The organism is uncultured Parabacteroides sp., from assembly GCF_902493135.1.
Lineage (GTDB): Bacteria > Bacteroidota > Bacteroidia > Bacteroidales > Tannerellaceae > Parabacteroides.
Map to the genome: position 1 here is coordinate 1 of NZ_CABUOD010000032.1, position 53470 is coordinate 53470.

The 53470-nt window shown below is 48.9% G+C and carries 47 protein-coding genes; 23 read left to right on the plus strand and 24 right to left on the minus strand.

Annotation, left to right across the window (positions count from 1 at the left end; genetic code table 11):
- The first annotated feature begins 155 nt into the window (after window positions 1-155).
- The 3 genes from RDN79_RS13705 to RDN79_RS13715 are packed head-to-tail and all read left to right on the plus strand — an operon-like array spanning window position 156 to window position 2288.
- Window positions 156-1388 (plus strand): site-specific integrase, encoded by a 1233-nt coding sequence (locus RDN79_RS13705; RefSeq protein WP_298550831.1) that lies wholly within the window; start codon window positions 156-158, stop codon window positions 1386-1388.
- 13 nt (window positions 1389-1401) lie between these two features.
- Window positions 1402-1785, plus strand: a complete 384-nt coding sequence (locus RDN79_RS13710; protein WP_298550829.1) for a hypothetical protein — start codon at window positions 1402-1404, stop codon at window positions 1783-1785.
- Window positions 1786-1835: 50 nt separating this feature from the next.
- Window positions 1836-2288 carry a DUF3408 domain-containing protein gene (locus RDN79_RS13715; protein WP_044544548.1) on the plus strand — a complete coding sequence of 151 codons (453 nt, stop codon included), beginning with the start codon at window positions 1836-1838 and terminating at the stop codon, window positions 2286-2288.
- 277 nt (window positions 2289-2565) lie between these two features.
- Here the strand turns inward: RDN79_RS13715 and RDN79_RS19085 are convergent, their stop codons facing one another.
- On the minus strand, window positions 2566-2739 hold the full coding sequence (locus RDN79_RS19085) for a winged helix-turn-helix transcriptional regulator (RefSeq protein WP_081033062.1): 174 nt from the start codon (window positions 2737-2739) through the stop codon (window positions 2566-2568).
- Window positions 2740-2849: 110 nt separating this feature from the next.
- Window positions 2850-3224 carry a helix-turn-helix domain-containing protein gene (locus RDN79_RS13720; protein ID WP_044544549.1) on the minus strand — a complete coding sequence of 125 codons (375 nt, stop codon included), beginning with the start codon at window positions 3222-3224 and terminating at the stop codon, window positions 2850-2852.
- 232 nt (window positions 3225-3456) lie between these two features.
- On the opposite strand from RDN79_RS13720, the gene RDN79_RS13725 reads away from it, so the two are divergent.
- From RDN79_RS13725 to cdd, 12 genes are all read left to right on the plus strand, one after another.
- Entirely contained in the window at window positions 3457-4116 is a 660-nt protein-coding gene (locus tag RDN79_RS13725) for an NAD(P)-dependent oxidoreductase (protein WP_044547215.1), read from the plus strand.
- A 37-nt stretch (window positions 4117-4153) separates the two neighbouring features.
- Entirely contained in the window at window positions 4154-4990 is an 837-nt protein-coding gene (locus tag RDN79_RS13730; protein WP_298550819.1) for a hypothetical protein, read from the plus strand.
- Window positions 4991-5055: 65 nt separating this feature from the next.
- Window positions 5056-5463, plus strand: a complete 408-nt coding sequence (locus RDN79_RS13735; protein WP_044545341.1) for a pyridoxamine 5'-phosphate oxidase family protein — start codon at window positions 5056-5058, stop codon at window positions 5461-5463.
- Entirely contained in the window at window positions 5450-6238 is a 789-nt protein-coding gene (locus RDN79_RS13740; RefSeq protein WP_044545342.1) for a protein-ADP-ribose hydrolase, read from the plus strand. The genes RDN79_RS13735 and RDN79_RS13740 overlap by 14 nt, the downstream gene beginning before the upstream one ends.
- Entirely contained in the window at window positions 6201-7088 is an 888-nt protein-coding gene (locus tag RDN79_RS13745) for a Sir2 family NAD-dependent protein deacetylase (protein ID WP_253282676.1), read from the plus strand. Before RDN79_RS13740 ends, RDN79_RS13745 begins: the two co-directional genes overlap by 38 nt.
- 800 nt (window positions 7089-7888) lie before the next feature.
- Window positions 7889-8029 (plus strand): hypothetical protein, encoded by a 141-nt coding sequence (locus tag RDN79_RS13750; RefSeq protein ID WP_308573241.1) that lies wholly within the window; start codon window positions 7889-7891, stop codon window positions 8027-8029.
- Window positions 8030-8728: 699 nt separating this feature from the next.
- Complete coding sequence (locus RDN79_RS13755) at window positions 8729-9778, plus strand: efflux RND transporter periplasmic adaptor subunit (RefSeq protein ID WP_298550813.1); 1050 nt, start codon at window positions 8729-8731, stop codon at window positions 9776-9778.
- The gene (locus RDN79_RS13760) at window positions 9775-12813 is read left to right on the plus strand and encodes an efflux RND transporter permease subunit (protein ID WP_298550811.1); all 3039 of its coding nucleotides are present in this window, start codon (window positions 9775-9777) and stop codon (window positions 12811-12813) included. The genes RDN79_RS13755 and RDN79_RS13760 overlap by 4 nt, the downstream gene beginning before the upstream one ends.
- Window positions 12810-14099, plus strand: coding sequence for a TolC family protein (locus RDN79_RS13765; RefSeq protein ID WP_298550809.1), 1290 nt, complete (start codon window positions 12810-12812; stop codon window positions 14097-14099). The genes RDN79_RS13760 and RDN79_RS13765 overlap by 4 nt, the downstream gene beginning before the upstream one ends.
- Before the next feature lie 41 nt (window positions 14100-14140).
- Complete coding sequence (locus RDN79_RS13770; protein WP_298550807.1) at window positions 14141-15163, plus strand: sensor histidine kinase; 1023 nt, start codon at window positions 14141-14143, stop codon at window positions 15161-15163.
- A complete protein-coding gene (locus RDN79_RS13775) occupies window positions 15160-15933 on the plus strand; it encodes a LytTR family DNA-binding domain-containing protein (protein ID WP_298550806.1) in 774 nt (257 codons plus the stop codon). Before RDN79_RS13770 ends, RDN79_RS13775 begins: the two co-directional genes overlap by 4 nt.
- Window positions 15934-15966: 33 nt before the next feature.
- Complete coding sequence (cdd, locus tag RDN79_RS13780) at window positions 15967-16443, plus strand: cytidine deaminase (RefSeq protein ID WP_298550804.1); 477 nt, start codon at window positions 15967-15969, stop codon at window positions 16441-16443.
- A 66-nt stretch (window positions 16444-16509) separates the two neighbouring features.
- Here cdd and RDN79_RS13785 read toward each other — a convergent pair whose 3' ends face one another.
- The 5 genes from RDN79_RS13785 to RDN79_RS13805 all read right to left on the minus strand — a co-directional run bounded on the left by RDN79_RS13785 (window position 16510) and on the right by RDN79_RS13805 (window position 24220).
- Window positions 16510-18258, minus strand: a complete 1749-nt coding sequence (locus RDN79_RS13785; RefSeq protein ID WP_298550802.1) for a phospho-sugar mutase — start codon at window positions 18256-18258, stop codon at window positions 16510-16512.
- A 96-nt stretch (window positions 18259-18354) separates the two neighbouring features.
- Window positions 18355-20025 carry a M23 family metallopeptidase gene (locus RDN79_RS13790; protein WP_298550800.1) on the minus strand — a complete coding sequence of 557 codons (1671 nt, stop codon included), beginning with the start codon at window positions 20023-20025 and terminating at the stop codon, window positions 18355-18357.
- A 35-nt stretch (window positions 20026-20060) separates the two neighbouring features.
- Entirely contained in the window at window positions 20061-21134 is a 1074-nt protein-coding gene (locus RDN79_RS13795) for an endonuclease/exonuclease/phosphatase family protein (RefSeq protein WP_298550798.1), read from the minus strand.
- Between the two features lie 6 nt (window positions 21135-21140).
- Window positions 21141-22604, minus strand: coding sequence for a hypothetical protein (locus tag RDN79_RS13800; RefSeq protein ID WP_298550796.1), 1464 nt, complete (start codon window positions 22602-22604; stop codon window positions 21141-21143).
- 158 nt (window positions 22605-22762) lie between these two features.
- The gene (locus RDN79_RS13805; protein WP_298550794.1) at window positions 22763-24220 is read right to left on the minus strand and encodes an aminoacyl-histidine dipeptidase; all 1458 of its coding nucleotides are present in this window, start codon (window positions 24218-24220) and stop codon (window positions 22763-22765) included.
- Window positions 24221-24367: 147 nt separating this feature from the next.
- Between RDN79_RS13805 and RDN79_RS13810 the strand changes: the two genes are divergently transcribed.
- Together RDN79_RS13810 and RDN79_RS13815 are read left to right on the plus strand one after the other, a co-directional pair.
- A complete protein-coding gene (locus RDN79_RS13810; protein ID WP_298550793.1) occupies window positions 24368-24586 on the plus strand; it encodes a hypothetical protein in 219 nt (72 codons plus the stop codon).
- A 28-nt stretch (window positions 24587-24614) separates the two neighbouring features.
- Window positions 24615-25217 (plus strand): OmpH family outer membrane protein, encoded by a 603-nt coding sequence (locus tag RDN79_RS13815; protein WP_288651146.1) that lies wholly within the window; start codon window positions 24615-24617, stop codon window positions 25215-25217.
- Window positions 25218-25365: 148 nt separating this feature from the next.
- On the opposite strand, the gene RDN79_RS13820 is transcribed toward RDN79_RS13815, so the two are convergent.
- From RDN79_RS13820 to RDN79_RS13840, 5 genes are all read right to left on the minus strand, one after another.
- Window positions 25366-26538, minus strand: coding sequence for a PepSY domain-containing protein (locus tag RDN79_RS13820; RefSeq protein WP_298550787.1), 1173 nt, complete (start codon window positions 26536-26538; stop codon window positions 25366-25368).
- Window positions 26535-27938, minus strand: a complete 1404-nt coding sequence (locus RDN79_RS13825; RefSeq protein WP_298550785.1) for a DUF4374 domain-containing protein — start codon at window positions 27936-27938, stop codon at window positions 26535-26537. The genes RDN79_RS13820 and RDN79_RS13825 overlap by 4 nt, the downstream gene beginning before the upstream one ends.
- A gap of 43 nt (window positions 27939-27981) precedes the next feature.
- Complete coding sequence (locus tag RDN79_RS13830; protein ID WP_298550833.1) at window positions 27982-30279, minus strand: TonB-dependent receptor; 2298 nt, start codon at window positions 30277-30279, stop codon at window positions 27982-27984.
- A gap of 228 nt (window positions 30280-30507) precedes the next feature.
- Window positions 30508-30837 carry a hypothetical protein gene (locus tag RDN79_RS13835; protein ID WP_298550783.1) on the minus strand — a complete coding sequence of 110 codons (330 nt, stop codon included), beginning with the start codon at window positions 30835-30837 and terminating at the stop codon, window positions 30508-30510.
- Window positions 30838-31143, minus strand: coding sequence for a septum formation initiator family protein (locus RDN79_RS13840; protein ID WP_298550781.1), 306 nt, complete (start codon window positions 31141-31143; stop codon window positions 30838-30840). It abuts the gene before it with no gap.
- 71 nt (window positions 31144-31214) lie between these two features.
- Here RDN79_RS13840 and RDN79_RS13845 point away from each other — a divergent pair, with 71 nt between their 5' ends.
- Window positions 31215-33038, plus strand: a complete 1824-nt coding sequence (locus RDN79_RS13845) for a DNA polymerase III subunit gamma/tau (RefSeq protein ID WP_298550779.1) — start codon at window positions 31215-31217, stop codon at window positions 33036-33038.
- A 65-nt stretch (window positions 33039-33103) separates the two neighbouring features.
- Here the strand turns inward: RDN79_RS13845 and RDN79_RS13850 are convergent, their stop codons facing one another.
- From RDN79_RS13850 to queC, 3 genes are all read right to left on the minus strand, one after another.
- Complete coding sequence (locus RDN79_RS13850) at window positions 33104-33883, minus strand: DUF1080 domain-containing protein (protein ID WP_298550777.1); 780 nt, start codon at window positions 33881-33883, stop codon at window positions 33104-33106.
- A gap of 114 nt (window positions 33884-33997) precedes the next feature.
- Entirely contained in the window at window positions 33998-34462 is a 465-nt protein-coding gene (queF, locus tag RDN79_RS13855) for a preQ(1) synthase (protein WP_298550775.1), read from the minus strand.
- A 32-nt stretch (window positions 34463-34494) separates the two neighbouring features.
- On the minus strand, window positions 34495-35157 hold the full coding sequence (queC, locus tag RDN79_RS13860; RefSeq protein WP_298550773.1) for a 7-cyano-7-deazaguanine synthase QueC: 663 nt from the start codon (window positions 35155-35157) through the stop codon (window positions 34495-34497).
- A gap of 266 nt (window positions 35158-35423) precedes the next feature.
- Between queC and RDN79_RS13865 the strand changes: the two genes are divergently transcribed.
- Window positions 35424-36851 (plus strand): OmpP1/FadL family transporter, encoded by a 1428-nt coding sequence (locus RDN79_RS13865; protein WP_298550771.1) that lies wholly within the window; start codon window positions 35424-35426, stop codon window positions 36849-36851.
- Window positions 36852-37154: 303 nt separating this feature from the next.
- Here the strand turns inward: RDN79_RS13865 and proC are convergent, their stop codons facing one another.
- Window positions 37155-37961 carry a pyrroline-5-carboxylate reductase gene (proC, locus tag RDN79_RS13870; protein ID WP_298550769.1) on the minus strand — a complete coding sequence of 269 codons (807 nt, stop codon included), beginning with the start codon at window positions 37959-37961 and terminating at the stop codon, window positions 37155-37157.
- 133 nt (window positions 37962-38094) lie between these two features.
- Here proC and RDN79_RS13875 point away from each other — a divergent pair, with 133 nt between their 5' ends.
- A complete protein-coding gene (locus RDN79_RS13875; protein ID WP_298550767.1) occupies window positions 38095-39312 on the plus strand; it encodes an aminopeptidase C in 1218 nt (405 codons plus the stop codon).
- A 99-nt stretch (window positions 39313-39411) separates the two neighbouring features.
- Here RDN79_RS13875 and RDN79_RS13880 read toward each other — a convergent pair whose 3' ends face one another.
- The 3 genes from RDN79_RS13880 to RDN79_RS13890 all read right to left on the minus strand — a co-directional run bounded on the left by RDN79_RS13880 (window position 39412) and on the right by RDN79_RS13890 (window position 44276).
- On the minus strand, window positions 39412-39981 hold the full coding sequence (locus RDN79_RS13880; RefSeq protein ID WP_298550765.1) for a copper resistance protein NlpE: 570 nt from the start codon (window positions 39979-39981) through the stop codon (window positions 39412-39414).
- 109 nt (window positions 39982-40090) lie between these two features.
- Window positions 40091-41935 (minus strand): mechanosensitive ion channel family protein, encoded by a 1845-nt coding sequence (locus RDN79_RS13885; RefSeq protein WP_298550763.1) that lies wholly within the window; start codon window positions 41933-41935, stop codon window positions 40091-40093.
- 31 nt (window positions 41936-41966) lie between these two features.
- On the minus strand, window positions 41967-44276 hold the full coding sequence (locus RDN79_RS13890; protein WP_298550761.1) for a S9 family peptidase: 2310 nt from the start codon (window positions 44274-44276) through the stop codon (window positions 41967-41969).
- A 116-nt stretch (window positions 44277-44392) separates the two neighbouring features.
- Between RDN79_RS13890 and RDN79_RS13895 the strand changes: the two genes are divergently transcribed.
- The 3 genes from RDN79_RS13895 (at window position 44393) to RDN79_RS13905 (ending at window position 48521) form a co-directional block, all read left to right on the plus strand.
- Window positions 44393-44740: a hypothetical protein gene (locus RDN79_RS13895; protein ID WP_298550759.1), complete on the plus strand. Its 348-nt coding sequence runs from the start codon at window positions 44393-44395 to the stop codon at window positions 44738-44740.
- On the plus strand, window positions 44733-46031 hold the full coding sequence (locus RDN79_RS13900; RefSeq protein ID WP_298550758.1) for a hypothetical protein: 1299 nt from the start codon (window positions 44733-44735) through the stop codon (window positions 46029-46031). Before RDN79_RS13895 ends, RDN79_RS13900 begins: the two co-directional genes overlap by 8 nt.
- 201 nt (window positions 46032-46232) lie before the next feature.
- Entirely contained in the window at window positions 46233-48521 is a 2289-nt protein-coding gene (locus tag RDN79_RS13905) for an alpha-L-rhamnosidase C-terminal domain-containing protein (protein ID WP_298550756.1), read from the plus strand.
- 146 nt (window positions 48522-48667) lie between these two features.
- Here the strand turns inward: RDN79_RS13905 and RDN79_RS13910 are convergent, their stop codons facing one another.
- The 5 genes from RDN79_RS13910 to argR all read right to left on the minus strand — a co-directional run bounded on the left by RDN79_RS13910 (window position 48668) and on the right by argR (window position 53216).
- The gene (locus tag RDN79_RS13910) at window positions 48668-49795 is read right to left on the minus strand and encodes an aspartate aminotransferase family protein (protein WP_298550754.1); all 1128 of its coding nucleotides are present in this window, start codon (window positions 49793-49795) and stop codon (window positions 48668-48670) included.
- 118 nt (window positions 49796-49913) lie between these two features.
- Entirely contained in the window at window positions 49914-50882 is a 969-nt protein-coding gene (gene argC, locus RDN79_RS13915) for an N-acetyl-gamma-glutamyl-phosphate reductase (protein WP_298550752.1), read from the minus strand.
- A complete protein-coding gene (locus RDN79_RS13920; protein WP_298550750.1) occupies window positions 50879-52078 on the minus strand; it encodes an argininosuccinate synthase in 1200 nt (399 codons plus the stop codon). The genes argC and RDN79_RS13920 overlap by 4 nt, the downstream gene beginning before the upstream one ends.
- A gap of 42 nt (window positions 52079-52120) precedes the next feature.
- On the minus strand, window positions 52121-52702 hold the full coding sequence (locus RDN79_RS13925) for a GNAT family N-acetyltransferase (protein ID WP_298550748.1): 582 nt from the start codon (window positions 52700-52702) through the stop codon (window positions 52121-52123).
- A 70-nt stretch (window positions 52703-52772) separates the two neighbouring features.
- On the minus strand, window positions 52773-53216 hold the full coding sequence (gene argR / locus RDN79_RS13930) for an arginine repressor (protein WP_298550746.1): 444 nt from the start codon (window positions 53214-53216) through the stop codon (window positions 52773-52775).
- Window positions 53217-53470: the final 254 nt, after the last annotated feature.

Consider the following 53470-nt stretch of genomic DNA (forward strand, 5'->3'; position numbering starts at 1 on the left):
TTCTATCCGAACCGGGTAAGGGAACTATATCTCTATTTTTCAGTTAAATGAAAGAGCCGTGGTTTTCGGGTGCGATTACGCTGATTCGCTGTGATTTGCGTATCGACAAACGGCTCTACAAGAAATAATTTTGTTCACTAAAAAATTGTAGAGTTATGAGATCGACTTTCAAAGTTTTATTCTATCTGAAACGCAATGCCCCGAAGAAGAACGGGCTTGTTCCGGTGATGTGCCGGATTACGGTAAACGGCAAAATCGCACAGTTCAGTTGCAAGCTGGACGTGGAGGAAAAATCGTGGAACGTGGAGTTAGGCCGCGTGTCCGGTCGCAGCGTGGTGGCACAGGAGGCCAACCGGATGCTGGATAAAATCCGCGTGGGTATCAACCAAGCCTATCAGAAAATCGCCGATCGGGACAACTATGTAATCGCCGAGAAAGTGCGTAACGCCTATCTGGGATTGGGTATGAACCACGAAACGCTGTTGGCGGTATTCCGGCAGCATAACGAGGATTACGAAAAGCAGGTGGGCAAGCTCAAAAGCCTGCGCAGCTATTGGAAATACTGCACCGTTTATAACCACCTCGCGGAGTTTATCGAAAAGCGGTACAAGGTCAGCGACATTGCCCTACGTGAGCTTGCTCCGGCGTTCATCACCGACTTCGAGCTGTTTCTCAAAACCGAGAAGAACCATTGCAACAATACGGTCTGGTCGTATATGATGCCGTTCCGTAAGATTATCTACATGGCCGTCAATAACGGACTGTTGCAGCGCGATCCGTTCTTCGCGTACAGCATCACCAAAGAGGAAACGAAGCGGGGTTTTCTGACCAAAGAGGAAATCAAGCTGCTGATTAACGGGACATTCAAAAAGAAGAGTTACGAGGTGATCCGCGACCTGTTCATCTTCTGCACCTTTACGGGTTTGAGCTGGACGGATATGGCGAACCTGACGAAAGCGAACCTGCAAACCTCGTTTGACGGTCACCTGTGGATTATCACCAACCGCCAAAAGACAGGTACGGAATCGAATATCCGCTTGCTGGACGTGGCCAAGCATATCATCGAAAAATACGACGGCATGGCCGAGGGCGATAGGCTGCTGCCCGTTCCCTGCTATACCAACTGCAAGAACAGCATCAAAGTGATTGCGAGAAAATGCGGTATCGAGAAAAACGTCACGTGGCACATGAGTCGCCACACCTACGCGACGACGGTGTGTTTATCGAACGACGTGCCGATTGAAACGCTCTCGAAGATGCTGGGACACCGCAGCATCCGCACGACGCAAATCTACGCGAAAATCACGGCGGAAAAGGTGAGCCGCGATATGGAAAAACTCTCGCAGCGTATCGAGCAAATGGAGAATTTTATTTGTCAAACCATCTAAAAATGGATGTACGATGAAAAGAGATAGAATCACAATCGGCGAAAACGGTGTAACCCCGACAGGGAGCGATGTATGGATGACGGCAATGGAGCTTGCCGAGCTGTTCGGCACGACTGCCGGAGCAGTAAATGCGGGTATCAAGGCAATCATCAAAAGCGATACGCTGCACGATTACGAGGTCTGCAAGTACATTCGGCTGGAAAACGGCAACGGTGCAGACGTGTATAACATGGAGATTATCATTGCCCTTGCATTCCGTATCCATGCGCAGGGTGCAATGAGATTCCGGGAGTATATACTCCGTACACTTGGTACAGCGAGCAAATGGCCTGCAATAAATATACTGATGACCTGCTCACGTAAAACGGACGAGTACAGCCGACAGATTTCCAACTGACGGTTACCTATGAAAAAAGAAATAATATTAACCTGTTAAATAGATACCTTATGACCAAAAATGAAAGAACGTCGGACATCGACGCCGAAGAGATTATCGAGATGTTTCGTCCCGAAATGAGAAGATTGAAACCGGCAGATGTCGGTTTAGAGAATGTACCGGGTACACAACGTGTAACGAACGAACCGAATGTGCAAACTGCAACGACACTACCGACGGACACGACCGCAACGACAGAACAGCCAGCGCAGGCTATACCCAGTTGCGCCGGAATAAAGCAGAAAAGAGCGACGTTGGAGGAATACCGACAGACATTCCTCCGAGTGCCGAGAATCGAGAACCGTAAACCCGTCTTCGTGAGTTGCGAGGTGCGCGACCGATTGGACGAGATCGTGCGCAGGTTGGGAGGCAGACGGATGAGCGTTTCGGGATTGATGGAGAATCTCGCACGGCATCATCTGGAAACCTACGGCGAGGACATCGAACGATGGAGGAAATTATAGCTCCGCTGTCCGTTTCATAGGACAGTACAGTGTGCACACTCTGTATAGCGAGTATAGTGAAAGCAGTTCAATTATCGGAGGGCAACAGCTCTCCGATTTTGTTAGCATCGGCTAACAGCAAGGTGTGTATCGAGTAACTCGATACCTTTCGGGTTACTCCCGAAAGCCTTGCCCTGCGGGGCGGAATCGCTCCTCCGTAGTCGGGCGATTGAGAATGTATTACCTTTTATTCTTGCAGACCTTCCGTTTCGAATTTCTTCCGATGCTTGACGATGGATTATATGTCGGTCTGCGCCCATTCAGTAAGTTGTACAATGAACGGGACAAACGAATATCCGATGTCCGTCAATTTGCACTCCATCTTGGGCGGCACTATGGGATAGACTTTGCAGGAAACAAGTGCGTCAGCTTCCAATGCCTTACGTGCCTGACAAAACACATGATGAAACATCGGGTATCAATCTGCATAACTCGTTAAAACGTATGCCGGCTTATATGATAATCAGATGATCCATATAAGAAATTTTGTGGCAACAGCAAGGAAAACTTGCCGGAATCATGTCAGCGTTTTCCCCCGGCCGCTTTCTTCCTGTCGCAAATAATCGGCTCCATGTTTTCTTTCGCCCATACGATTAACGATTGAATATGAGGCAAAAGCGAATGCGCTCTGATCGTAAGCGCGTATTCCACTCGCGGCGGCACTTCCGGATAAATAGTACGTGTTACGAATCCGTCCTCTTCCAGTGTTCTTAATGTAACGGTAAGCATCTTTTGTGAAATATCCGGGATTGCTCGTCGTAAATCACCGAAACGCATTTTTTCTATCTGCGATAACGTGTAAATAACTAAAAGCGACCACTTGTCACTCATACGAGCCAGAATATTGCGAATAGGGCACTGCGGATCATAAGCATCCAATATCATTGTTCTATCCATTTTTCTCTTTTTAGTATGCAAAAGTAACTAAATCTCTTGAAATCTGCAAGCGCAAAAAAATACGAAAAAATCAGGTAGGTAAGATGTTCATATACAGTTATCGTTACCAAGATGTAACTATGTGCATATCAAGTGCCTACTTGACAAAAGAGATTTTTCGTTCTATATTTGCAGTGTAAAAGATACAAAGATACTTTTAGAAACTAATGGTTGATATCAAAATTTTGCAAGTATGAAAAATGTAGTTTTAATCGGAGCGAGCGGATTTGTAGGCTCCGCCATCCTGAATGAAGCGTTGAATCGCGGACATCGAGTAACAGCAGTTGTTTTGAATCCCGACAAGATTTCGGTACATCATCCGAATCTGACCGTCATGGGAGCGGACGCCACCGATCCGGACACACTGGCAAATCTGGCGAAAGGCAAGGATGCAGTTATCAGTGCCTATAATCCGGGCTGGGCGAATCCCCGTCAATACGAAGAAACGCTTGAAAACTACCCGAAAATCGTCGAGGGAGCGAAGCGTTCGGGCGTGAAACGTCTGCTGATCGTCGGCGGAGCCGGAACCCTTTTCGTGAAACCGGGCGTGCGGCTGGTCGATACGGGAACTCTTCCCGAAGCGTGGCTGCCGGGTGTGAAATCATTGGGCGAGTTTTATCTGAATACGTTGATGAAGGAGAAGGAGATCGACTGGGTGTTCTTTTCTCCTGCCGGAAATCTCGGCAACATGGGGCCGGGCGTGCGTACTGGAAAATACCGTCTGGGTAAAGACGATATGCTTTTCGACGAGAAAGGCGAAAGTTTCATCTCGGTCGAGGACTACGCCGTGGCGATGATTGACGAGCTGGAAAAGGAAAAACACCATCGCGAACGCTTTACCGCAGCTTATTAAACATTGAAGTATAACAACAAATAAAAACAAGAAAGAAATGAAAAAGATTATTTTGACGCTGGCCCTTGCCGGTATGGTTTTGGGTGCTTCGGCACAGGAAAAGGGACGTTTCGAGGTACATGACCTCGGCAACTTCAAACTGCATGTCTATTACACGAATGACGCGCTGGGCGATGCCAGCTACATTGTGGAAGGCAAGAAGGCTCTCGTTACGATGGAACAGCCGCTCTTCAAAGACAATGTAGCGGAATTCGACACCTATCTTGCCGGATTGGGCAAACCCGTAGAGAAACGAATCACGGACTACCATGTGGGCGGCACGGCGCACCACGATGTCGTGATGCCGGAAGGTATGCCGGAGTTCACGAAAGGAGCCGTATATGGCGGCATGATGAAGAACTTCGCACAGCTATTCGGCGACGCCCTGACTGCGATGCCTACGGGCAACGCCGAGGAGGTGGCATTCGGCACGACCAAGACCTATGCGGGTGTTCCTTTCGAGTTCCGTCGCGGAGCTTCAACGGACTTTCCCGGTGCAAGTATTCTGATCGGGGGAAAGGTGTACTACACCCACTGGACGCCGGCAAAGGCGCATGTCAGCCATCTGCAAGTATCTTCGTCTGACGCCATCGACGCCGAAATCGCCGAAGCGAAAAACGCACTGAAATCCGGTGCCAAACTCTTTATCGGCGGTCACGGCGGTGCGGCGAAAGCGGATGCCGTGCAATTCAAAATCGACTATCTTAATACGATGAAGAAGTTACTGGCAGAGAACAAGACTGCGGAAACATTCGTCGGGGCGATGAAGAAAGCCTATCCGGAGCTGCCCGGAGCGGAGGGGCTGGAAGAACTGGCAAAGGCTCTGTATAAATAATCAACACCGATATGTTCCGTTTTCCGGCAGGGAAGCGGAACGTATCATTCAAAGAAGATGATTGCATGGAAAAAGCACTTGAATTTCTGAAAACGAATAAGGAGGTGGCATTTGCTACGGTCGAAGGCGACAGACCGAAAATCCGTGTTTTCCAAATCATGAAACAGCAGGGAAACACGCTCTATTTCGTTACAGCACCGGAGAAAGAGGTTTACAGGCAGTTGCAGAAGAATCCGAATGTGGAAATACTTGCCATGAAGGAGAACATATTCGTCCGTATTGCAGGACAAGCCGTGTTCGACGTGGACGATACGACCGCACGGGAGATATATGCTGCCAATCCCGTGTTGCCGCGACTTTACAAGGCATACACGGATTTGGTCTATTTCCGCCTGGTCGCCGCAAGTCTCGATTATTACGACCTGACGCCTGACCCACCTTTGCAGGAGCATTACGACTATGGACAGAAGTAAAAATATCCGGTCAGTCCTTCGGACATTGCTCGATGAGCGTATGGAATATGCCGGTCTGCAAATACCGGATTCATTATCGGAGCAGCGGAGGATGATGCGTACATTGCTGAACGTCCGTCCGCCGCATCCCGTGAGCGAAGATTTGATAAAGGCGCAGGACAGGGAGCTGCAACGGCAACTGGCGGACAAAGGAATTGTCGCCTTGTCCGATATCATGCCGTGTCGGGTAGATGGGCGTTTGCGGTTGTGGCAGGGCGACATCACCCGTTTACAGGTGGATGCCATCGTCAATGCAGCCAATAGCGCACTGTTGGGTTGTTTCGTGCCGATGCACCGCTGCATAGACAACGCCATCCATTCGGCGGCGGGAGTGCAGTTGCGTCTGGCTTGCGACCGGCTGATGCAGGCGCAGGGGCATCCGGAACCGACCGGGCGGGCAAAAATTACGGACGGCTACAATCTGCCCGCCCGTTATGTACTGCATACGGTCGGCCCCATTGTCCGTGATACCGAACCTACGCCCAGACAAGAACGACAACTGGCGGATTGTTATCGGTCATGCCTTGCGCTGGCCGATGCGCACGATTTGCAAAGCATCGCTTTCTGCTGTATCTCTACGGGAGAGTTCGGATTCCCCCAAAAGCGGGCTGCCGAGATTGCGGTCAGCACCGTGCGCGCGTATCTCGACGCGACCGTTGCGACCGGTATAAATTCCGTCATATTCAATGTATTCAAAGATGATGACTTATCCATTTATAGAAACCTATTGTCGTAAGATGCCCATCAGAGAGAGTTATTCCTGCCGGTTGGCGGAATTGCGCCACGCGCTCGACCGGGCGGAGTATGTCGTTATCGGAGCAGGAGCGGGACTTTCCGCTGCCGCTGGACTGGAGTATAGCGGTCGCCGTTTCACGGATCATTTCGGTGATTTTATCCGTCGTTACAGATTTACAGACCTTTATACCTCGTCGTTTTATCCCTTCAAGACGGAGGAGGAACGGTGGGCGTACTGGGCACGCCATATCCGGCAGAACCGCTATGACGAAGCCGGTACGGAATTGTACCGGATGTTGTTTCGGGCGGTCGGGCGGAAAGAGTGGTTCGTGATAACCACCAATGTGGACGGGCAGTTCGAGAAAGCGGGATTCGACAGAGAACGGATATTTGCCGTGCAAGGCGATTATGCCTACCTGCAATGTGCCGAAGCGTGCCATGATAAACTGTATTATAATGAAGCCCTCGTGCATGAGATGTCCCGGAATACCGAGAATTGCCGTATCCCGGCTTCGCTCGTGCCCCGTTGCCCCGTGTGCGGCGGAGCGATGGAGGTAAATCTGAGGAAAGACGACCATTTCGTGCAGGATGCGCATTGGTACGAGAGCCACGAGCGTTATCAGGCTTTCATGCAAAAGGCTTGTCGCCGAAACACGCTGCTTTTGGAGTTGGGCGTGGGCTACAATACTCCGACCATCATCCGCTTCCCTTTCGAGCGGATGGCATCGCAGGCAGATAACATCACGTTGGTGCGCATCAATCGGGACTACGCCGAGAAGCAGGCTCCCGTGCGCTCTTTCATCCCGTTCCGTGAGGATATGAACAAGATAGTAACCGATATACTGAAATAAACGGATATGCACGATATATGGAATCCCTGGCACGGCTGTACGAAGATCAGTGAAGGTTGCCGATATTGTTGTATGTATTTATAGTTATAAATGAGCACTTATAGTCAAAAACCCTTATGCATACCTCTTACCTTTTCACAAACTAAAACTAATAACGGGCGATACTTTGCTCGTCTTGCTGTTAGGCTTGATATTCATGTTAGTATATGAGCGGAGAATATCTATCGTTATATTTAAAATCGCATAGAACTATAAATGAAAAGTCATTCACCTTTTAAGAAATAAGTTACCGCCGTCGATTGTCGTGAACAATAAGAGAATCGAGCCCAAAGATTTATAACATAAAAGATGAATAATTATGACACATCATATTGCAGCGGATCATTTTGTCGATGCCGCCTCGAAAGCCGTTACGGAAAAACTTTTCCGTGAATTTGACATAGCCCTGCAATCGTTTTGTAACGAAGAACAAGACCGGATTGCGATTTTTCGAACCTTACCCTATACGCGAATCCGATTGCATGTATTGCGGAAATACCTGCCCCAAGAAAAGGATTCGGCACGTAACACGCAAGGTCGTTTCTTGGATATAGCTATCGGTTATATCAATACAGAATTGGATTTGCTGCGTCGGTACAACAGAACGCAGGAAGAACCGATGCAGTCCGAACCCGCGCATCGTTGGACGGGAACGCTCGTCGAGTTGATCGAATTGATTTACGGCTTACAGGAATTGCGTTGTATCGACGATGGAGAACTGCAATCAATGAATTGGCAGTTTTTTCGGTCGGATATTCAGGATGGAAATCAAAGAGCGGAATTGCTACGATGCCTATCTGGATATGAAGCGCTACAAGAAAGACAGCCGTACCTATTTCCTCGACAAGATGCGCGAACGTCTGAATCTGCGTAAGCAGCGCGACGATGAAAAAGAAATGTAACGACGATGATGATGAGTAATGCGGGCGGGAAAATTCCGCCCGCATTTTCTATGAAATTCAGCTTATTTATTTTGCAGTTTTCAAGAAATTCGCTACATTTGTATAGAGTTGTTTGACGAGATGCAAAACGCAGTAGTTCAGCGCAGTTACATTGTCGCTAAATCGTTACCAACAACTTTCTTTCTCACTACTCAACGCTGTCATTCAGACAGATACGCAAAAGTTTCTTATCCCATACAAAGATAATTAATTTGTTTTATATCTGTGGTTAGCAGCATATAATAGCAGGGGGACCGCATCAAAATATCTCGGCTCGCCCGTTATCGTCATTGCCGGGATTTACTGAAAAATAATACAGTATCCCCCTGAAAAACGGGGTTTTGTATAAGTGTTTGATTGATAAATGTATAAAGAAAAGGCTGTTTGTTAAAAAATATTACCCTTGCATGTAGTTTGAATTAAATGGGGTATAAATTCGAAATAGATGCGGTAGTAGTTTCGATTTGGACCAATGCCTTTTTTCGAAAATATGACAATAAGGGGATAAGGACGCAGGCTATGGCTTCAATGTTCCATATTCGGCAACCATGTGTCTACTGGAATAGGGGTTTCAGGTGCGTTTTTTCCGGTTTCGGGATTTTATTTCCGGCTATAACCGAACAGGACTTTTACTTTTGGGCGGAATTTAAAAGAAGTGTTATGAAGATAAGATTACATCCAGTTCTGTTTGCCTGTGTTGCCTTGTTGCTGGCATCCTGTAAAGGTAAAGATGTGGAGCAAGAATCGGGTATAGAGGTGAATACAGCCCGGGTATCGCCTGTTTCCTTTGAAGGCAATACGGAGTTTGCCTTTATTGCCCAACCGTTCCGGACCTCGGAGCTTTCTTTTCGTGTGGGCGGTCCGATCGACCAGTTTGACGTGTATGCCGGTAGCCGGTATACGCGTGGAAGTATCATTGCCGGGATCGATCCGCGTGATTTCCGGATTCGCCGTAACCGTGCTGAGGCGGCCTATCTCCAGGCAAAAGCCGAATATGAACGTGTGCGGATCTTGTTTGAGAAAGAAAACGTGGCGGCCAGTGTTTATGAGAAAGCGAAAGCGGATTATGTGTCGGCAAAGTCGTCTTTCGAGACAGCCGTGAATGAATTGGAAGATACGAAGCTGGTAGCTCCGTTCAACGGATATGTAGGAGAAGTTTATCTGGAAAAGTTTCAGGATGTAAAGGCTTCGCAGCCTGTGATTTCCTTTATCGACATCGACCGCCTTAAAATAGAAGTCTATGTGACACAGGATATCGCTTGCTCCATACGACCCCGCGATACGATTCGTCTGCGTTTCGACACACAGCCCGACCGGCTTTATACGGCAAACGTTGTCGAGGTGTCCAAAGGAACGACCCGTAACAACCTGTCATATTTGTTGACAGCCATTCTTCCGAATGAAGAAAACCGGTTGCTGTCCGGTATGTCGGGTAAGGCTTTACTGCAATCTGCCCCTGTGGTTTCCGGGAGTATCTCTGTTCCGCAGGCGGCTCTTTGCCATCGTCCTTCGGTGGGCGATTTTGTCTGGGTGGTGAGTCCTGAAACGAACCGTGTTACCCGTCGGTCCGTAACGGCCGGTGAATTATTGCCGGACGGGACTGTCCGGATCGAGGAAGGGTTGCAAGCGGGTGAAATGGTGGCGACAAGCGGGCTTCGTTTCTTGTCGGACGGTAGGAAAGTATCAATTTCAGAAAAAGGGAAACGATGAAGCTGGTAAAGTATTTTCTGCAAAAGAAAGCAGTCACGATACTGTTGTTGGTCTTGATCCTGGCCGGAGGACTTTTCTCGTATGTCAAGATGGGAAAGTTGGAAGACGCTCCTTTCACGATCAAGCAGGCTTTGGTGCTGACGCCTTATCCTGGCGCATCCCCGATGGAAGTGCAGTCGCAAGTGACGGATGTGCTGGAAGAGGCGATCCAATCGCTCGGCGAACTCTATTACCTGAAGACGGAGAACCGGGCTGGCCTGTCTAAGATCACGGTCTATGTGAAAAAGGAAATCCGGGCCGACGAGATGCAACAGTTGTGGGACAAGTTGCGCCGGAAGGTGAACGATGTACAGGGAAAGTTGCCGGCAGGAGCCGGAACATCCATCGTGAACGACGATTTCGGCGATGTCTTAGGGGTGTTTTATGGCCTGACCGGAGACCGTTATACGTATCGTGAACTGGAAGACCAAGCCAAAGGTGTCAAGAATGAACTGCTGAAGGTCAAGGATGTTGCCAAAGTTGAAATATACGGAGTCCGGACGCCGACAATCGATGTGTCCGTCAGTCCTTCCGTGATGGCGCGTAGCGGCATTACGACCGCCGATATCGCCCGTGCTTTCGATGCCCAGAACCGGGTAGTGGATGCCGGGGGGATCGATGCCGGGCAGAACCGGATCCGGATCGAATCGACCGGGAATTTCTATTCGCCGGACGATATCCGGAACCTGACGATTGTCTCGCGTACCGGAGAGCATTTCCGTTTGGCCGATATTGCGACTGTCGAAGAAAGCTATCAGCAACCGGCTTCCAACCTGATGCGGATAGACGGCCGTCCGGCTGTCGGTATTGCCATCTCTACCGTCCCGACTGGAAATGTGGTGGACATGGCGGAGGCGGTGAAAGCGCGTATCGGGGAGTTGTCCGAAAGCATGCCGGAAGGATTCGAACTGCAATCCATATATGATCAGGGATATGAATCGGATGTGGCCAATCAGGGTTTTATCCTCAACCTGATCATATCGGTCGTTACCGTTGTGGCGATCCTGTTGTTCTTTATCGGATTCAAGAATGGAATCCTGGTCGGGAGCGGATTGGTTTTTTCTATTTTTGCGACTTTGATCGTCATGTTCGGATCGGGAATAGCATTGCAACGCATGTCGTTGGCTGCCATTATCATCGCGATGGGAATGCTGGTCGACAATGCGATTGTGGTGTCGGACTCGGCATTGGTCAACATGCAGCGTGGCATGCGTAAACGAGTGGCGATTATGCGGGCCTGTTCGGCAACGGCGCTTCCTCTGTTGGCGGCTACCGTGATTGCGATCCTGACGTTTTTGCCTATTTATTATTCGCCTCATATCACAGGTGAGCTTTTGTCTTCGCTGGTGGTGGTTATCGGTGTTTCCCTGATGTTCAGTTGGGTGTTTGCTTTGACACAGACTCCTTTCTTTATCCAGGAGTTCGTGCGGCGTCCTCGTCCTGAGGAATTGCAGGATTCGTTGTTTTCCGGTCGATATTATGAGAAGTTCCGCTCTTCCCTGCATTGGGTGATACGGCACCGGACGGTTGCGATCGGCAGCCTGGTCGTGATGCTGGTCTTTTCGGCCTGGAGCTTCAAGTTTATCCCGAAAGTGTTTGTCCCGGCGTTGGACAAGCAGTATTTCACCTTGGATGTCTGGTTGCCGGAAGGCGTGAAGATCGAAGAAACGGATCGATTGGCAATGGAGATGGCGGACTATATCCGGAGGCATGAACAGACGGAGATGGTTTCGACGTATGCCGGACGTACTCCTCCGCGCTATTATCTGTCCAACGTCTCGTTCGGTCCGCAGTCCAATTATGCGCAAGTCCTGGTCAAATGCAAGTCTTCCAGGGAGTCGCGCGAATTGCATGCTTTGTTGCAAGATTCGATCCGTACCCGTTTTCCCGGTCCGCTGATCAAAGTCAATAAGTTCGAATTGAGTCCGCTTACGGAGGCGGTGATCGAAGCCCGTTTTCTCGGACCTGATCCGCTTGTGCTGGATTCGCTGGTAGGGGAAGCGATCGAGATCATGCGCCGTAATCCGAAGGTGGCCGATGCCCGTAATGAGTGGGGAAATATGTCGATGATGATCCGTCCGGTCTATGATCCGGTCAAAGCAGGAGCGTTAGGCATAACCAAAGCTGCGATGATGGAGTCCGTCAAATCCATCAACGACGGAACGGTGGTCGGTGTCTATCGCGATAACGAGAAAAAGGTTCCCGTCTTGTTGAAATCGGATGGGGCGGAAGTGGCGGATGTCCGTTCGCTTGGGAGCTTTTCCGTGTGGAACGGCGAGCGGTCGGCTCCCTTGTCGCAGGTGACGGAGCGGATCGAAACAACCTGGGAGTTCCCGCAAGTGCGCACCTACAACCGGCAATTGTCCATGGCGGCGATGTGCGGCGTGAAACCGGGACATACGATGGCGGAAGTGCATGGCGAGATTCGCGATGAGGTGGAACAGATGAAGTTGCCGGAAGGATATACTTTTTTCTGGGATTCCCAATATAAAGATCAGAGCGAAGGTTTACAGGCTCTTGCCAAGTTTTTCCCGCTGGCATTCCTGATGTTGGTTGTGATCTTGGTCGCCCTGTTCGGTAATTTCCGACAACCGGTTATTATTCTCTGTGTGTTGCCATTATCGCTGATCGGAGTGGCGATCGGAATGTTATTGACCGGTTTTGATTTCGGTTTTTTCCCTATTGCCGGTTGGTTAGGGCTGTTGGGAATGATTATTAAGAATGTGATTGTCCTGCTGGATGAAATCAACGTACAACGTAAGAACGGCGTTGCCCCCTATACGGCGGTTGTCGAGGCTACCGTTTCCAGGACACGTCCGGTGCTGATGGCTGCAACGACTACTATTCTCGGAATGGTTCCGCTTCTTTTCGATGTGGCATTCGGTGGAATGGCGGCTACCATTATTTTCGGGTTGACGTTTGCTACACTGCTGACCTTGTTTGTAACTCCGGCACTGTACACGCTATTTTATAAGGTTAAAAAAGAACAGATATGAGAAAAAAGCATCTATTGATAAGTGTGTTCCTGCTCTATACCGGATTTTCTTATTCCCAGCAAAGTCCGTTGCTCGAAAAATACCGTTCTATGGCTTTGTCATACAGCCATGATCTTAAATCGGCAGAGAAGAATATCTCTGCCAGCATCGAACTGGAAAAAGCGGCGAAGGCGGACTGGAAACCGAAGTTGTCCGGAAATGCCGATTTCCAGTATATCGGGCAGCCGTTGCAATTGACATTGGCTCTTCCTTCTCTGGAACGGCCGATGACGTTCGAAGGTCGTGATCTGAAATACGGGGCTTCTCTTTCTTTGCTCCAACCCATTTATACGGGAGGGCGGATTCTGGAATCAATCCGTATGGCCGGACATCGCCATTCGTTTGCCGCCAATCAGGAAGAACTGTTCCGTTCGGCTGTTTGCTATCAGACGGATATGCAATACTGGAATACGGTAGCACGCAGAGAAATTGTCGATGTGGCCCTTGATTACCGCAATTCGATGGCTACTCTGGCTCAGACGATTCGCGAGCGGGTAGAGGCGGGCTTGGTCGACCCGCAGGAACTGTTGATGGTCGAGGTTAAGCAAAATGAGGCGGAATACCGGCTGTTGCAGGCTCAGAGTGATTTCGAGACAAGCCGCATGGCTCTCAACTCATTGATTGGAGTGAATTTACAGGATACGACCGAGATGGATCGGAGCATCCCGGAAGTCTGTTACACGAACGATATCTGGATATCGGACGGAACAGGCCGGCCGGAGATACGCATGGCATACGATCAATTGAAAATGGCGGAAAGTGCGTTGAAACTGACGGATTCCCGATACAAACCGCAGTTATACATCGGGCTTGACGGTAGTTACTCGTCTCCCGGTTATGATTTCCGTGCGGATTTGGATCCTAACTATGCGGTATATGCCAAATTGTCCGTACCTTTGTTCGAGTGGGGGAAACGCCGCAACGAGAAGCGGGCTTCGACAATGAAAATCGGTATGGCAAATGACCGGATCAACCAAGTCGAAGACCAGGTGAACCTCGAAGTACAGACGGCCCGAACCTCTTTGTCTCAAGCACTCGAACGGGTCGATCTGGCTGAAAACTCGCTTGAAAAAGCATGTGAGAACGAACGGATGGCCTTGGAACGTTACGCGGAAGGAAAAATATCGGTTGTGGAAGTGATAGAGGCGCAAGCATATCGACAGACTTCGCAATTGGATTATGTGCAGGCCAAGGTGCTTGCACAGGGGTATTATTCCGGATTGATAAAAGCGTTAGACAGATATTGATTGTGTGAAGTAATATATTCTCTTATTTGGATGAAATGGGTATGAAATGGAATGCAATTTTATATGGTTTGTTGTTTTCCGGGTTAGGGGCTTTTTCCTATCTCTTACTCGTTAATTATACGGAACTTTCCGCCCACGTGGCGGATGTTCTGTATTCGAAGGGCGCGTTTGTTTTTTTTATTGCCGCCTTTAATGTCTTGGGGTATTCGACGTTGCGGATCAGTTCGTGGATGAATAGCCAGTACGCGTTGAATATCCGGAAAAGATGGAAGATTGTCTCGATTTATGCGGTCGTAATGTTGCTGTTTCTCTTATTGAATTACAGTTTGCTGGTGGTTGCCAAGATATTGGTCGGAATGAACGATCCGCTTATCTTCCCCAATGGCGGATGGCGTGTTCTGCTGCTCGTCTGGCTGGTCGAGTTGGTCATCTTAGGCTTATTGTTGGCAAACCGTTCTATCCAGAGCACCTTGAAATTGCAGCAGGAGGCCGCCGCGTTGCAGAAAGAAAACAATACGGCTCGTTATGCGGCTCTACAAAGCCAGTTAAACCCTCATTTCCTGTTTAATAGCCTGAATACGTTAATAGCCGAAATCGAGTATAACCCTGATAATGCGGTCCGTTTCACGAAAAACCTGTCGAGTGTGTATCGCTATGTCTTGCAAAGCCAGGACAAGACGTTGGTCTCTCTCGCTGAAGAATTGGAATTTCTGGATTCTTATCTGTTTTTGCATAAGGTGAGGTTGGGGGATTGCATCAGTTGTGTATGCGATATCCCTGCCGATCTGGCTGAAGCCATGCTTCCTCCGCTTACCTTACAGTTGCTGGTGGAAAATGTGATTAAGCATAATACGATCACATCCGCCCGGCCGATGAAGATCGATATTTTCTTGGAGGAAGGCCGTCTGGTGGTTAGTAACCTGGTGCAGCCCCGGAAAAGCCAGGAGTCGTCAGGTGTCGGGTTGAAAAACCTGTCGAACCGGTGCAAGTTGATGTTAGGGGAGGAGATACTGGTCTTGCATGAAAAAGAAATGTTTATTGTAAAAGTACCGTTGTTGATATGAGTAAATTGAATGTAGTCATAATAGAAGATGAGGTACCGGCTGCCCGTCTGTTGAATTCGATGGTGACACGCTTGCGTCCTGAATGGAACGTGGTCGTCCTGCCGGGTAGTGTCGACGAAGCGGTCTCGTGGTTTCGCAAGCATCCGCATCCGGATATAATCTTTCTCGACATCCAGTTGGCGGATGGGAACTCTTTTGATTTCCTTTCGGCGGCGAACCCTTCTTCCGTGATTATTTTTACGACTGCCTACGACCAGTATGCCATCCGCGCCTTTTCAGTCAATAGCATCGACTATATCTTGAAACCGGTAGACGAAAAGCGGCTTTCGGATGCCATTCAGAAGTATGAGACGATGATCGGGAACGGTTATGTCAAGTCGCAGGATTATCTGGATATGCTTCTCGATACGCTGCAAAATAAGGAAAAACGCTATCGTTCCCGCTTTCTGATTTCAGGAGTCGATCGTTTCTGGACGTTGCGGGTAGATGATATAGCCTATTTTTATTCGGAAAACAAGGTGACGTTTGCCGTTACGAAAAACGCCCAGGAGCATATTGTCGATTTGTCCCTTAATAAATTGGCGGACCAGTTGGATCCCGCCCGTTTCTTCCGGGCTAACCGGCAGATCATCGTTTGTATAGATGCCATTGACCACGCGGAACCTTATTTTAACGGGAAGATCGTGGTAACGGTACGTCCGCCTTATAAGACTAAAGTGACGGTTAGCGAAGAAAAACTGTCGGCATTCAAATTGTGGCTTAATTTTTAGTATTTTTGCCTGTATCATTTAAAATGCTGCCTTATGAAAGAAATCAAGTTGGAGACAAGAATCCGGATCTATCCTCTTGCTGAATTGCCGGATGAGGAATTGCCGTTGATGGAAGCTGCCATAAAAGCGATCGGACAATCGTATGCCCCTTATTCGAAGTTCCATGTCGGAGCGGCGGCTCTGTTGGAGGACGGCACGATCGTGACCGGTAGCAACCAGGAAAATGCCGCTTATCCTTCCGGCCTGTGTGCCGAGCGGGTGACGTTGTTTCATGCCGGCCATCAATATCCGGATATGCCCGTTATCGCCCTGGCCATTGCCGCCGTGACGAATGGCCGGCAGGTCGAGAGCATTTCTCCGTGCGGGGCGTGTCGCCAGGTCTTGTTGGAAACTGAGCAACGTTATGGCAATCCGATGAAAGTCTTATTGTGCGGAAAGAAAGAGGTCGTAGTGGCGGAGAGTGCCGAGTCGTTGCTGCCGCTTTGTTTCGGGGCAAAAGATTTAGAATAAAAAAGAAGGAGCGCCATCTGTTGCCATGACGCTCCTTTTTAATATTCAGTTACTTCCCGTCCGGGATCAGATACCCAATGACGCTTTGATCGCTTCGATCTTTTCTGCTCCTGCTTTTTCGGCAGCCGGCAGTTCGTCGAGGCTCTTCACTTTGGAATGGACTTCGCAATAGAACTTGATCTTCGGTTCCGTACCGGAAGGACGGATAGATACTTTCGTTCCGTCTTCAGTGAAATATTGGAGGACGTTGGAAGTTGTCGGCATATCCAATGTCAATGTTTCGTTTTCTACATAATCTTTGCCTTTCAGGGATGCGTAGTCGTAGAATAGTGTGACTTTGGAACCGGCGATTTCCTGCAACGGGTTTTCACGGAAGTGCTTCATCATCGCTTCGATCTCTTCAGCACCGCTCTTTCCTTTCTTTACAACGGAGATGCCTTTTTCTTTAGAGAAACCATACTGAACGTAGATGTTCTGCAATAGCTGGTACATCGTGATGCCTTGGTCTTTCGCCCAGGCTGCGATTTCGGCCAGGATGGCACAAGCGGAAACAGCGTCTTTGTCGCGGACGAAATCTTCGCACAGGAAGCCGTAGCTTTCTTCACCGCCACCGATATAGTTCTTCTTGCCTTCGTTCTTCTTCATGACATCGGCGATCCATTTGAAGCCGGTGTAGACATCATATACTTCGACGCCGTTCTTCTCCGCGATCGTACGGATCAGCTCGGTTGTGACGATTGTCTTCACGATATATTCCTTGCCGTTGATCTTGCCCAGTTCTTTCCAGCGGGTGATCAGGTAGTAAACGAACATCAAAGCGGTCTGGTTGCCATTCAGCAATACCCATTCGCCTTCGTTGTTCTTGACGGCTGCACCTACGCGGTCTGCATCCGGGTCGGAAGCAAGCACCAGCTCTGCATCCGTTTCCTTGGCTTTTTCAACTGCCAGAGCCAATGCGGCCGGTTCTTCCGGGTTCGGAGAAACAACGGTAGGGAAGTCACCGCTTACTACGTCCTGTTCGGGTACGTGAATGATATTCGTGAAGCCGAATGCTTTCAATGTCGGCGGGATAACCGTTACGCCTGTTCCGTGGATCGGCGTATAGACGATCTTCATGTCGTGGTGGCGTGCGATAGATTCCGGTGACAAAGAAATCTTTGTCAGGTCGTTGATATATTGTTCGTCGATTTCCTTGCCGATGATTTCGATCAGTTCCTTGTTCCCTTCGAACTTGATTTCGCTGGCATTGCGGATTTTGTTAACTTCGGCAATCGTATTCTTGTCATGCGGGGCGATCATCTGGGCGCCGTCGTCCCAATACGCCTTGTACCCGTTATATTCTTTCGGATTGTGCGAAGCAGTCAGGATAATACCGCTCTGGCATCCTAACTTGCGGATGGTATATGACATTTCAGGAGTCGGACGAAGGTCTTCGAACAGATACACCTTGATGCCGTTTGCAGAGAAGATGTCGGCAGAGATTTCAGCAAATTTGCGGCTGTTGTTACGGCAGTCATGGCCGATTACAACTTTGATCTGGTCCAGATCGGCAAATTCCTTTTTCAGATAGTTGGATAAGCCTTGTGTGGCTGCTCCCACCGTGTAGATGTTCATACGGTTTGAACCTACTCCCATGATGCCTCTCAACCCACCTGTACCGAATTCCAGGTCTTTGTAGAACGATTCGATCAGTTCCGTCGGATCTTCATTGTCTAACAGAGCCTGCACCTGTGCACGTGTTTCAGCGTCATAACTTTTAGTAAGCCAGCTTTGCGCCTTGCTTCTTACCATTTCTAACAGTTCCTTGTTTTCCATGACCTATATGTCTTGCTTTTAATTTAAAGAAATCCTGATTTTGAAATGAACAAAGATACAAATAAATTGATAATTCCCAAGATTCAGGCTTTTTATTTACCAGACAAAGGGATGCTCGTATTCCGACCGGTTTCCGGCGGCATCCGTAACGGTTAGTTTGAGGGTGTGTTTCCCTCTTTCGAGCCGTTCCTTGTCGAACTTGTAGGTAATGACCGATTTGCTGTTCATCTCGAACAGGACGTATTGCCCGTCTATCTCTCCCCGGTAGGTTTGCACGCCGCTCAGGTTATCGGACAGGCGGAAAACGAATGCCTGTTTGCTGATCCACGTGTCGGCGCCCAACGGGGTGATCGTCGGTGCTTTGATATCTTGCCCGATCGTATAATGGCCCAGTTCTTTGATCGTGCCGTCGATCCAGCCGTTCCGGTAAGTGCCGCCGATCCAGGATTGACGGCCTTTCTGAGTGCGGACGATACCATATTGCTGCTTGTTTTCCAATGTGTCGATCCGTAAACGCAAGGACAGTTGCGCCGAGCTGTGAAGCGGGACGGGGCGGTTATGCAGCATGTGCGTATCAGCCAGTGCCGTGCTGTCTTCCTTTACCGAATAACGGAAATACAGATCGTCGTACAGATTGCCTTTCGGGATCGTCATCCGGATGCCTTTTGCTCCGAACCGGTTGTCGGCCATCCAATGAAACAGTTCTGTACCTTCGGTCTCGATCTCCGGAATCTCCTGCTCTTTCCCTTCTATCCAAACGGAGAGGCGGGCGGTGTTGCCGAATGCATCGGCAAGCGTGTACGTGAGATGATAGGTTTTTTCTTCTTCTATATGAATGATCCCCCGGTTGATGCTTTCGCTGAAACGCAGGCGGTTGCCCGGTTCGACGAAACTGCGCATATAGAAGGAACGGCGGTCTTTCCATTCCTCATAATCGACGTAGCTGTTCAAATAGCGGGTCTCGTCGAACGCAAAACGGTCCAGGTTGCTATGGTAGATCGTCTGGCTGTCCAGACGGAGGGTAATATCTTTCACTCCGTAGATGTTTGTCGTATTATCCATATAATCGTAGGCTTTGACCGCCAGCCCGACTTCTCCCCATGCTTCGATCTTGCCGGTGATGGTTTGCTTGCCGTTTTTGGCCGTGACCGGTTTCAACTCCAGTTTACGGCTGCTGCCGTTGACCACTCCTTTGCCCTGTTGCGGACAGATCAGGATTCCCTGTATTTTCGGTGCGCGGGTGTCGGTTATCTTCTCCTTGAAATATTCGATCGGGTCGAGGACCTCTTCGCTTTCCGTGTCGCGCACTTCAAAATGGAGATGCGGGCCGCCCGAACTTCCGGTGTTTCCACTGTAGGCGACAATGTCTCCTTTTTTGACCGGGAGTTGGTCCGGGTCGAGGGACAGGTTCACGTTGAAGCTTTCCTGTTCGTATTGCTGCGCCTTGATATATCGGGCGATGGAAGGGGCGAATCGTTGCAAATGGCCGTAGACGGTCGTCGTCCCGTCCGGATGTGTCAGGTATAAGCCGTTTCCGTATCCCCACGGACTGACGGATATGCGTGATACATATCCCTCCTGTACGGCGTGAACGGGTTTCCCTTCCACCCCTTGTGTCTTAAAATCTATTCCGGAATGAAAATGGTTGTTGCGCAACTCCCCGAAGTTACCGCTCAACAAGATCGGGAAATCGAAGGGTTGACGGAGTTGTTGGGCGCTTATTGTCTGTATGCAAAAAGCCAGTATGGCGATATATAGTTTGTACATATTGTATGTGTATTTGGAAAAACAAAAGTAATCATTTATTTCAATAGTAGAAAGTCGACGATCAAGGGGAGATGGTCGCTGTAGCCGCCTTCGTATTTGAAACCGTAGTAGGTGCGGAAAGGGCGTTCGCCTCGCCAGGTTTTATCCTTTGTAAGCAGGAATGGCGGAGAGAAGATACGGGCGCTTCCTGGGATGACCTGCATCCGGGAGGTGGTGTCGGCGAGAGAGGACGACAGGATGATTTGATCTAACTGGCTCCATTCCCCTTGATATTTATGACTGCCCGGAAGACCCGGCCTGTTCCCGGCAAATAGATTGTATAGATGGAGAGACGGACTGGCATCCGTCCGGAGTTCCATAGGCATGGAACTGGAATCGGACAGGCATGGAATTGGAACCGGATGGGCATCCAATATTTCCCGGATGCTCGTGTCGTCCGGCGTATCATTAAAATCTCCCATGATCAGGATGTGCGGGGCTGGACGGAGGCTATGGATCGAGTCGCATAATGTGCGCAGGGTCCGTGCCGCATCCGAACGGTCCGGTTCGCTTTCTTTTTCTCCTCCGTAGCGGGAAGGGAAGTGGCAGACAAAAACATCGATCCGGTCTCCGATAATCACATCTCCCCATACATGCAGGATATTGCGGGTATGCTTATGCTGTTGGCGGGTAAAACGGACCGGGTGCTCCGCGTGTCCTTGGTAGCGGAACTTGTCCCGCTGGTAAAGCAATGCCACGTTGATGCCTCGCGTGTCTTGTCCGTGCGTCATGCAATAGCGGTAATGTTGCCGGCGGAGCGGAGTGAAGTCCAGGAGCCGGACAAGTACGGAATCGTTTTCTACTTCACAAAGTCCGATCAAAGCCGGCGTGCTCCATTCTCCCGCTGCCGTGATGACTTTTGCCAGCTGCTGTAATTTATGGTAAAATCGTCCGGGTGTCCAGTGACGGTTGCCGGAGGGAAGGAAGTCATTGTCGGCGGCAAGCGGATCGTCTTCCGTGTCGAACAGGTTCTCGACATTGTAGCTTATCACGCGAAAGTCTGTCTGTCCTTGTGAAGAAAAGGAAAACAATGTCAGGATAAAAAACGTCATAGTTAAGATCCGGGTCATATCGTTTTATTTTGTTCCATCTTCTTTCGGTACGAATTCGTAGGCTCCGATATCGGGACCGTCGTTTGTCAGGCGGTTTATGCCGTAGCGGTCCACCGGATATTGTTGCGTAACGAAGATATCCGCTTTTCCCACTCCTAAGGTGGTTGTCGAATCCGGACGGAAATCAAAGCGGTATTTGTTCTTTTCGCCACCTTTTAACCTGTAGGACGGACTGGTATTGGTGAACAATACCTCTTTGAAGCGGTCATTGTTGCTGCCATTCGTTTTGATTACGCAATGGTTGAACAGGTATTCGAATGATGCCGCACCGTCGACGGATAGATTGAGTTCTCCTTTATATGCATCCTTGCCGGCATCGAAACTGCCGTCGATGATGCAATTGTCGAATGTCGCTTTGAGCGGATAAGCCTCTTCATTCGCATTGTTTGCCATCGTGAGGCAAGACGTGTAACGTTTTTCCAATGTCATGAAATTGGCAAGCGTGCAATGGATGAACCGGTATTCTCCGCCGATCAGCACGACGACGCCTCCTCCGGCATTCGTCAATTCCGTATTGGCCACTTCAATATTGCAATTGAGTGCGAAGAACAGGTTTTCTCCCATATTCGTGATCTGGGAATTGCTTAATTTCAGTTTGGATTCGTCCGGAGACGACTTTTCGAACGTCAGTCCTGTTTTCCCGTTTCGCACGATTACATTGTCCATGATATTATGGTAGCTTTCCGTCCGGAAGAAAATGCCTCCCCATTGCGACGGGGTCCGGTCGTAGGGCAGGATATCGTTCAGAATGAAATCCAGGCGGTCCCCGCGGAAGACAATCGGCTTTTCGCGTGTCCCTTTGGCCAGCAATGTTCCGTATGTGATAACCTTCGCGGTGTCGTGCATATAGAACGTAACGCCCGGATCGATGCTGAGCGTGATATCGGGAGAAATAACCAGGCTGTCATATATAAGGTAAGGCCGCTCGGCTGTAAAATGCGTGTCCTGTGTCAGGATAAGCCCGTTTTTATGCAGGTTTACGTTTTGCCCGTATGCTTCGAGGCGGACGGACTGTTTGACCCCGTTTGTGGTGAAGATGATGGAATCGTCCACCAGCAACGGTTGGTTGGAGGCGTTCGGATTGACGGTCACTTCCACAAAAACATACAAACTGTCGTTTGCCTGTATCCTTACATCCTGGAAATGGTCGCCTTTACGCCCGTCCACGTTGATGCGGAAGCCGGTCTCTTCACCGCTCGCCAACAGGATCTCGCTGATCAGCAAAGGCTGGTCGTTGCGGTTGTAGATCATGAACTCTTTGGTTGCGGAGCCTATCGTGGTGAAAACCGTATCGAAAGAAAGCGTGTCGACCGAGAAGCTCAGCCGATGGTTGGGGTTACTCGAATAGTTCTCGTCCAGCCCGTCGCACGACAACAGGTTGAGTATTATAAAGAATAATATGAGTAACGGAGCGGCTAATTTTTTCATTTCATTAATTATTAATAGTCCAGGTAAATCTTATTTACCATATAATGTCAATAAGAAAACAAATTTATCATAAATAAGTTTTCGGGCATTAACATAAAAAAAGAGGAAAAACATCCGTCAAATGTTAATCCTCTTTCTATAACGGGAAATGTACCGTTTTATTTTGCGGGGATGCTCTTTAATAGTTCGAGCAAGTGGGACCACCACAAGCCGACGGTATCAATCTGTATGCGTTCGTTGGGAGAATGGACGTCGCGAAGCGTCGGTCCGAATGAAATCATATCCAGATTCGGATATTTTTCAAGGAACAAACCGCATTCCAATCCTGCATGGATCGCCATGATCTTGGCATCTTTGTTGAACAATCGTCTATAGGTTTCCTGTGCCACTTTCAGGATCTTTGAATCCGGATTAGGCGCCCAGCCGGGATAGCCGTCGCCGTGAGTGACGATTGCGTCTGCCAGTTTGAAAACGGATGCGACCTGGTTGGCGATCATATTCTTGCATGATTCGATGGAACTGCGCTGGCTTGTGCCTACGATGACCGTATCGTCCGGCCCCATCTTGACGGATGCCAAGTTGGTGGAAGTCTCGACCAAGCCTTCGATGTCGTGGCTCATGCCGATTACGCCGTGCGGGCAAGCGTGCAATGACAAGATGATCTTTTGTGCCCATAAATCGCTTATGCATGTATCCGGCCGGTCTGTCGATTCCATTGAAATCCGTACATTCGGATCGACGTGTTTCAGTTCGTTTTCAATGTCTGCCGTGTAGTGGTTCAAGAGGATGCGTGCTGTCTCCTTGTCTGCCGGATGCAGACCTATGACGGCCTGTGCCTCACGGGCGATGGCATTGCGGAGGTTACCGCCTTGGATAGAGCAAAGATTGAAATCTACCTCGTTGTTCAACAGGTAAAGATAGCGGACCAATATTTTATTTGCATTACCCAAGCCTTTATGTATTTCGCCACCGGAATGTCCGCCGTTCAACCCTTTCACTTCGATTTTGAAATATTGCATGTCCGGATTGGTCTCGCGTGATTCGTAATGGAACACCGCTTGCGTGTCTTTACCGCCTGCGCAACCCATAAAGATTTCACCTTCGTCTTCGCTATCGAGGTTCAGCAGGATATCGCCTGTCATGAATCCTTTTTCGAGTGCTTTGGCTCCGGTCAGCCCGGTTTCTTCGTCTACGGTGAAAAGGCATTCGATCGGTCCGTGCTCGATATCGTCCGAAGCGAGGATGGCCAGTTCGGCGGCTACACCGATGCCATTGTCGGCTCCCAAAGTCGTACCGTTGGCACGAAGCCAGTTCCCGTCGACGATTGTCTCGATCGGATCATGGTCGAAGTCATGTGCGGTCCCGTTGTTCTTTTCACAAACCATATCCATATGGGATTGCAGAACGACTGTCGGCAGGTTTTCTTTGCCGGGAGTAGCCGGTTTGGACATCAGGATGTTGCCTGCGGCATCTTTTTTGATGGCTATTTTATACTGTTTGGCGAACGATTCAAGGAACTCGATCATTTTTCCTTCTTTTTTTGAAGGACGGGGCACTTGTGTTACCTGGTGGAAGAACTTCCAGACGATTTCAGGCTTTAAATCAGTAATCTTCATAATGTTACAATATATTATAGATGTTACTCTATAGTTAATAATACCAGTGCAAACAGGGGGTTGTATGAAAAAAAGTACAATTAAATATCAAAAACATACTTTCCAATCACTTAAACTCTTATATTTGCGTCCACAAATATAGAGAAAATGCTTACAACGTTATTGATTACCGTCATAATTCTTGTTATTTGTGTTGTGTTGCTCAGTGTAAAAGTTCTTTTCAAAAAGGGAGGGAAGTTCCCGAATACACACATTGAGGGTAACGCGGCACTAAGGGAGAAAGGTATATGCTGTGCTAAAACCCAGCATAAGCGCGATGGTTTGCGGAAGAATCTATATGATAAGATAAAGGAAATAGAAGAATAAAATAAAATAAAGATTTAATTTACACTTTATGAAGAACATTAACTACGTTATTAATGGTGTGCTCGCGGTAGCTGTCATAATCTTGTTTGTTATGCAGTTTTCCAGTAAAAAAGAATCAACAGTAGCTCCGGCTTTCACAACGGAGGGAGATTCTACTAATTTGCTCCCTGTAGCATATGTGAATGTAGACTCTCTTTTATCGAATTACAACTATTCGAAAGATCTGAATGAACGTATCCTCAAGATGCAGGAAGATTATCGTTTAGATATGACCCAGCGGTCAAATGCCTTACGGACTGAGTTGAATGATTTCCAACGTAAATATGAGGCCAATGCTTTCCTTACCACGGAAAGGGCGCAGCAAGAAGGAAACCGTTTGCAGAAAAAGCAAGAGGAACTTCAGAACTATGCGGCTAAGAAAGAACAGGAATTGGCCGCCAAGCAGATGGAACTGAACGGACAGCTTCGCGATACGATCGTCGCCCAGTTGACGACTTTCAACCAGGCAAAAGGTTATCAGATCATTTTCAGCAATACAATGGGTGACAACATTTTGTTATCTAATCCGGCATACGACATCACTGCCGAATTTCTCGAAGTGCTGAATAAAAACTACTCTTCCGGCAAATAAAGAAATCAGAAGTACATAGGAAAAGGCTGCCTGGCGATATGCGAAGGCAGCCTTTTTTGCGTTGTGGGATCATGGTTTAGCGTTAGGCTCCGTAACTCTATGCTTTAGGCTCCGTAACCCTATGCTTTAGACCTCGTAACCCTATGCATTATTCAGGGCTTTTCTTGTGCCCGGTCGTCCGATAGGTTTTGCGATATGGCTTGTCGGGTTTTCCGAATTTCTTCCTGAACCAGAAATAGTAGCCGGTTATGGCAAAGACAGCTCCTAAGAGTGAAACAAGGCAGCTTAATATCCGGGTAGCCATTCCTCCCCATGTTCCGGCATGGACGGAATAGATCCATCCTCTTATTTTGGCGGATTCGGGAAGGTCCTTGTATAATAGGGCTTCGGTGATCCTGCCGGTAGCCGGGTCAAAGGAATAACGGTCGCTCCCTCTTGTGTTTCCATAGTTGGCGGTAGAAACCGTTGCCGATCCGTCCTGGATGGCGATCGATTGATATTCAGGGTAACGGCTTTGTAAGCCGGCCAGGACTTCGCCCCATTGTGTGTAATCGGTTTCAGGGTGTCTCTTCGTTCCTCTGTCACCTGCCGTTTTCTGAGGGGCGGCAGATGCCGGGGCGTGAGCCTGTTGGGAAGTCGTGCTGATGCCGAACACGGTATAGAACGCGTCACGATACCAACCGAACGACCAGGTCAAGCCGGTTAATGCCAGGACAAGCAAAAGTAAAGCCGCATAAAAACCTCCGGAGACATGCAGATCGTACAGGAAGCGGAACCAGCCGGCTTTCGTTTTTATTTTGAGCCGGTTTTTCAGCACTTTCTTGTTTCTCGGATACCAGATGACAAGTCCGCTTATGATAATAATAGCCAGTGCTAAGGTCGAATATCCGACAACAGCTTTGCCCCAGCTGAAACTTCCATCCCGTTTGTATTCGTCCAGCAGCCAGCGGTGAAGGCGCATCATCTTCATAAAGAACCCTTTCCCATCGTCTATGCCGGTGATTTCTCCGGTGTAGGGGTTGATAAAGCAAGCAGCCTTTTTCCCGGGTAAAATCAGTTGGTAGGTCCGTTTGGGGTCGGAGGGAACCCGTATTCCGTTTATTTTGATGGAGCCGGGAAGTTGCCTGCGGGCGGTATCCATGAGCGCGGCCGGCGAAAGCGGTTCGCCTTTTGCCTCTTTGACGAAATAGCGGGATGGATAGCAAAGCTCCAGTAGCTCCGTTTCGAACACCAGGATTGCTCCTGTCAGGCAGACGATCGCGATGATGATACCGAAAGGTATCGATAACCATACATGTATTTTCGCAAAGAACTTTTTCATTGGGCTGTCAGTTTGCCGATACCGGTTATTTGGGTAGCTTCGACTGTTACGCCTTTTGTAGCACTGGCGTTAGCCGGATCGATCTTGTAGATGGCAGGATGGCCTTCGGTTGTCGTTATGGCGATGTAAGCCTTGCCGTCTTCAACGTGTATCGAGTTTCCGAAACCGGAGATTATATCGGTCGAAGGAAGTCCGGTCACGTAAGTCAACTTTTCGGCTCCGGCCTTGAATACGGCCAACTGATTTGCCGTATAGCCTGTTTCGCTGAATGGACGGTCGTACATCAGCAACAGGAAATAGTCTTCTGTTATATGCCAGCTGCGGAGGAAGGAGTTGCCGTTGCTCTGCGCCTCCAGGTTACAGTAGTAATCGTCAAAATCTTCGCTTCCGTTCGGGATGCGCACTACACCGGCCGGCAAGTGGGTCTGCTGACGCGGGTCGGTCATCGTTTTGGCATAAGACGGTGAGAATACATAGATGTCGCCGTTGTCGGCCGCCCAGATCATCTGGTAATATTGCGATTTGAAACGGCCGCAAGCGTAACTGATCTTATCGGTCTTGATGATTTTCTTATTTGTAAATGTTTCGTCGTCGAAGATGGCAACCCAACAGGAATTCGGATATTGTGTCCACAATAGCTCGTCTTTTTCGTAAGCGCTGCTGTTCGAGCCTCCGGATTCGGTTTTCACCAAGTCTTCGTTACCCGGCAGGATCCATTTCCCGTTTCCGTCTTTTGTCCCGTACTGGCTTAATCCCATCGGTACGGCCACGCTATAGATCTTGCTGTTATGTTCCAAAATGCCTGCTAATGTTATATATTCGCCATTGCCTAAGAAGTTTTCGGACAGATAGGCTTTGTCCTTCGTGTCGTTGTCCGTCTTTGTCTGGGCGGCGACATCTAAAAGGGAAACCAGGAATGACTGGGGGACGTAGCCGTTCTCGTCGGCCCATTCCGTCGGGCCGTCACCTGAAGAGAGGGTCATGATGTATTTGTCGTAAACACCGTAGGTGGTGAAGCGTTTGACCTTATAGCTTTGTGAACGGGCTTCGAGTCCGCCGTCCGTATTCAGGATATACGAGCGTGTGTCTCCGGCATTTCCCTGATTGTAAGTCAGGCCATACAAATACCGGTCTTTATAGAAAACCCATTGTGTGGCTCCGTCATTCACGAGGCCGTTGTTCAACGTCGTGACGGTCCCTTCGTCCACACTTTCGGCTGTAAGCAGTACGTTGGTCGTATTCCCGGATGCCGTTGTGGAAGCGGGGATTACGAACGTGTTTTGGGTTTCGTCTTTCCCTCCTTCGTCCGGTACCGGAATATCGTTGTCACTACAGGAAGCAAACAGTCCACCCGCCAGCAAGGCTGCGGCAATACCGGTCAATAAATGATTCTTTTTCATCTTGCAATAAATGTATTTATATTTAATAACTGTGATAATTGAATTAATTTCCGAAATAGACTCTCACTTTGCCATAGAAAGCGCGTCCGGCTTTCTGCAAACTGAAGTTGTCGTACAGGTCTTCGTTTGTAAAGTTGCGGCATTCGAACGACACGTTGTACCGTCCGTTCAGAAGGCTGTAGGAGAGAGATAGATTGTGGGAAAACTGGTTCGGTACGACATAGTCGTTGTTTTTCGATCCGATAGCGGCCGAATAGTAAGTAAAGCTGTGCAGGTATTGATTGTCGTAAGTCACGGTCAGCACATTGCCCTTTTTCCAGAGGTTACGCCAGTAGAACGACAGGTCGGCATCCGCAAACCGGTAGGGGAGGTTCGGCATCCGTTCCCCGTAGGCCAGGTTTTCAGCGCTGCTGGTAATGGAGGTCTTCATTTTGTCGCGTACGTCCATCTGGGTAAAATTGCCGCCTACGCTTACCCGGTCTGCGAAGTTGTAGCGGGCGGAAAGGCTAAACCCCTTTGTCCCGACCTTGCCGTAGTTGATATAGGTCGCCGCTTGTTTGCCGCCACTCAAATCAGTGATGTTACGTTGTATGTAATCTTTCGTATTACGGTAGACCACTCCTCCTTCCACATACAAGGTATGTTTTCCGAATGTCTTGTTGTAGCTCAGGTTGAGGTTTATGTTGTCGCTGTTTTCCGGTCGGATGCTCAGTTCGCCCATTTCCAGGTCTTCGTCACCAAACATCTCTTCGATGGTCGGCAGGCGATAAGCCTTTTCGTAAGACAGCTTGGCCTGCAGGCCTGTCAGGATGAAGTAGGTTCCGGCCGCTCCGTATCCGAATGAGTTGACGGAACGTGTCTGGCGTGCATATTCGTCCTGCGTGCTCGATGTTGCCATCGGGCCTGCTACAAATTGGTCGTAGTATTTACCGAAAGCGGAAAAGTTCCAGTGTTCGGACGGCATCAACCGGTAGGAAAGGCCCGAAATGTTTTTACGGGTTTCTTTGGCAATGGCGCTTTTCATCTCTTCGGCCGCAAGCAGGGAGGCGTTGGAACGATGGAAAGTGTTCAACACATGATTGAAGGTGAACGTGTGTATTTTTCCGACCCGGTAATTGAGCGTCAACGTGCCGTTCCAGTTATGGTTGTCTGCCCGTGAATGTTGTCTTGACTGTTCTCCGGCGGAGTTCATCAGGCGTTTGTCTCCACGCCAGTTGTATTCGTAAGAAGAAGTGTCCACGTTGGTCGTAAGGTTTTTATTGTAGTTGGCGGTCAGCACGATGTCCAGCCCTTTGGCGAACAGGTCGCGTTTGCCATATTCCAGCGAAGGCATCAAGGAGTGTCCTTTGCGGTGCTTTTGCCCGTAAACGATTTCCTGTCGCACACCGGTCTGTATGTCCTGATACATATTGGAATAGGTGAAACCCAGCAACAGCCGGTCTGCCCATTTCTTGTCTACGATCCCCAACTTGCCGATGACCGCTTCGTTGTGGTAGGTATCGTTGAAGCGTTTCACCCGTTCCTTCTTGCTTCTGTCGATGCTTCCGGTCTCGAAGTTTTCCACCGGAGCGTTCACGTAGTAGTCATTGTCCGAATAGTTTTGGAAAGCATTGATTTCGTAGGTGAATCCGTTTTTGAACGTTTGCCCGAAATTCACGTAAGACTTGTGTGTATTGAAAGAACCATAGGAATAGGAGGCGTCTACAAACCACCTGTCCCGCTTCTTTTTAGTGATGATGTTGATCACGCCCCCGATCGCATCCGTACCGAAGCCTACCGGGACCACGCCTTTGTAGATTTCGATGCGTTCGGCGAAGTTGACCGGGATGTTGTTCAGTCCGAACGAACTTCCCACACCTTCCTGCGGCACACCGTCGATAAATATTTTCACGTGCTTGCCACTGAAACCGTCCAGCGTAAGTTGCATGTCCGAACCGACACCTCCGGATTCACGTACTTTCATTCCCGGCGCTTTGGCCAGTGCCTCGCTCAGGCTTCTGTTGGAATTTTGCAGTTCTTTCGTATCGAGTGCTACGGCATTGAATGCCGAACGTTTCAAACGGCTTATTCCGTTTGAGACAACGACCACTTCGTCCAGTTCCGTCGATTGCGGAGTAATGGTGATATCCTGCCTGGTCCTTTCGCCGCCGGTAAGTTTCACCGGTTGCTCAACCGTCTTATAGCCGATGGCGGATACGACTAATGTATAGTCGCCGGCCGGAGCTTTCAGATGGTAAATGCCTTGTTCGTCGGTTGTTCCGCCATACGTGGTTCCTTTCAGGTAGACCGTTGCGAAATCTATGGTTTCTTTATCCGTAGATATGATTTTACCTGAGATCATCGCCTTGTCTTGGGCAGAGGCGGGGATCGCAGTCAAGAGGAATATGAATAGACCGGAAATTTTAAGAATAGTCGCTTTCAATTTATAAAGAGTTTTGTATCGTTAGTAAAACGCTGCAAAGGTCTTTATAAATGGAAAGCGCATCAATCGCGGATTTTAGGTAATTTGATTGTTCCTGTAATTGCCATTTTGACAATGCTTCTAACTATATGTAGGTATTTTTCGTCTTTAGTTTTCTTTTTTAGGGGCGACAAATGCCGTGTATAGCTGAAGCAAGGCGGAAATGGTCAGGCAGACCACCCATTCTTTCCGTCCGCTGAACATCAGGGCGGAAGCGAATATGCACAGCAATCCCGCAAATATATTGTAGCGGTGCAACCTGCGTCTGCGGAAATCCATATCCTTGGTAGGCATTGTCAGGTAACTGACCGCTATGCCGGCCGCCCCGACGGCGAACAGGTAAGGAGCTATTACCGGCAATGCTAAATATAATCCCGCACCGGCGAGTAACAGCAAGGCGGAGATATTGAAAACGATTGTTCTTGCTTTTTCGTTCATTTATTTATTCTTAATAATGTACACATCCTCGTTCGACTTTTTCATGAAATATTCTTCACGGGCAAAACGTTCGAGGCCTTCCTTATCCGTATGCAGATCGTTCAGCTTTTTGCTGTTGATTTCGATCTCCTTCTGGTAATGCTTGATTTCCTTTTCCAGGCTGCGGATCTTTTCATCATAGGTATAACGCTTATACAGACTGCTATCGCCCATTGCAAATGTCAGAGCGAAGAACACGATGGTTACCAGCCAATAGGCATTGATCCTGGATAGATACTTGTTGTAAAAGTCTTTTATGCGTGACATAGGAACTTCGTTTTTGCAAAGGTAAATGAATTATTTTGTTTATCTTTGTCTTGTTAATAAAAAAGCAGAGAATGGATAATTATATTGTATCGGCAAGGAAATACCGTCCTTCTACTTTTCGTAGTGTGGTAGGACAGAAGTCCTTGACAACTACACTTAAAAATGCAATACAAAGTAACAAGCTGGCTCATGCCTACCTCTTTTGCGGCCCTCGTGGAGTGGGTAAGACTTCTTGTGCCCGTATCTTTGCCAAGACGATCAATTGCCTGAATCCGACTGCCGACGGAGAAGCCTGTAACGAATGCGAATCCTGCAAGGCCTTCAACGAGCAGCGTTCTTATAATATCCACGAGCTCGATGCCGCCTCCAATAACTCGGTTGACGACATCCGTGCCCTGATCGACCAGGTGCGCATTCCGCCTCCTATCGGAAAATACAAGGTCTTTATTATCGATGAGGTGCATATGTTGAGTTCGGCGGCTTTCAATGCGTTTCTGAAAACTTTGGAGGAACCGCCCCATCATGCCTTGTTCATTCTGGCGACGACGGAGAAGCACAAGGTGCTGCCGACCATCCTGTCCCGTTGCCAGATATACGACTTTTCGCGTATCTCGATTGCCGATATGGTGGAACATCTGGAATACGTCTCTTCCTGCGAAGGGGTGACGGCTGAACCGGAAGCCCTGAATGTGATTGCCCAGAAAGCGGATGGCGGTATGCGCGACGCATTGTCCATCTTCGATCAGGTGGTCAGCTTTACGAATGGGAATATTACCTATCAGGCAGTTATCGATAACCTGAATGTCCTGGATTACGAATATTATTTCCGGCTGACGGATGCAATGCTTTCCGGGAATGTCCGGTCTGCCATCCTGATCCTGAATGATATATTGAACAAAGGATTTGACGGACAGAATATCATAACCGGTCTGGCATCGCATTTCCGTGATTTGCTGGTATGCAAGGATGAGGCTACTTTGATCCTGTTCGAAGTGGGTGCTTCTATCCGCGAACGATATAAGGAAATGGCAAAGCGCTGCTCCGACCAGCTTTTATTTAAGGCGATCGAACTGGCAAATACTTGTGACCTGAATTACCGTGCCAGCCGGAATAAACGCCTGTTGCTGGAGCTTACGCTTATCCAGCTTTGCCAGCTAAGCGGTGCCGGACAACCGGCCGATGATAAAAAAAAAGGACTGATTGAGCCGATCGCATCCAACGGACCGGGGCAGGCTACTGCCCAACCGCAATCACAACAGGCTGTAGCGGCTCAGACGTACACCGTACAGTCCGCCCCTCCTTTGCAACGCCCGGTACAATCTCCGCAGGAAATGACGGGGGCGACTTCCCGTCAACAGGTAGTTCCCACCCATGTGCCGCCTTCTCCGACTGTTATTCCGCAGGCTCCTCCGGCGTCTGCACCCAAGAGAGTGGCGCGTCCGCCTCAGTTCGGCACTTCCATCAAAGAGATAGGGGTGGAGCATCCGAAAGCGCAGGCGGCGACGCAGACTGCTACCGTGGTGCAGGAAATGCAGAATCCTTTCAGCCAGGAGGCATTGGTACATTACTGGGATGCTTATGCGTCTACGATTGATAAGAAGGTATATCTGAAAAATACGATGATCAACTGTAAGCCGGTCTTGCAGGATAATTATTATTTTGAAGTATGTGTGCATAATCCGGGCCAGCAGGATGAGTTGACGAACAATTGTATCGATATATTGAGTTATCTGCGGGTGCAGTTGAAGAATACCCGTATTCAGATGCGTGTCCGTATAGATGAAACGAATCAGAAACATTTGGCCTATACATCGGCAGAGAAGTATGAACACTTGCTGAATATAAATCCGGTTTTGGCTAAGTTGAAGGATGAGTTTAATCTAACGCTCGACTGAGCAATTGGCAATTGACGATTTGAGATTTACTTCTGATTGATTGTCAATTGCCAATTGTCTGTTATTTACATTTCCCTGATCCAAATATTACGGAAACTGATCGGTTCGCTGGGGTCGCCATGAGACTGCAAGCGGATCGGGCCTGCACCATGTTTTACTACTTTCGGGAAACCGATATATTCCGTAGTACCCAGGATGGTCGTGTTATTCTGCAATACGACGCCATTCTGAATGACCGTAACACGTGGCGGAACACGATAAGTGCCGTCTTCCTTGAAGATAGGAGCGGAATAGATGATATCGTAGACATTCCATTCGCCCGGTTTGCGCATGGCATTTGCCAGAGGAGGCGTTTGTTTGTAGATACTGCCGGTCTGGCCGTTCACGTATGTCTCGTTGTTGTAGCAATCCAATACTTGGATCTCATACATGTCTTGCAGGAAGATACCGCTGTTGCCGCGTCCTTGGCTTGTGCCGGTGATGTTTTCAGGTACGCACCATTCGATATGCAGCTGGAAGTTCTCGAACTTTTGTTTTGTCTGAATGTCTCCTTTCTTTTTGTCTACAGTGAAGACTCCTTTCTTTACAATCCATTCGGCCGGTCCGCCTTTAGGTGTTTCCCAAGCTGAGAGGTCCTTCCCGTCAAACAGGACGATGGCGTCGGAAGGAGCGCTGTTTGTTTTGATGTCACCCGGAGTGACTACTTTCGGTTGCGGTGTCCAGTATTCGGACATCCCCGGTTTCATCTTTTCCTGTTCGGGGTACTGTTTTTGTGCGCTTGCACTGATACAGGCTGTACAAGCGAGAGCTGCCAAAGCAGTCTTCATTGTAATACTTTTGTTCATGGTCTAAATTTTTTATATTAGGTTTAGAATTTATTACTTGCAAATGTATAAAAAACGGCAATACGGTAGTTACCCTATTGCCGTTTTTTTGCAGAATACTTTAAAAATCGTCCTTTATGGCTTATGATTGAAAAGCCGTTGTTCTGCCAATTGTTCGTATTTGGTACCCGGCCGGCCGTAATTGCAATACGGGTAGATGCTGATGCCGCCGCGCGGCGTGAAAACACCGGTGACTTCGATATATTTGGGGGCCATCAGGCGGATTAGGTCTTTCATGATGATATTGACGCAATCTTCATGGAAAGCCCCGTGATTGCGGAAACTGAACAAATATAATTTCAGGCTCTTGCTTTCCACCATTTTCACATCAGGGATATAATCGATGTAGATGGTGGCAAAGTCCGGCTGGCCGGTGATAGGGCAGAGGCTTGTGAATTCCGGACAGTTGAAGCGCACCCAGTAATCATTCTCGGGGTGTTTGTTCGTAAACGCTTCCAGTACCTCCGGAGCATAATCTTGTTTGTAAACAGTTGAACCGCCTAACAGGTGCAGTTCGTGTTCATCTTTTCTTGTATCCATGATTTCTGTTCCTTATTCTTGTAAATGATGATTTACCGGCGTCTTTTTAAATATTTCTCCAAACCTTCGCGACGTAGTTTGCAGGCGGGGCAATGGCCGCACCCTTCTGCCATGACGCCGTTGTAGCAGGTGAGGGTTTGGGTCCGTACAAGGTCGAAGACGCCTAACTCGTCAGACAGTTCCCACACCTCGCTTTTGTCCCGGTCCATCAGGGGAGTATGGATCACGAACTGTTCGTCCATCGCCAGGTTCAGGGTGACGTTGAGGGAGCGGACGAATGTATCGCGGCAATCGGGATAACCGCTGAAATCGGCTTCCGAAACGCCGGTTACCAGGTTGAAGATTCCTTTGCTGCGTGCCAGGATAGCGGCGAAGGTCAGGAAAACCATGTTACGTCCGGGCACGAACGTGTTCGGATAGCTGTCTGCCGGTTTTTCCCGGTCCATTGAAATGCCGGCATTGGTCAGCGAACAGTTCGGATCGAGCTGGCTGATCAACGACACGTCCAACAGTTGGAACGGGACACAGGCATCGGCTGCGATCTTTCGTGCGACCTCTATTTCCAGTGAATGTTTTTGCCCGTATGTAAAGCATACGGCTTCTACGCGCGAAAAGTGCTTCTTGGCCCAGAACAGGCAGGTTGTGGAGTCTTGTCCACCGGAGAAGCATACCAAAGCGGCTTCTTGATGTTTCATATCTTTCTTGTTTTTAGTACGTGGTTTAGCAAGCACACGGAAAAGGAGACATTCCTTTTCGCCTGCAAAGATACTTTTTTAATTGAAAATGGAGAATTGAAAGCTGGAAATTGGAGGAGGCAGAAAGGAGTGATTGCACAACCTTTATTAATCTGTGCGGCACATTTCCGTCGAAAATGTGCAATATTTAAAAAAAGTATCTATCTTTGCCGCCGTTTATGTCGGGGAAGGCATAATAGAAATAGGTATTAACAAATAAAGTTTTTATGAAGAAAGTTATCGCGTTGGCATGTCTTTCCATGCTTCCAATGACGTATGTGGCCGCGGAAGGTTACCAGGTAAACGCACAGAGTACGAAGCAGGCCGGTATGGGGCATGTAGGCGTCGCAATGAAACTGGGTGCGGAAAGTATGCATTTCAACCCTGCCGGATTGGCATTTATGGACCGTAGTATCGACCTGTCGGCAGGCGTGTCGGGAGTGTTTGCCACTGCTAAATATAAATCATTGACAGACGATTATTCTTTTGAAACGGATAATAAGGCCAGTACGCCTTTGTATCTTTATGCCGGTTTCAAGATTTATGATAACCTGGCTGCCGGCGTAATGGTCAATACTCCTTTTGGAAGCGGCATCCATTGGGGAAATGATTGGAGAGGTTCCCATCTTATCCAGGATATATCTTTGAAAGCATTTAATATCCAGCCCACGATTTCCTGGAAGATCATGGACCGGTTGAGCATCGGAGCGGGCCTGATGATGGAGTTTGGCAATATTTCTTTGAACCGTTCTTTGATCGCTCCGGGTGCCATGAGTGGATTGGCCGGCAAGCTGACCGCAGGGAATCCGGCTTTGGGGGCAATGATCCCGCAGCAACTGAAAGAGGTTATGGCCAAATATGATTATGTATCGGCTGCTTCTGTCGGTCTGAAAGGGGATGCCGGTGTGCGTTTGGGATATAATATCGGTGCGATGTTCGACGTGAATGAAAAGATTACGATCGGTGCATCTTATCGTTCGAAAGTGATGGCAAAGGTAAAAGAAGGCGACATTGCGCTGGATTATGCCAATGAGTTGGAATTTAAAGGCTTGTTGCAGCAGGTAAACGGATTGTTGGGCCAGTTGCAAGGACTTCCCGGTGTACCTGAAAAGATTGAAGTCCCGGAATTGGATAAAGGGACTTTCTCTGCCGAACTGCCGTTGCCGAGTGTTTGGAGCGTGGGTGTGACCTATTGTCCTGCCGCTCGTTGGACGCTCTCTGGCGAAGTTCAGTTCATAGGCTGGGGAGCATACAATTCTTTGATCGTCAACTTCAGCCCGGCTGAAGAGTTGGGAAAACATGATATCAATGCTCCGAAGCACTATAAAAATTCTCGCACCTATCGCATCGGCGGCCAGTTTGCTGCTACCAGCCGTTTGGATGTGCGCTTGGGAGCTTACCTGGACGAAACTCCGGTTGAGGACGATTATCTGAATCCTGAAACTCCGAGTATGAACAAGCTGGGGATTACAGCCGGTTTGAGTTTCCGCCCCTTGACAAACTTTTCAGTGGATGTGGCTTTCTCTTATGTGACCGGCTTCGGACGTGACGGCTCTTATACGGATCTGGATCTGTTGGGACAGCCCCGTACGTTCGGCGGACATTATGATACTGTCGCCTTGATGCCTGCTATCGGCGTATCGTACGCTTTCTGATCTGACATTTGAACTGATTATAAGGTGAGGCCGGAGGGTTCGTGCCGTTTTTGCCGAATCCTCTGTCACTCTATCACACTTTCTCTTGTGAACGTTGATATATATGTGATGCGGGAGTGATACATGCCGGATTTATGTATCACTCCCGCATCACATATATATCACACCCTCCTATCAGTGTTCGGGTGATACATATATGGCTTTTCTGTACATCCGGGTGTAGCCGTCCCGAACATCGGGGTGTAGAGAACGGCAACATCCGGGTGTAGAAAGCCGGAAGATGGGCATGATTGATAGATCCCATCATTTGCTTGCCTTCAGCCCCCGTATGACGGAGGATGTGAAGCCGGAGAGTTCCATTTCGTTCAATCCCTTGATGGTGATACCTCCCGGAGTCGTTACCTTATCGATTTCCATTTCAGGATTGCTTTTGTTTTCCAATAAGAGGTCGACGGCCCCTTTCACCGTGTGGACGACGATTTCCTGTGCCTGCTTCGGGTAAAAGCCCAATTCAACCCCCCCTTCGATGGCAGCGCGGATATAGCGCAGGGCGAATGCAATCCCGCTGGAAGCCAAAGCCGTTCCGGCAGACATCAGGCGTTCCTCGACCAACATCGCATTCCCCAATTCGTTGAAGATGGTAATGATCAGGTCCGTTTGCTCCTTGGACGCATTACGGGCAGCTACGAAAGTCATGCTGCTAAGCACTTCGATCGCCGTATTCGGCATGATACGGAAAATAGTCGGAGTGACCAAGCAATCGTCGAACCCCGTGTTTTTGGTCAGATAGGTGTTCAACAGGTCGAAGGTGATACCTGCGGCAACGGAAACGATGATTTGTTTGTCGTAGTTGAGTATGCCTTTGATCTGGTCGATGATTTCCTCCACGCGCCAGGGTTTCACGGCAATGACGATGATGTCGGCGCCTTTGACCGCTTCTACATTGTCCAGCGAGAGGACGAAATCCGGATTCGTATTCCTCATTTTCTCCAAAGTCGTTTCCGATTGTGCCGTGCAAGTGATGTCCGATGCCTTAAACATATGGCCTTTAGCCAATCCCCGTGCTATGGCACCGCCGATATTCCCGGCACCGATAATTGTGATCTTCATGTTTTCTTCTGTTACAGTTGTTATGTCTGGCAAAGATACAGTTTAAATTGTCAATTGTCCATTGCTCATTGTCAATTTAATCGTATCTTTGCCTTTCAAAATTAATCTAATAACATAATATAAATAGAATTACATGAAAAAGACAATTATTGCAGCGGGGATGCTGTTCGCCATGACGATGTCCGCAACAATCCATGCACAAGAATCAGAGAAGAAAGAAAAGGAAGAAGGGTTTGTTTTTACGACAGTAAAGGAGAATCCGATCACTTCGATTAAGAACCAGAATCGCGCCGGAACTTGTTGGTGTTATTCTACAATGGCATTCCTGGAATCGGAATTGCTCCGTATGGGAAAGGGTGAATATGATTTATCCGAGATGTTTACGGTTTACAACACTTATCTCGATCGTGCGGATGCTGCTGTGCGTACCCACGGAGACGTTTCCTTTTCACAAGGCGGTTCTTTCTATGACGTGATGTATGGAATGGAGGCTTTCGGCCTGGTTCCGGAAGAAGAAATGCGTCCGGGTGTGATGTACGGCGATACGTTGAGCAACCATACCGAACTTTCCGCCCTTACGGATGCAATGGTCGCTGCCGTGGCCAAAGGCAAACTGCGTAAATTGCAATCGGATGAAAATAACGCCATGTTGTGGAAGAAAGCGGTGGCTGCCGTTCACGAAATTTATTTGGGCAAGGCTCCTGAGAAGTTTACTTATAAAGGCAAGGAATACACTCCGCAGTCTTTCTATAAGTCTACCGGCTTGAATCCTTCCGACTATGTGTCCCTGACTTCTTATACGCATCGTCCGTTCTATACCCAATTCCCGATCGAGGTCCAGGACAACTGGCGTCATGGATTGTCTTACAACTTGCCTATCGACGAATTGATGGAAGTGTTCGACAATGCTATCAATACCGGCTACACGATTGCCTGGGGGGCTGATGTGAGCGAATCCGGCTTTACACGTGACGGTGTTGCTGTTATGCCTGATAATGAAAAGGTTCAGGAACTGAGCGGTTCCGATATGGCCCATTGGCTGAAATTGAAACCGGAAGAAAAGAAACTGAATACGAAGCCCCAACCGCAGAAATGGTGTACACAGGAAGAACGTCAGTTGGCTTATGACAACTACGAAACGACTGATGACCACGGCATGCAGATCTATGGTATCGCTAAAGACCAGGAAGGCAACGAATATTACATGGTGAAGAACTCTTGGGGTACTTCCAACAAGTATGAAGGCATCTGGTATGCATCCAAAGCATTCGTGCGCTACAAGACTATGAACATCGTCGTTCACAAAGATGCGCTTCCCAAAGCGATCAAGGGTAAGTTGGGAATTAGGTAAATTAAAAATTAAGAATTAAGAATTAAAAAAGAGGCATTCCGATTGCTATCGGAGGCCTCTTTTCTATTTATACAAAGATGTGCTGTGAAGATGTATCGATTATTGTACGAGTTTTAGCGTATAATTAAGGTCGGAGGCGGCTTTTTGTAATTCCTGGTTCAACATGGTCAGGCTATCCCCTTCTGCCAGGAAATAAAAGACCATGCTGCCATCGCTTGGGATCAGTTCATATACGATTGCGCTTGCATCGGCAGGAGTCCCTTTTTTCACCAGGCGTTTGCCGGTAGAAGTAAATGTCTGGTCTTTGCCGTTTTCAGCTTCCAGGTAAGTGGCGTCCAGTTCGTAAACGCCGTCGTCGCTATCTTGCTGATAGAACAAAGTCAGGTCGTAAACGATACCGGGACAATCGGCTGCCGGAACAGTCCCTTTATATTTTTTCTGTACGACTGCACCCTTTTTCGGATCCAGTTTCAAGGAGTCGCGCATATTGATCGGTTTAGCCGGTTTGGCCTTTACTACCGGCAACTCCGGCAGGGAAGGAGCATCGGGAGCTGCTTCGGCGACGGCAATACTTTCTTCTTCAACCAACACGGGAGTGTCTTTTGCAGCCTTCCCGTTACATGCAGCCAAAAATGCCAGTGCTGCTACTGCGATAAAATACTTTTTCATTTTGTGCTTTTTATTTAGAGATTTAGTGACTTTTGGAGATATAACAAAAGACCCCCTGCATTTTGTTTTTGCAGAGGGTCTTTTTAACTATTTCAGATAAAATGAACTTTTATTTACTTTTCAGGTAGTCTTCCGGGATCGTGGTGGCGCTTCCGTCACGTCCGGCAAAATAGTGAGGCGACATGATCTCTACGCCTGCCTCATTAAAGATATCCTGGATGTTCTGGTGCAGGTCGGAAGTGATCTGCGCCAGTTGGTCGGCATCTTTGATGTAAGCATTGATTTGATAACAAGGATAGTAGTCCTGAAGTTCTGTTTCCAGTACGAACGGCTTCGGATGTTCCAGGACTCCGTGCGTGCTGCGTGCCGCATTGATCAGCAGTTGGTGGACCTGTCGCCAGGGAGCGTCGTAGCCGATCGTGACCGTCGTATGGATAATCAGCCCGAACTGGCGTGCCGAAGCACTGTAGTTGACCGTATGGGATGACATGATAAAAGCATTCGGTATCGTCACGACTTCATTCTTGGGGGTACGCAAGCGGGTGACAAATGGAGTTTTCTCGATCACGTTGCCGGTCGTATCGTTCAACTTGATGCGGTCGCCGAGCTTGAAGGGACGCATATAGGTGATGACAAGTCCGGCAATGATATTCCCTATCACCGTGCTGGAACCGAGCGAGATGATCAGGCCGACAAATACCGAAATCCCCTGGAACACGCCGGAATTGGAGCCCGGCAGATAGGGATAAATCATCGCGATCATGAACGCATAGAGCAGAAAGCGGATGATATTGAATGTCGGTTGCGCCCAATCCGGATAGAACCCGGTGATCTTCAGCTTCTCGTTCTCGATCTCATTGGCAATATACTGCAGGCCTTTGATGATATACTTGATGCAGTACCAGATCACCAGGATGATGAACAGGTTCGGTATGTATTCCACGATCGACTTCAGCACCATCTTGATCGGTTCCATGATATAGAGGAAGATCTTCAGCGCCAGCTTTTCCGTCTGCGGAAAGATGGCGAACAGCATCGGGACACTGAACATCAACTGTATCAGCAGCACGATGTACCGCAGGAGGTTACTGAAGAAGATCAGGATCCGTCCCTGCCGGTGCGTGTTCAGGAACTCGTAGTCGCGGATGATGATCGGTTTCAGCCGTTGCTGCTTGAAGCGTATGATCTGCCGGCGCAGCTTGCGGAACAGGAAATTCGTCAGCCGGAACAGCAGATATTGTATTGCCAGCACCAACACGAACAAAGCGGCCCGCTTGGCTACCTGCAACAGGCTGTGCTCCTCTTTCAGGTCCTTGATCTTGGCGGCCAGGACAGGGGCATACTGTTCGGCCAGTTCCCGCCGCGACGTGCCTTGCCAAAGCGCATCTTGGTCGGTGATGCTGACGATCACCTTGTTGCCGTACATGATATCGATGTAGTATTCGCTTTCCAGCGTGTGGACGGAATCACGGTGCAGGCTTCTGTCCTTGCCGATCTTCATCAGGATATCGTTGATCATATCCGCACGGTCGAGGGCTGAGTGCCCGCCTCTCTTGGCATAGAGTGTGAACAGCGTGTCGCCGTCCACTAAGACGGGGACGCCGGGGGTAAGCGCCCGCAACGAATCGATGCTGCGCCGTTGTTCGGCTCTTTTCAGCGAGTCGGACGTCTGGTTCAGGTTACGGACATTGTCGAGCTCGGTGCGGAGGACGATCTCGTTCAGCTTCATCTCCTGCAACTGGAGCGCCATCTCCTGGATACGGATCGAATCTTGCCTGTGCAGTTCTTCGACGCTCAACGTATCGGCTGCGGCGGGCGGAAGAGAATCGGGCCGAGGCTCGCCTGTCGCAGTCTGGAGCAATTGTTCCGCTTTCTCGATCAATTGAGCCTGGGCTTGGGTATTGGTGGCAAATATCCCGATGAGGATCAGGAAATAAACCGGTAATTGTTTCATGTCAAACTTCTGTTAGATGGATCCTGTTCTATCATTTACCTCCGGCGGGCAGATGGTCCAGCCAGTATTTGGCCATCGTCATCCGCAGATGCAAGGTCGTGCCCGGACGTTCGTAAATGCCGTGGCTGCGCATCGGGTAGCTGACTTGGCTGAACATCTTGCCATGCTTCACCAACTCGTTGACCAGCATCTCGCAGTTCTGATAATGGACGTTATCGTCGCCCGTCCCGTGTATCAGGAGCAGATTCCCTTTCAGGCCGGATGCGTATGTGATCGGGGAACCTTTGCGATACCCTTCCGGGTTGTTCTGCGGCGTGTTCATATACCGTTCCTGGTAGATCGTGTCGTAGGTACGTTGGTCGGCAACGAAAGCGATGGCGATCCCCGTGTGGAAGACATCCGGATAGCGGAACATGGAGTTCAGCGTCTGGCTTCCGCCGCCGCTCCATCCGGTGATGCCGATACGGGACGCGTCGATAAACGGATAACGGCGTGCCATGTCCTGGATGCCTCGTGCCTGGTCTTCGGAAGCGAACGTGCCGACTTCGCCATAGATGCATTTGCGCCATTCACGGCCGCGCGGTGTGTTGGCTCCCCGGTTGTCGATGCTGACCACGATATATCCGAGGTTGGCGACATACTGGTTCCAGAGGTCGCCGCCTCCCCATACGTCCTGTACGGTCGAACTGGCCGGTTCGCCATAGACCTCTATGATAACGGGGTATTTCTTTGCCGGATCGAAATGGACCGGCTTGATCATCCAGGCATCCAGTTCGAGATCGCCGGAGGTCACTTTGACGAACTCTTTCGGGTTCAGTCCCAGTGCGGCATATTGTTCGCGTGCCTTTGCATTGTCCTCTATCACCCGTACGGATTGGTGCTTGGGGAAGGAAACCATGTCGATCACCGAAGGAGTTGCCGCATTGCTATAGGTATGGACCGCCCATTTCCCGGTGGGCGACATCGTGTAGCGGTGCTGTCCCGGCTGGTCCATCGGGCTGAGGCGTTTCACTTCGCCCTTGCCGAAGAGTTCGGCGCTGTACAGATACCGTTGCGTGAAATTATCGGGAGAAGCGATGAAATAAACCAGTCCCTTTTGCAGGTCTGTCCCGACCGACGAGATATAATCGAAGTCGCCTTTCGTGACCGGCACGATCTCTTTCCCGTCCCGGCTGATGCGGTACAGGTGGCGCCAACCGTCGCGTTCGCTTTCCCAGGTGAACCAGGTGTTGTCTTTCAGCCATTGGATGTTATCGTTCGTGTCTAACCAGGCTGCATCGGTATCGGTGAAGATGTTTTCGGGTTTCGCGCTGCCGATGCGGGCGATCCAGACTTTGTTCGTATTCTGCGGACGGTTCATCTGCTGGATGAACAGTTCGTTGCTTCCGGGGATAAACTCCATGCGGGGAATGTAGTTGCCCCGCGGATCACCGGGGATCTCGATCCAGGTCGGCACGCCTCCTGAAGCAGACACATAGCCGACTTTGACCGCCGAGTTCGTGCATCCTGCCTTCGGATAGGGGAAATGCAGGATGGTCGGGTAGATGGAATCTACATTGTTGATGATATCAAAGACGCCTGTTCCCTTGGTATCGCTCTGCCAATAGGCGATATATTGTCCGTCCGGGCTCCAGCGGAAACCGTCGCGGCAAGCGAATTCTTCTTCATACACCCAGTCGAACGTACCGTTCACGATCGTCTGGCTCCCGTCATGAGTCAGCTGCGTGATCCGGCCGGAGGCAATATCTTCTACATATATATTATTGTTCGAGACGAAAGCCACACGTGTCCCGTCAGGCGAGAATTTGGCAAACATCATCGACGATTCGGGCAGTCCCTTTCCTAACTGGCGCAAGGTCCCGTCCTTCAGCGTCAGCACCCAGTAGTCGCCCCGCGTGTCGTAACGCCATACCCGCTTCGTGTTGTTATAGATCAAGACCTTCCCATTGTCGGCGCTCCAGGAGATGCTGCGGATGGCAATCGGTTTTCCGGTCTCTTTGTTGATAAACATGGAGGAGGGAATGATGACTTCCCGCCGGTTGTCTTTGGCGCGATAGGCGACGATGTCGATGCCGCCTGTCTCGGCGTTCGGTTCCATCCGGCTATACCGTTCGCCGTCCTTCATCCATGTCATGGCGCCGATCCCTTTTGTCTGCACCAGCCGCCCTCCGACGACATCTTCCAAATGGAGTTTGCCCTTTACTGCGGCCGTTTCGCTTTGTGCAAACGGATCGCCGTCCGTATCCGTCCGGTTTTCCCACGGCATGATTACCTGTGCCATGCTTACGTTTCCGGCCAGCAGGATGCACGCTACCGGAAGAATGAGTTTGTTTAGTTTCATGTATATTAGTTTTTATAATTATCCGTGTGCAAATAACGGAATGTTTTGCGAGATAGGCAAAAAAATGTTTTTATGAAAGAAAAAATAATTAACTTAGAGCCTCAAATCTATATATTATGTTTAAAGCGATAGCAGGCTATTTCAAGAATAAAAAAAAACAGGAGGAACCTTCCGTCCCGGATAATGCATCGGAACCAGCCGAGGAGGCTTCCATTCCGGATGAACCGGATATTTTATCTTTTCAACAGGAAATTATAGAGAAATGCAAGGACGATAAATCTATGTCGGGATTTATTGACAAGTTATTGTATTCAGATGAAATAAGGTATAGCTTTTTGAGCGATGACATTTTTATGGGTATGAGTAAAACTTTCGACTCTATATATGAAAAGTTAAAGAAATCTGAAGCGGAAGTTGCCTCGTTGGAAAAAAAAAAAATCGGATTTGCGTTCGGCCTTGGCTAAAAAAGAAAATACCATCCGTCAATACGAAAAGGAAAACGACAAGTTGCGTTCCGAGGTAGATGAAAAGGAAAAATCATTAACTGCCGCCTGGGATGAAAAAATAGATGCAATTCATCAGCTCGAAAATGAAGGAAGCCGATTGCGTTCCGAGATAAAGAAAAAGGATAGTTTAATCAGCAAACTGGAAAATGATAATACCGGTTTGAAAAACGACTATGCCCTGCTTTTGAAAGATGCGCTTTTCTGGAAAAAGCAGAATGTCGTCATGGGCCAGCAGATAACCGTTTTGCAAAGGGAAAATGGAGCCACGCCGAGAGTCGGGGACTATTGTTTCGAGAACGGAAGCCCCGGCACTGTCCAGCAGGAGATGTTAAGGCGGATTTCAAGTTTGCAGTACCAATTGAAAAAAGCGAATGATAAGATTGAGGACCTGCATTCGCAGATCGATTTTTATGACAAGAAAAAACAGGCGATAGCCACTTTGGAGAGCGGATTGAAGAAAAAATGCCCGAAGCAAGACGGCTTGGTTGAAAACGGGAAAAACACTATCTGCATTTACTTCGGCGACCAGATATACAGCGGGAGCATAAGCGATGTGGAGCAAGCCTTGAACAAGGCGGTCGAAGATGTCCGGGAACAATTGAACCGTTGGAAAATCGACTTGATGTTTAAGGAGGAAGAACTGAAACAGGAAAGCCAGAGGTTAAGTGACCGGAAGGAGTTCCTGGTCAGAGTATATCCCAATTACTTATGGGTCTTGAAGCATACGGATAAAATAAACGAAATGAAAAAAGATTTGGAAGGCACGTTGAAGAAACTGGCTCCCGCTTTTTCATTGGAGGACTATGAGAACCAGAAACTGAAAGAAGAAAAATTCAAAATGCAACGTACCGAATTGGCCCAACAGCTCGAAAGCCACCGGAAAGAAGAAAAAGACTTTATCAGGGAACAGGCCAAATTCAGGAACCGGGTGACTTCCTTGCGTGACAGCCAATATCTTTTGGAAAATGAGATAGCAGCTATTATCGATAAAGAAGAACGATTGTTTTTCGTGCTCCGTGCGTTTTATAAGAGTATGCCCCTTTATGATCTTGTTCTTCAGTTTTTGTTCTCTTTTATCGAGAGTCCGGTTCAAAAACGTATTGCCATGCAATATTTCAAAGGGAAAAGCATTTATGAAATCAGCAAAGATGAAAAAGGAAAATCAAAAGAACAAATCGAAAATATCATCGAGGCGGCAACCAAAAAACTTTATAAGGCAGTCCGTTCGATAGAAGAACAGGAGTTTTAAAGCGATCTTTCCTCTTCACCGCCTGACGAGGGGACGGGAGCGACGTGTTGTCTTCTTTGCCTGTGTTGCCGCTCTGTTTGTGGGAGGTTCGCTCGTTCGTCTTTTTGTGCATTTTTCAAAATAAAAATGTCAGATATATGAAGGGATGAATCTCTTGCTCATTCTATCTTTATCCCCGAATCACGAAAAAAGAAAAATACCATGAGTACATTACTGAACCGCTTTACCCTGTTAGTCTCCTTCGCCTTTTCGGCTTTTGGCCTGCAGGCTGCCGATAAGAAACCCTCCGGGTTGATGACCGACCTCATCGAACATACCGGGCAAACGTGGCAGAACGGATACGCGTCGAACCTGCCGGTATGGCAACTTGACGAGGCGATCGAACCGTTGCAATATGCTGCCATCCGCTCGACACATCCCGCCTTTTCCTGGATTGTTCCCGGCGAGACAGGGGGGACGCGGCAGACCGCTTATCACGTGATCGTGGCTGATAACCGCGAGGATGCCGCTTCCGGAAAAGGGAACCTGTGGGACAGCGGGATGGTCGGGAGCGACCGCTCTGTTGCCGTCCGTTATGCCGGCGAAGCCTTGCAGCCGGGCAAGTCCTATTTCTGGCGGGTAAAGACGGTGACCAATACCGAAGGGGAAAGCGAATGGTCGGAAGTGAAAGCATTCCGGACCGCCGACCGCCTGTCCCAATATGAAACAGCCTATTATCCGCAGGTGAAGACGATGGAGTTTCCGGCTGGGATAAAGGAAATACGTCCCGGCACACGTCTCGTCGATTTTGGACGGGATGCTTTCGGGCAGTTGGTGCTGACGCTGGCATCCGACGGCTCGCAGGATTCTGTGGTCGTGCATTTAGGGGAATGCCTCGAAGGCGGGCGTATCTTGCGTGATCCGGGTAAGTCGACGATTCGCTATCATCGTTATCCGTTGGCTTTGTTGAAGGGGACGAACACATACCGGATCAAGATCAAGAAAGATAAACGGAACACCGGATCGGCTGCCGTGTTGATACCGGAATATGTGGGTGAAGTCGTCCCTTTCCGCTATTGCGAGATCGAAGGGTATGAGGCGCCTCTGTCGCCAACTTCTGTTGTCCGCGAGACGGTGCATTATCCGTTTGATGAGACGGCTTCTTCTTTCCGTTGTTCCAATGATACGTTGAATCAGATCTGGGAATTGTGCAAATATTCTGTCCGCGCTACTTCTTTCTCTGGGATTTATGTGGATGGCGACCGCGAACGTATCCCTTATGAGGCGGATGCCCTGATCAACCAGCTTTGCCATTATGGGGTGGACCGTGAATATGCGATTGCCCGCCGCTCGCATGAATACTTGCTGCAACATCCGACATGGCCGACCGAATGGATCTTGCAGGCGTTGTCGATTGCCTGGTACGATTATCTGTACACGGGCGATAGCCGTTCGCTTGAATCCGGTTACGAATGGCTCAAACCACGCGTCCTGATGGCTCTCCGCGAGAAGAACGGGCTGATCAGCACGACGACCGGATTGCAGACGGAAGATTTCCTTCGTTCGATCCGTTTCAAAGGACAGATACGGGATATTGTGGACTGGCCGCATACCGGAATACTCGGTTTGGGAAAGAAGCAAGGGGGAGAAGACGACGGATTTGCCTTTACCGATTATAATGTGGTGACGAATGCTTGGCATTACAAGGCTTTGAAGCAGATGGAGGGGATTGCCGGTGCATTGGGTAAGCAGGATGACGCCGCTTTCTATGCATCCGAATCGGACGCTTTCAAAAAACGGTTTATCCGTTCGTTCTTCAATGCTCGAAAGGGTTGTTTCACGGATGGCCTTGCTGCCGATACCGATCATGCTTCCCTGCATGGCAATATGTTCCCGTTGGCGTTCGACCTCGTTCCGACCGGAAAGAAGCAAAGCGTCGCAGGTTTTATCCAAACCCGCGGGATGGCTTGCAGCGTCTACGGCTCGCAATTCCTGATGGATGCCCTCTATGAAGCGAATGATGCCGAATATGCCTTGCATATGCTGACCAAGACGGACGACCGCAGTTGGTATAATATGATCCGTGTCGGCTCGACTATCTCGCTTGAAGCCTGGGACAACAAGTACAAACCGAACCAGGACTGGAACCATGCCTGGGGAGCCGCTCCTGCCAACATCATCCCGCGCCGTCTGATGGGGGTGGAACCTCTGACACCCGGTTTCGGTACTGCCCGCATCAAACCGCAGCTTGCTTCGCTCGAATGGGCGGAGGCTACGATCCCGACGATCCGGGGCGCGATCCGCATGGAGGTGGAGAATAAGGCGGATGCCTATAGCCTGAAAGTGACGATTCCTGCCAATATGGATGCCGAAGTGTATCTTCCGCTCCCGTCCGGCAAATATACCGTAACGAATAATGGCGCTCCGGTGAAAACCGTTAAGATGAAGGGCGAGCCGTTCCTCTATGCCGGGAAGATCGGTTCCGGCAGCTATACTTTTGTGGTGAATTGATCGTGATAAAGGAGTTTTGACACACTTCCATAATTGTCCCCCAAAAAAAATAAAAGATCCACCAACCGGAAGCTCCGATGGTGGATCTTATTATATAAAGGAACAATTAAGCTGTATAGCGACGGTCCGCGAACCGTCTTCTTTTTTTAAGCATTCAGCACCTTGCGGAACCGTGCGATGAACTCTTTCGCTTCGTCCATGCTCAGGCAGAGCGGCGGCAACAGGCGGATCGTGTTGGTTCCGGCGACTCCCGTAAATACCTTCTCTTCGAACAGCAACTTGCTGCGCACTTCCTTGATCGATTCTTCGAACTCGATACCGATCATCAAGCCGCGTCCGCGAATTTCCTTAATTCCCGGCAGCTTATGCAGCTCGTCCAACAAGTAAGTTCCTACTTCCCGCGCATTGTCGATCAGCTTTTCATTCTCCATGATCTCCAGCACGGCAATGGCAGCCGCACAAGCTAAATGATTGCCTCCGAAGGTCGTGCCTAACATCCCGTATACCGGTTTGAACATCGGGCTGATCAGTAATCCGCCCATCGGGAAACCGTTGCCGATGCCTTTTGCCACCGAAATCAGATCCGGCTTGATCCCGGCATACTGGTGGGCGAAGAACTTACCGCTACGTCCGTAACCCGACTGAATTTCGTCAAGGATCAGGCAGGCTTCATATTTCGTACACAAGGCACGCAGTTCTTGCATAAAGGAATCGGCCGGCAACTGGATGCCACCCACGCCTTGAATACCCTCGATGATTACCGAAGATACGTCCCCCTTCTGCAATTCGGCTTCTACTGCCGCCACATCGTTCAGAGGTAGGTAGGTCACAGCAAGATCTTCATTTACCGGAGCGATGATCTTCGGATTGTCTGTCACGCGTACGGCAGCAGATGTACGTCCGTGAAAAGCGTGTTTGAAAGCGATCACCCGTTTCTTTCCATTGTGGAAAGAAGCTAACTTCAATGCATTTTCATTGGCTTCGGCTCCTGAGTTGATCAGGAAGAGCGAATAGTCGTCATAGCCGGATGCCTTGCCCAATTTGTCTGCTAACTTCTGCTGTAGGCTGTTGATGACGGAGTTGGAATAGAACCCCAACTTGTTCACCTGTTCGGTGATAGCCTTAACATAAGTGGGATGGCTATGACCGACCGAGATCACGGCATGTCCGCCATACAGGTCGAGGTATTCGTTTCCCTCTGCATCCCATACATGGCATCCCTTGCCTTTGACTATCTCTATATTGAATAATGGATATACGTCGAATAGAGTCATTAGATTTATAATTTATGATTTATAATTTATGATTTATAGGGGATTTATGATTTATGATTTATGGCTTATGGTCTGATTGTGTATGCTTTCAAATCATAAATCATAAATCATAAATCATTTAGAACGCTGACGGTTTCAGATGCAACCCTACCGTCTCTTCCAAACCGAAGAGAAGGTTCATATTGTGGACTGCCTGGCCGCTGGCTCCCTTCAACAGGTTGTCGATCATCGAAATGATAAGCAACTTGTCTTCATGCTTTTGCAGATGAATCAGGCACTTGTTCGTATTCACTACCTGTTTCAGATCCGGGTTCTTGTCCGTGACGAAAGTGAATGAGTGGTCGGCGTAGTATTCTTCGTAAATACGTTTGATCTCATCCAGTTCGATCTTGCAATCTAAATAGGTCGTAGCGAAAATGCCTCGTGAGAAATTACCCCTCATCGGGATAAAGTTGATTGCACTGTCGAAGCTGTTCTGCAACTGCCGCAAACTTTGCCCGATCTCTGCCAGATGCTGGTGCGTGAACGGTTTGTAAATCGATATGTTATCGTTTCGCCAGCTGAAATGGGAGGTCGGCGACGGTTTGACGCCTGCTCCCGTCGATCCCGTGATTGCGTTTACATGCAAATCCGAGTTCAGCATCAGATGTTTGGCCAATGGTAAAACGGCTAATTGGATACAGGTGGCAAAACATCCGGGGTTTGCAATATGCTGTGTGTTACAGATACGGCGTCGGTTCAGTTCGGGCAGACCGTAAACGAAATCGTGTTCAGGGCTTTCGATGCGGTAGTCCATGCTGAGGTCGATGATCTTCACGTTTTCGGGTACGGTATGGCTTTCCATGAATTTCTTTGTGTCGCCGTGGGCGGTACAGAAGAAAAGAAGGTCGATCTGGTTCAGTGGAAGTTCGTCGGTGAACACCAAATCGGTCTCGCCATAAAGTCCGCTATGCACGTCTGTGATCCTGTTGCCGGCATTGCTCGTGCTGTTCACAAATGTAATCTCGGCGTCCGGATGGTTCAGCAGCAGGCGGATCAATTCGCCTGCCGTATATCCTGCACCTCCAATAATTCCGACTTTGATCATATCTCTTCGTTCTTATGGTTGTTGTAATAAACACGCAACGGGGTGGATGTGACCTTGATGAAACCTTTTGCATCTTCGGCTGTCCAACCTTTCTGCATTTCTCCGTATTCGCCGAACTTGGTTTTAACCAGGTCGTCTTTTGAATCGACACCGACGGTAGAGAACGAAAGCGGGCGAAGTTCCAGGATGACTGTTCCGTTCACATTGCGCTGTGATTCCTGCAACATGGCTTCGATGTCGCGCATGACCGGTTCAAGATACTGGCTTTCGTGGAGGAACATCCCGTACCAGTTGGCAACCTGGTCTTTCCAGTATTGCTGCCATTTGCTCAGCGTATATTTCTCGAGGAAACGGTGAGCGCCGATAATCAGCATCGGAGCGGCTGCCTCGAATCCTACACGTCCCTTGATGCCGATGATCGTGTCTCCCACATGCATGTCACGGCCGATACCGTATGCCGCACCGATTTCTTCCACTTTCTGGATGGCGGCAATCTTGTCTTCGAATACTTCACCGTTCACGGCATGGATTTCACCGTTCTTGAATTCGAGACGGAGCTCTTCGCTGCCGGTTTTCTTCACCTGTTTCAGGTAAGCGCTTTCCGGCAGGCCTTGTTTGGAATCGAGAATTTCTCCACCGCAGATGGATGTTCCCCACAAACCTACATTATAAGAATATTTCAGTTTCGTGAAGTCCGCTTCAAAACCATGTTCTTTCAGATAGTTGATTTCGTAGTCGCGGCTCAATGCCATATCGCGTGTCAGCGTGATGATCTCGACATTCGGAGCCAGCACTAAGAAGGTCATGTCGAAACGGATCTGGTCGTTTCCGGCCCCGGTAGAACCGTGGGCGATCGCATCGGCGCCGATCTCGTTTGCATAGCGGGCGATTGCCAGCGCCTGGAAAATACGTTCCGAGCTAACGGAGATCGGATAAGTGCCGTTGCGGAGCACATTTCCGAAGACCATATATTTCAGGCTCTTTTCATAATATTCTTTTGTAACGTCGATTGTCACATATTTAGTTGCCCCTAACTTGTAGGCGTTTTCTTCGTTTTGTTTCAACTGTTCTTCACTGAAACCGCCTGTGTTGGCACAAGCTGCATACACTTCATATCCTTTTTCCTTGGCCAGATACATAACCGTAAAAGATGTATCCAATCCTCCGCTAAATGCGACTACTACTTTTTTCTTCATTTTGTATACCTGTATTGATCTTTATTTTTTAATTCTTAATTCTTAATTTTTAATTTCTCTCGCCTCCCTCTCGGCCCGATGAGGATCGTCCGGATCGAAGAGCATTCCGGTACAGATGCAGTAACGGCGGCCGGTACGTTCGAGGACATCGTGGTTGACACAGCCTTCGCAACCTCTCCAGAACGATTCGTCGTCCGTCAGGTCGGCAAAAGTGACCGGCACATATCCTAATTCCGTATTCATTTTCATAACGGCAGCGCCTGAAGTCAGACTGAAAATCTTGGCGTGCGGCCATCGCATACGGGCCAGCTGGAAGGTCATCTCCTTGATTCTTTTGGCAATGCCCAGTCCGCGAAAGTCCGGATGGACGATCAGGCCGGAAGTGGTCACATACTGTTTGTTACCCCAAGATTCGATATAGCTGAAACCTGCAAATTTGTTGCCTTCCAAGGCAATGACGGCTTTCCCCTCCTTCATCTTCTGTGCAACATATTCATGCGTACGCTTGGCGATGCCGGTTCCGCGCACTTTGGCGGCTGCTTCGATCGTGTCGAGGATGATATCTACATATTCCTCGTGGCAAGCTTCAGCAATCATCACATCAATTTTTCTTTCTTGTTCCATCTTTATGTTTGTTCTTTTTATCTTCTGTTGTTAATGGGAGCAAACGACCGGTTCCCTATACATTAATATATTATATAAAATGCGCCAATGCTTTAACGATTTTATCCCGGCTGATCCCCTCGCGTGGGATGATCAGGATCGTGTCGTCTCCGGCAATTGTTCCCAATATTTCGTAGGGCGCATGCGTATCGATATCCGAAGCGATCCCCATTGCATATCCCGGCCGGGTCTTGACAACGGCCAAGTTACCCGAAAACTCGATGTTGGGGTGATGTTGCATCTGCTCTTTCACCGGTTGCATAAGCGCCGAATAATCGGGCAGGCGATATACATAGTTCCCGTTTTCGTCATGTACTTTGACGACTTTCAGTTGCTTGATGTCGCGCGACAGGGTTGCTTGGGTAACCTGGAATCCGCTATTTTCCAATTGCTTAAGCAGCTCTTCCTGATTACCTATTTTCTCTGTCTTTATAATGCGGCAAATGGCATCCAATCGTTCTTTTTTCGTACTCATACTTGTATATTTATGCAACGAGGCTGCAAATATAAAGAGTATAATTGAATAATTATACAATTGGGCGTTCTTTTTTGCATAAATTTCTATTTGTAATCTCTACATGGGCAAAGGGCATCAAATAGAAAGGTTAAAAAATATTACCCTTAAGTGTAATTCAAATGGGTCTTGTTCACTTTTGCTGTATGGTTACTTTTTGTGTATTTAATTAATAAAAGAGCACAGCTTAAAAAATAAAAGTCTATATTATAAGT

Bases quoted from the DNA above. Each gene is read 5' to 3' on its own strand.
- RDN79_RS13705 (WP_298550831.1), top strand. From the start codon at position 156: ATGAGATCGACTTTCAAAGTTTTATTCTATCTGAAACGCAATGCCCCG.
- RDN79_RS13710 (WP_298550829.1), top strand. From the start codon at position 1,402: ATGAAAAGAGATAGAATCACAATCGGCGAAAACGGTGTAACCCCGACA.
- RDN79_RS13715 (WP_044544548.1), top strand. From the start codon at position 1,836: ATGACCAAAAATGAAAGAACGTCGGACATCGACGCCGAAGAGATTATC.
- RDN79_RS19085 (WP_081033062.1), bottom strand. From the start codon at position 2,739: ATGTTTCATCATGTGTTTTGTCAGGCACGTAAGGCATTGGAAGCTGAC.
- RDN79_RS13720 (WP_044544549.1), bottom strand. From the start codon at position 3,224: ATGGATAGAACAATGATATTGGATGCTTATGATCCGCAGTGCCCTATT.
- RDN79_RS13725 (WP_044547215.1), top strand. From the start codon at position 3,457: ATGAAAAATGTAGTTTTAATCGGAGCGAGCGGATTTGTAGGCTCCGCC.
- RDN79_RS13730 (WP_298550819.1), top strand. From the start codon at position 4,154: ATGAAAAAGATTATTTTGACGCTGGCCCTTGCCGGTATGGTTTTGGGT.
- RDN79_RS13735 (WP_044545341.1), top strand. From the start codon at position 5,056: ATGGAAAAAGCACTTGAATTTCTGAAAACGAATAAGGAGGTGGCATTT.
- RDN79_RS13740 (WP_044545342.1), top strand. From the start codon at position 5,450: ATGGACAGAAGTAAAAATATCCGGTCAGTCCTTCGGACATTGCTCGAT.
- RDN79_RS13745 (WP_253282676.1), top strand. From the start codon at position 6,201: ATGATGACTTATCCATTTATAGAAACCTATTGTCGTAAGATGCCCATC.
- RDN79_RS13750 (WP_308573241.1), top strand. From the start codon at position 7,889: ATGGAAATCAAAGAGCGGAATTGCTACGATGCCTATCTGGATATGAAG.
- RDN79_RS13755 (WP_298550813.1), top strand. From the start codon at position 8,729: ATGAAGATAAGATTACATCCAGTTCTGTTTGCCTGTGTTGCCTTGTTG.
- RDN79_RS13760 (WP_298550811.1), top strand. From the start codon at position 9,775: ATGAAGCTGGTAAAGTATTTTCTGCAAAAGAAAGCAGTCACGATACTG.
- RDN79_RS13765 (WP_298550809.1), top strand. From the start codon at position 12,810: ATGAGAAAAAAGCATCTATTGATAAGTGTGTTCCTGCTCTATACCGGA.
- RDN79_RS13770 (WP_298550807.1), top strand. From the start codon at position 14,141: ATGAAATGGAATGCAATTTTATATGGTTTGTTGTTTTCCGGGTTAGGG.
- RDN79_RS13775 (WP_298550806.1), top strand. From the start codon at position 15,160: ATGAGTAAATTGAATGTAGTCATAATAGAAGATGAGGTACCGGCTGCC.
- cdd (WP_298550804.1), top strand. From the start codon at position 15,967: ATGAAAGAAATCAAGTTGGAGACAAGAATCCGGATCTATCCTCTTGCT.
- RDN79_RS13785 (WP_298550802.1), bottom strand. From the start codon at position 18,258: ATGGAAAACAAGGAACTGTTAGAAATGGTAAGAAGCAAGGCGCAAAGC.
- RDN79_RS13790 (WP_298550800.1), bottom strand. From the start codon at position 20,025: ATGTACAAACTATATATCGCCATACTGGCTTTTTGCATACAGACAATA.
- RDN79_RS13795 (WP_298550798.1), bottom strand. From the start codon at position 21,134: ATGACCCGGATCTTAACTATGACGTTTTTTATCCTGACATTGTTTTCC.
- RDN79_RS13800 (WP_298550796.1), bottom strand. From the start codon at position 22,604: ATGAAAAAATTAGCCGCTCCGTTACTCATATTATTCTTTATAATACTC.
- RDN79_RS13805 (WP_298550794.1), bottom strand. From the start codon at position 24,220: ATGAAGATTACTGATTTAAAGCCTGAAATCGTCTGGAAGTTCTTCCAC.
- RDN79_RS13810 (WP_298550793.1), top strand. From the start codon at position 24,368: ATGCTTACAACGTTATTGATTACCGTCATAATTCTTGTTATTTGTGTT.
- RDN79_RS13815 (WP_288651146.1), top strand. From the start codon at position 24,615: ATGAAGAACATTAACTACGTTATTAATGGTGTGCTCGCGGTAGCTGTC.
- RDN79_RS13820 (WP_298550787.1), bottom strand. From the start codon at position 26,538: ATGAAAAAGTTCTTTGCGAAAATACATGTATGGTTATCGATACCTTTC.
- RDN79_RS13825 (WP_298550785.1), bottom strand. From the start codon at position 27,938: ATGAAAAAGAATCATTTATTGACCGGTATTGCCGCAGCCTTGCTGGCG.
- RDN79_RS13830 (WP_298550833.1), bottom strand. From the start codon at position 30,279: ATGATCTCAGGTAAAATCATATCTACGGATAAAGAAACCATAGATTTC.
- RDN79_RS13835 (WP_298550783.1), bottom strand. From the start codon at position 30,837: ATGAACGAAAAAGCAAGAACAATCGTTTTCAATATCTCCGCCTTGCTG.
- RDN79_RS13840 (WP_298550781.1), bottom strand. From the start codon at position 31,143: ATGTCACGCATAAAAGACTTTTACAACAAGTATCTATCCAGGATCAAT.
- RDN79_RS13845 (WP_298550779.1), top strand. From the start codon at position 31,215: ATGGATAATTATATTGTATCGGCAAGGAAATACCGTCCTTCTACTTTT.
- RDN79_RS13850 (WP_298550777.1), bottom strand. From the start codon at position 33,883: ATGAACAAAAGTATTACAATGAAGACTGCTTTGGCAGCTCTCGCTTGT.
- queF (WP_298550775.1), bottom strand. From the start codon at position 34,462: ATGGATACAAGAAAAGATGAACACGAACTGCACCTGTTAGGCGGTTCA.
- queC (WP_298550773.1), bottom strand. From the start codon at position 35,157: ATGAAACATCAAGAAGCCGCTTTGGTATGCTTCTCCGGTGGACAAGAC.
- RDN79_RS13865 (WP_298550771.1), top strand. From the start codon at position 35,424: ATGAAGAAAGTTATCGCGTTGGCATGTCTTTCCATGCTTCCAATGACG.
- proC (WP_298550769.1), bottom strand. From the start codon at position 37,961: ATGAAGATCACAATTATCGGTGCCGGGAATATCGGCGGTGCCATAGCA.
- RDN79_RS13875 (WP_298550767.1), top strand. From the start codon at position 38,095: ATGAAAAAGACAATTATTGCAGCGGGGATGCTGTTCGCCATGACGATG.
- RDN79_RS13880 (WP_298550765.1), bottom strand. From the start codon at position 39,981: ATGAAAAAGTATTTTATCGCAGTAGCAGCACTGGCATTTTTGGCTGCA.
- RDN79_RS13885 (WP_298550763.1), bottom strand. From the start codon at position 41,935: ATGAAACAATTACCGGTTTATTTCCTGATCCTCATCGGGATATTTGCC.
- RDN79_RS13890 (WP_298550761.1), bottom strand. From the start codon at position 44,276: ATGAAACTAAACAAACTCATTCTTCCGGTAGCGTGCATCCTGCTGGCC.
- RDN79_RS13895 (WP_298550759.1), top strand. From the start codon at position 44,393: ATGTTTAAAGCGATAGCAGGCTATTTCAAGAATAAAAAAAAACAGGAG.
- RDN79_RS13905 (WP_298550756.1), top strand. From the start codon at position 46,233: ATGAGTACATTACTGAACCGCTTTACCCTGTTAGTCTCCTTCGCCTTT.
- RDN79_RS13910 (WP_298550754.1), bottom strand. From the start codon at position 49,795: ATGACTCTATTCGACGTATATCCATTATTCAATATAGAGATAGTCAAA.
- argC (WP_298550752.1), bottom strand. From the start codon at position 50,882: ATGATCAAAGTCGGAATTATTGGAGGTGCAGGATATACGGCAGGCGAA.
- RDN79_RS13920 (WP_298550750.1), bottom strand. From the start codon at position 52,078: ATGAAGAAAAAAGTAGTAGTCGCATTTAGCGGAGGATTGGATACATCT.
- RDN79_RS13925 (WP_298550748.1), bottom strand. From the start codon at position 52,702: ATGGAACAAGAAAGAAAAATTGATGTGATGATTGCTGAAGCTTGCCAC.
- argR (WP_298550746.1), bottom strand. From the start codon at position 53,216: ATGAGTACGAAAAAAGAACGATTGGATGCCATTTGCCGCATTATAAAG.